The following is a 57,671-nucleotide window of genomic DNA, read 5'->3' on the forward strand; positions in this document are numbered from 1 at the left end:
GGCAGGCCCCATCAGGAAGCCCGGCGCCCAGGGCCCCAGCGTCAGCGAGCCCGCGCCCGTCACCGGCGTGCCACCTCCCGCCAGGTACGCCGCCGCCGTCAGCCCTGACGCGCCAATGCCATCCAGCCGCGCCGTGCCCGCGAGCAGGGATTCCTGGCCACGTCCGCCCACCTCGCGCAGGAGGATCTGCCGGGAGTAGCGCAGGATCTGATCTTCGCGCAGCGCCATGGCCGTCAGCCCCCCGCCATGGCGGGGATGAGGGTGATGCGGTCAGCGTCCTTCACCGGCGTGTCCAACCCGTTCAGCGCGCGGATGTCCTCGTCGTTGAGGAACACGTTGACGTAGCGCCGCACCGCGCCGCGCTCGTCGAACACCCTGCCGCCAATGCCCGGGTGGCGCGCGTCCAGGTTCTTCAGCACCTCACGCACGGTGGCGCCGGGGGCTGCGACTTCCGCCAGGTTGCCGGTGAAGCCCCGCATCGGAGTAGGAATACGAAGGGTCGCCATGACTCACTCACCTGCCTTGCTTGCGGAGCACCAGCCGGTGCGTCCCGTCCGGGAGCGCGTCCAGGGACACGACCTCGTGGCCCTCGTCGCGCGCGTTGCGAGGCACGTTCTTCAGCGGCTCGGCGCCCCGAAGGAGCACCTCCAGCAACGTGCCCGGCTCCAGTGATTCCAACTTCAGCTTCGTCCGCACGTAGGTCATCGGACAGACCTCGCGGGTGATGTCCAGCCTCGCCGTCATGTCGCGCACGCCTCCGGAGACTCAGGGTACGCGGGGATGGCCGTGACGCGACAGCCCTCGCAGTCCGGCGCCCGCGCCACGCGTGTCCGCCGGCCCAGGATCGACACCGCATCCAGCACGTGCAGCGTGGCCTCGCCCTGCCCACCTCGCGCGGCACCCGACAGCAGCTCCAGCGCCAGCAGTGCCTGCACCGCGCCCACCAGCCCCGCCAGCGAGCCGAGCACCCCCGCCTGGGCACACGTGGGCACGGCGTCCGGCGGAGGCGGCGCTTCATAGAGGCAGCGCAGACACGGCCCCCCCGGGTCCACGCGCATCGCCTGGCCCTGCATGCGCAGCACACCGCCATAGATGAGCGGCACGCCCGTCAGCACCGCCACGTCCGACAGGAAGAACTTGGTGGCCACGCCGTCCGTGGCGTCGATGACGGCGTCGTGCGCGCGGAAGAGCCCCTCCGCGTTGCTCGCGTCCACGCGCTCGGGGATGGCCTCCGTGCTCAGGCCGGGAAAGGCCCGCGCCAGGCCCGCCGTCGCGGACTCCGCCTTGTTCCGGCCCACGTCTTCGCCCCGGTGCCAGAGCTGGCGGGGCAGGTTCGTCACGTCCACGCAGTCCGGATCCGCCAGCGTCAGGTGCCCGACACCGGCCTGGGCCAGCGCCAACGACGCCGGGCATCCGAGCCCGCCAGCCCCCACCAGCAGTACGCGCGCGCGCTCCAGCCGGGACGCATGGGGGATTCGGGGGTGATGGTCTGTACCGTGGCCATGCATCGGATGACTGCTCCACGCGGTCGGAAACGAATATGGTGGGGCCGCCTGCGTACCACCATGCAGAAGGGCGCAGGTGTCTCTCCACCGTCCCGCGTCCGCGCGGCCCCCACCTGCCAGGACATATGAAAAACCTGACCGGCGTGCTCGTCTTTTCCGCTGTCCTCTTCCTGGCGCCTGGCTGCACCCGCAAGTCGGGCGAGGCCCCGGGGCCCACCGATGCCTCCGCCGCCACGGACGAAGCCGCGCGCACCGGCGCCAGCAAGGGGGCCCTGCGCGCCGAGGACGCGGGCCCGGGCACCACGGCGCGCGCGGCCCAGGAGGCCTGCGTGGACTCGTGGCTCCAGAAGCAGGGGCTGGACGCGTACGGAAACCCGGAGGGCAGCATGTACGCGGGCGGCACGCCGCTCTTCAACGAGCGCACGGGCGAGCAGATCGACCGGCTGGACTTCATCTTCAAGAACAAGCCTGAGGTCCGCCAGGCGTGCTCGGGTGACGCTGCCGCGGAGTAACGCGGTGCTTCCGCCCGGCGTGGGGCCTGCCCCCTCGCCCCCCAGAAAGCGGGGCGGGCCACCTCCGGGATTCCCGGCCCCCCGGTTGCTCCCGTAGACTGCCGGACGAATGGATTCCCAACTCGCATTGAGCGAGGAAACGCCTGCCAACGACCTGCGCGCCCGGGTGCGGAAGGTCCTGGAGCGCCGCAAGCTGACGGACAGCGTGTCGGCGGAGCAGGCCGCCGCCTCGTGGGAGCAGGACCGCTTCGTGGCCAGGGCCCGCGCGCTCTTCTACGCGCGGATGATGTTCCTCACGCTGGGCCTGCTCATCCTCGCGGTGCCGGCCTGGAGCGGCTACTTCGGCCTCACCGGGCCCTTCTCCTTCGTGGGCTACTTCGCGATGCTGCTCTACAGCGTCGCCAACCTCCTGGTCATCGACCACCCCAAGGCCGGCCGCTGGGTGACGTACATCACCCTCTGCCTGGACGTGACCATCAGCGTGGTGCTCATCGCCAAGCCGCACGTCGGCGGCGGTCTCCAGAGCCCGCTGCTGGCCACGCAGCTGCTCTTCACCACGCTCTTCGCCATCCTCTTCCCCAAGCCGCTGGCGATCCTGCCGCCGCTGCTGGCGCTGCCCATCACCACCCGGCTGGACCTGCTCCTCAACCGCTCCGTGACGGCGGTGGAGCTGCTGACCCTGCTCTGGTACCTGGCGCTCAACTTCATCATCGTCTACGTGCTCGTGTACCTGAACGAGCGCGAGGCCGCCGCGCACCGCGAGGTCGTGTCGCTCCAGGGAGACCTCAAGGAGCTGGCGGTGGTGGAGGAGCGCAACCGGATGGCCCGGGAGATCCACGACGGCCTGGGCGCGTCCCTGTCGTCGATGATCATCCAGTCCGAATACATCCTGAACCTCGCGCGCGAGGAGGCCTTGCGCGAGGAGATCCGCGAGCTGAAGCTCACCGCGGAGGAGTCCATCGAGGAGCTGCGGCGCAGCCTGCGGATGATGCGCGAGGACTTCGAGCTGGCGCAGGGCCTGGAGGACTACGCGAAGACGTTCCGCGAGCGCACGGGCCTGGACATCCGCTTCGAGCGCACCGGGCTCCAGCGCAAGCTGGACCCGGACGCGCAACTGGCGCTGTTCCGCATCCTCCAGGAGTCGCTGTCCAACGCGGTGAAGCACGCGGAGGCCAAGGGCGTCCAGGTGCGGCTCGACTTCAGCGAGGACCGTGTCAACCTCGTCGTACGCGACGACGGCAAGGGCTTCGACCCTTCCCGGACGCCGCGCGGCCACTACGGCCTCTTGAACATGCGTGAGCGCGCCATGAAGCTCGGTGGCCAGCTCATCGTGGACTCGTCACCCGGCGCTGGCGCCCAGGTGGCATTCTCCCTTCCCTGTCGCCCGTCATGACCGGAGCTCCCGTGGACGCCCCGCAGCCTCCTGATTCGCCGCCCATTCGCGTCTTCGTGGTCGAGGATCAAACGAAGATCCTCAAGAACCAGCTCCGCCTCTTCGAGAACCACCCGGAGATGGACATCATCGGCACCGCGCTCTCCGGTGAAGCCGCGCTGGAGGAAGTGCCCAAGCTGATGCCGGACGTGCTGCTGCTCGACCTGGGCCTGCCCCGCATGAGCGGCATCGACGTGACGCGCGAGGTGAAGGCGCGCTTCCCGAAGATTGAAATCCTCATCTTCACCATCTTCGACGAGGAGGACAAAGTGCTGGAGGCCGTGAAGGCGGGCGCCTCCGGCTACCTGCTCAAGGGCGCCCCGGTGGACAAGATCATCGAGGCCATCAAGGAAGTCCGCGCGGGCGGCACCGTCATCCAGCCCAACCTGGCCCGCCGGCTGCTCCGTCACTTCCGCGTGGAGCCCGACGCCAGCCCCCTGATCTCCCCGCCCACCGCGCCGGAGCCGTCGGCCAGCGACCTGCCCCAGGAGCCCCTGCTCAAGCCGCTGTCGGACCGCGAGCGCGAAATCCTCCAGCTCATCGCCAAGGGCGTGTCCAACAGCGAGGCGGCGCGCCTGCTCGACCTCAGCAAGGCCACCATCCGCACGCACCTGGAGCACATCTACCGGAAGCTGGAGGTCACCAACCGCGTGGAGGCCGTCACCGAAGGCATCCGCAAGGGCCTCATCTCCGTCTGAGCCGGAGCGCCCGCGCTCAGCGCCCCGTGGAGACCGCCGCCCCCGGACGCTCCGCGGCGGCGGCCTCCATGACCAGGTCCGCGTACCGGTTGACCGGGTCTCCCGGCTGCGTGCCGTCCCGGTAATAGAAGGTGTAGTCGTCCCAGGCCTCCGGCCGGGCGTCATTGGCGAACATCCACAGCGCCCCCGCGCCGACGCCTTCCTTCCGCATGCACTCCAGCCAGCCGCGATAGAGCGCGCGCCGCTGCGACACGTCAAAGGTGCCTTCGTTGCGCAGCCCCAGTTCACCCACGAACAAGGGCTTGCCCAGGTTCCGGGCGATGGCGGCGTGCTCCCGAATCCACCGGGCGCCAGCCTCGGCAGTATCGATGCCGCCCAGGCCCCAGGACTCCGGATAGAAGTGCACCGACGCGAAGTCGATGTACGGGGACGCCGTGTTGCGCGTGAAGCTGGCCCCCGGCGTGCGAAGCACCGGCGACCCGGAGCGGGACCAGAAGCCAGGGTCGTACCCGTCGGGTGACGGCTCGAAGCCCTCCTCCCCCGTCCCCACCAGGTGGCCGGGCGCGTGCGTCTTCACCTCGCGCGCCACGTCATCAATCCACGCGCGCAGCCGCGCCCCTTCCTTGTCCAGCCCCCGTCCCCGCGGCTCGTTGAGCAGCTCCCAGGCCAGGACGGCCGGGTGGTCGCCATAGCGGATGCCGTCCACCGTGTTCACCCGGTTGAGCAACCGCGCCACGTGCGCCTTGAAGTGCGCCACCACCACCGGGTCGGTGAAGAACCGAGCATCCCCTTCCACGGGCTGGGGGAGGCCCGCCCACGCCACGTACTGGCGCGCGCCCCCGTACGCATCCCAGTAGTTCCCCAGCGTCAGCACCAAGCGAACGCCATGGAAGCGGGCGCGGGTGAGCACCCAATCCAGGCCGACCAGGGCCACCTCGTCGTACTCCAGCGGCGCCACCTGGATGGCGGTGTCCCCCACCTTCGACAGCGCGTCGTTGTGTCCGTTGGTGCGCAGCGCGCGCACGCCCAGCGCGGAGGCCTTGGCGAGCACCTCTTCCAGCACCGGGGACTCCGCCGCCCCCCGCCGCGCGTCCCGAGTGGCCTCTTCCTGCAGGAAGTAGGCATTGAGCACCATGGCGCCGGACGGCAACCGGTCCAGGTGTTGCGCCGGACCGCCCGAGCAGCTTGCGGCCACCGCCTCCAGCATGACCGGGTCCCCCTCTCCGCAGGCCCCCAGGAGGAAGGCGACGGCCGCGGAGGCGGTGGAGGTCCGGCGAGAAAAGGGCATGCCGACATGGTAACGACGCCACGCGCTCCACGCATCGGTCCCGAGGACTGGGCTAGGTTCGCCGCCATGGAGCTCAGACTGGAAGGCGTGTCGAAGACGTACCCCAACGGCACCCGTGCGTTGCAGGGTGTCAACCTCACGATTCCACGCGGGATGTTCGGGCTGCTCGGGCCCAACGGCGCCGGCAAGTCCACGCTGATGCGCAGCATCGCCACGCTGCAGGACGTGGACGCGGGCACCATGACGTTCGACGGCATCGACCTGCGCCGGGACAAGGACCGGCTGCGCGAGGTGCTGGGTTACCTCCCACAGGACTTCGGCGTGTACCCCAAGGTGACGGCCTGGGACATGCTGGACCATCTGGCCCAGCTCAAGGGCCTGGCCCAGCGCGGCCCGCGCCATGACACGGTGAAGGCGCTCCTCCAGAAGACGAACCTCTGGGAGCATCGCGACCGGCGGCTCGGTGGATTCTCCGGCGGCATGAAGCAGCGCTTCGGCATCGCCCAGGCCCTGCTCGGCAATCCCAAGCTGCTCATCGTGGACGAGCCCACCGCCGGGCTCGACCCCGCCGAGCGCTTCCGCTTCCACAACCTGCTGGCGGAGATCAGCACCGACGTGGTGGTGCTGCTGTCCACGCACATCGTCTCCGACGTGGCGGACCTCTGTCAGAACATGGCCATCCTCGCCCAGGGGAACGTCGTGGCCAGCGGCCACCCGCTGAAGCTGGTGGAGTCCCTGCACCAGCGCGTGTGGAAGCGCTTCGTCACCCACCAGGAGGAGCTGGACGCGCTCATGACGCAGTTGGAGGTCATCGCCGTGCGGCGCGTGGCCGGGCAGCGACTGGTCCACGTCTACGCGGAGTCCCCGCCAGAGGGCTTCGAACCCGCCAGCCCCGACCTGGAGGACGTGTACTTCCACGCGCTCGCCCGGGCATCCAAGCAGCCCTGAGGGCCCGCCATGTTCACCGCCCTCCTGACCTTCGAATTGCGGCGCCGGGTGAAAATGATCTCCACCTGGGTCTACGCCCTGGTGCTGGCCGCCGCCGCCGCGCTGATGACGCTGGCGATTGGCGCCGTGTTCAAGGGGTTCTCGGTGGCGTCGGGCCCGGAGCTGGTCCGCGTCAACAGCCCGCACACCGTCTTCAGCTTCACCATCAGCCTGGCCTACTTCGGCCTCTTCATGGTGGCCGCCGTCTTCGGCCAGGCCGCCTACCAGGACTTCGGCCACAACACGTGGATGCTCATCTTCACGAAGAACGTGAAGAAGGGCCCGTACCTGCTCGGCCGGTTCCTGGGCGCGTACCTCTTCAGCGCGGTGCTGATGTTGGCCATCATCCCCGGGCTGATGGTGGGCGCCGCGGGCGTGTGGCTGGTGGATGCCGAGCGGCTCGCTCCGTTCCAGCTCACGTCCTACCTCTGGCCCTACGTCATCGGCGTCTGGCCCACGCTCTTCTTCGCCGGCGCCGTCTTCTTCGCGCTGGCCGCCCTGACGCGGCGCATGGCCCCCGTGTACGTGGGCGTCGTGGTGCTGGTGATGGGGTACCTGACGCTCAGCGCCGCCATGTCCGACGTGCAGCACCAGGACCTGGCGTCCCTGCTGGACCCGTTCGGCTTCCTCACCTTCGAGAACGCGACCCGCTACTGGACGGCGGCCGAGCGCAACCAGGACCACGTCCCCTTCGCCGGGCTGCTGCTCGCCAACCGGTTGCTGTGGAGCGTCGTGGGCGCCGCGCTCCTGGGGCTGGCCGTCCTGCGCTTCCGCACCACCGTGGAGGAGCAGCGGGGACGCGGCACGCGCCAGGAGAAGGAGGCCCCCGCCCCGGTCGCCATCCCCACCACCCTGGCGGCGCCCACGACGGGCAGTTGGCTGCGCACGGCCTTCGCCACCTCCTGGCTGGCCTACCGCGACATCCTCCGCTCCCCGGTGTTCTGGTCCTTCGTCGTGGCGGGGCTGGCCATGGGCACCATGGGCATCTCCATCTCGAAGCAGATATACGGCACCGCCACCTGGCCGGTGACGTGGCAGGTGCTAGAGACGGCCACGCGAACGTTCCAGCCCTTCCTGCTCATCACCATCACCTTCTATGCGGGTGAGCTGGTGTGGAAGGAGCGCGACGCGGGGCTGGCCGACATCGTGGACGCCACGCGTGTGCCGTCCTGGGTCACCTATGGCGCGAAGCTGGGGGCGCTGCTGCTCGTGGCCTTCTCGCTGAAGGTCGTGGCGCTGCTGTCCGCGCTGCTCTCCCAGGTGCTTCGCGGCTACTTCGACATCGAGTGGAACCTCTACGCCACACAGCTCTTCCTGCTGGACTTCCCGCATGACGCGCTGTTGTGCGTGCTGGCCTTCTTCGCGCAGGTGCTCATCCATCAGAAGTACCTGGCGTACCTGGTGATGGTGCTCTACTTCGTCCTCCAGGCCGCGCTGGGCCTGGTGGGCGTGGAAGACCTGCTGGTCCGCTACGGCTCCGAGCCCACGCTCCGCTACTCCGACCTGAACCGCTTCGGCAGCATCATCCCCGCGCTCGTGTGGCACCGCGTCTACTGGTACGGGCTGGCGGCGCTGCTCGTGGCGGTGGGCTACCTGCTCACGGTCCGAGGCCTGGAGGCGCGCTGGAAGCAGCGCTGGGCGGCCGCCAAGGCTCGGCGCACGCGCGCATGGACGGCAGCCGCGGCGCTGTCGCTCTGCGTCTTCGTCGGGGCGGGCGCGTTCATCTATTACAACACCCACATCCTCAACCCGTACATCACGCGGAAGGACCGGGAGCGGCAGCAGGCCCGCTACGAAAAAGAGTACGCGTCCTACGCCGCCCTGCCCCACCCACGCATCACCGCCGCGAAGGTCACCTTCCACATCCACCCGGAAGCACTGCGCCTGGAGGCCCTGGGCAGCTACCGCATCCGCAACAAGACGGACGCGCCCATCTCCAAGGTGATGCTCAGCCTGCCGGATGACGCCCGGGTGCGCGGCCTGTCCCTGGCCGGGGTGACGAAGCCCGCGAGGCATGACGCCGAGCTCGGCATCTTCATCTACGAGCTGCCCACGCCGCTGGCGCCCGGCGCCGACTCCGCCATCGTGTTCGACCTGGAGTTCGGGGCGAAGGGCTTCAAACACGGCGGGGCGCGCACGGACATCGTGGGCAACGGCACCTTCTTCAACAACATGAACCTGCCGGTGCTGGGCTACCTAAAGGACGCGGAGCTGGAGGACGACCGGGACCGCAAGGACTACGGCCTGCCGCCTCGCGAGCGCCTGCCGGACCGCGACGATCCGAAGGCGAAGCAGGACAACTACATCCGCCAGGACTCGGACTTCATCACCTTCGAGGCCACGGTGAGCACGGCGAAGGACCAGATTGCCATTGCCCCGGGCTACCTGGAGAAGGAGTGGACCGAGGGCAACCGCCGCTTCTTCCACTACCGGATGGACAAACCCATCCTCAACTTCTTCTCCGTCCTGTCCGCGCGCTACGAGGTGATGCGCGACACATGGCGCGACGTGAAGCTGGAGATCTACCACCACCCCACGCATACCTTCGCGCTGGACCGGATGATGCGCGGCATGAAGGACACGCTGGAGTACTGCAGCGAGAACTTCGGGCCGTATCAGCACCGGCAGGCCCGCATCCTGGAGTTCCCCCGCTACGCGAGCTTCGCCCAGTCCTTTCCCAATACGATTCCGTATTCGGAGGCGCTGGGCTTCATCGCCCGCGTGGAGGACGGACGCGCCGACGACGTGGACTACCCGTACTACGTCACCGCGCACGAGATTGCCCACCAGTGGTGGGCGCACCAAGTGGTGGGTGCGCGCGCGCAGGGCGCCACGATGACGTCGGAGACGATGTCACAGTACGCCGCGCTGATGGTGATGAAGCACCGCTTCGGGCCGAAGAAGATGAAGCGCTTCCTCAAGTTCGAGCTGGACCGCTACCTCGCTGGCCGCGCGTTCGAATCGAAGAAGGAGGTGCCGCTGGCACGGGTGGAACAGCAGATGTACATCCACTACCAGAAGGGCAGCCTCGTCATGTACGCGCTGCAGGACTTCATCGGCGAGGAGCGGGTGAACCGCGCCCTGCGCCGCTACGTGGAGAAGGTCCGCTTCCAGGGCCCGCCGTACACCGGCTCCTCCGAGCTGCTGGGCTTCCTCCGGGAAGAGACGCCGCCGGAGTACCAGTACCTCATCGAGGACCTGTTCGAGAACATCACCCTCTACGACAACCGCGCCGTCTCCGCGCAGGTGCGGCAGAACGACCAGGGCACCTGGGACGTCACCCTCAAGGTGACGTCGAAGAAGTACCGCGCCGATGAGAAGGGCGAACAGACGGAGGTGGACTTCAACGACTGGATGGACGTGGGCGCGCTCGACGAGCGCGGCGAGGCCATCTTCCTGGAGAAGCGCCGGGTGACGAAGGGTGAATCGGAGTTCACCTTCACCGTTCCCGTGAAGCCCGTCCAGGTGGGCATCGACCCGCTCAACGTGCTCATCGACCGCACGTCTACCGATAACGTGACGGAGCCCTCCGTCGCGTCCACGGTAGCGCTGGGGAGCCCGTCCACGCCCTGACGGGTCAGCGCCAGCGAATGCGCAGGTCGAAGCCGTCGGGCGGCTCGTAGCGTTCCACGTTCGCCTGGGGCTCGGTGGCGCCGGCCTGCCGCAGCGCACCTTCACAGGTGCCCGCGGCGGCCTCCGCCGGGAACGGGTAGCCCCGGAAGCGGACACGCCAGTCCGCCGGCCCCAGGGATTCCACCTGGATGTCCACCGGGGAGAAGACGGAGCTGAAGCTCAGCGACACGCGCTTCATGGCGCGCTCGGGTCCGGCCACCTTGAGGGCAATGCCCACCACCTTGCCCACCAGGGTGTCGAAGTAGCTGCGCACCAGCTCCCGCCCCAGGGTCCGGTAGGCCGACTGACGGTCCATGCCCTGGTAGCGGTAGCGCACCGTCGCATCCTGACAACCCACGAACACGGCCGCCGGATAGGTGGCGCGGGGCTTGTCCATGTCGAAGCCCGCGGCCAGGAACTCGGCCTGGAGCTTCGCGTCGGGTTGCGCCAGGCGGACCAGGGATTCGAACAACGTTGATTGAACAGTGACTTCGGCTGGCATCGGTGGCGCGGCACCCTAGGGGAGTCAAGCGGTGCGGGAAAGCGGATGCACCGGCGTTGTTTGACTCGCCAACGTCCGCGCTCAGTCGCCGCGAAGGCCGCCGGGGCCAGGCGGTTGGGGCCGGGCCAGCAACGTAGGCGGCATCCCCAGCTCCACGGGCATGAAGTAGACATGGATGCCTCACATCACTCCCGGCGTCTCAGTGAGTGAGAATGAATCATCCCATCCGGCGACGAAGCGGTCCTTGTGACCTGTGGCGACACAAACGTCTCGCGCGTCGAGAATCCAGAGCAACAGCCCGAAGTCGCTCCCAGCGGCCGTCTTCCGACTCATGACGAAAGACGCGCACGGGCCCAGGAACAAGGGACATGGCGGAGCCTCACAAGTGTCAGACAGTCCTGAGAGGATGTCCCCAGGCGCCAATGCCAGAGGGGGAGCCCCGCGCGACATCCGTAACAGGAATTGAGTGAAGAAACCTGGCCTCGGCCGTTTCTCACCAACTTGAGACGTCGTGTCTCAGAGGGCACACGGCTGTGACACATGCTGTAACCCATTCATACACAACCAATCTCGAGAGTTAAGAATACAACCTTGGCTTTACGAGCAATCCGCTATTGGCGTAGGTTTTAGATATGAGCGCAGTGTCCAATATTGAGCATGACCCCATCGCAATCATTGGCATCGGCTGCCGCTTTCCAGGGGGCGCGAAGTCACCACGCCACCTCTGGGAGCTGCTCACCCAGGGCCGCTGCGCCATCGTAGAAGTCCCGAAGGAGCGATGGGACCACCGCCGGTACTACGACCCGGACCCAGACAAGCCAGGCAAGACGTACGTGCGGGCGGGAGGCTTCCTGCAGGAGGCCATCGACACGTTCGACGCGGCCTTCTTCTCCATTTCGCCCCGGGAGGCGGCGACGCTCGATCCGCAGCAGCGCCTGCTCGCGGAGGTCGCGTGGGAGAGCCTGGAGGACGCGGGCCTTCCGGCGGACAAGCTCGCGGGCAGCCCCACGGGGGTCTACGTCGGCGGTTTCATGCTCGACAGCATGCTCACGCACATGGGGCCGATGAACCGCGAGCTCATCGGACCGCACACGGCGGTGGGCTCCACGATGACGGTGCTCTCCAACCGCCTGTCGTACATGTTCGACTTCCAGGGGCCGAGCATCTCCCTGGACACGGCGTGCTCCTCGTCGATGGTCGCCGTCCACCTGGCGTGCCAGGACCTGCGCAGCGGCACCACCTCCCTGGCGCTGGCGGGTGGCGTCAACGTCATGTTCCGGCCCGAGATCTTCGTGGCCATGAGCAAGGGCAAGTTCCTGTCGGCGGACGGGTACTCCAAGAGCTTTGATACCCGCGCGGACGGCTACGGCCGTGGCGAGGGCGCCGGCATCGTGGTGCTCAAGCGGCTCTCCGACGCGGTCCGAGACCAGGACCGCGTCTACGCCGTCATTCGAGGAACGGGCGTCAACCAGGACGGCCACAGCGAGTCCATGACGGCGCCGAGCTCTCGCGCGCAGGAAGCGCTGATTCGCCGCGTCTGCGCCAGCGCCGCGTTGGACCCCACCGAAATCCATGCCTTCGAGGCCCATGGCACGGGCACCGCCGTGGGAGACCCGGCGGAGCTGGGAGGCCTGGGCGCCGTCTCCAAGCGCGAGGACGGCCAGGGACCGTGGGTCGGCTCGCTCAAGGCCAACATCGGGCACCTGGAGGCCGCGGCCGGGGTGGCCGGCCTCATCAAGGCGAGCCTGTGCCTGCAGCACCGGCAGTTGCCCCCGCAGGCCAACCTGCGCAACCTCAACCCCGCCATCCCCTTCGACACGCTGGGCATCCGCATCCCGCGCGCGCTCGAAGCGCTCGCGCCCCGGAAGGACGAGCCGCTGCGGATGGGCGTCAACTCCTTTGGCTATGGCGGCACCAACGCCCACTGCGTCATCGAGCAGGCCCCGTCCGCCGTATCGCAGGCCCGCGCCGACGCGCCCCCGGCGCCGCTGCTCCTCCCCCTCTCCGCCCGCAGCCCCGAGGCGCTGCGCGCCCTGGCTCGGTCCTACGCGGAGATGCTCGCCGCGCCGGCGTCGGCCTCGCTGCCGGACATCTGCTTCTCCGCGGCCACGCGACGCGCCCACCATGAGCACCGGCTGGCGCTGCTGGCGACGGAGGACGTGGCCGACCTGACGGCGCGGCTGGAGTCCTTCGCGTCGGGCAACCCCGCCGAGCTGGGCGCTTCTGGCCGGACGCTCCAGGCCGCGGATGCCCGGCCCGTCTTCGTGTTCACCGGCATGGGGCCCCAGTGGTGGGCCATGGGCCGGGAGCTCTACGCGCAGGACGCGCTGTTCCGCGCCACCCTGGACCGCTGCGACGCCCTCTTCCAGCGGCTGGCGGGCTGGTCGCTGCTGGAGCAGATGCTCGCGGATGAGAAGTCCTCCAACATGGCGCGGACGGACATCGCGCAGCCCGCGAACACGTTCCTCCAGATTGGCTTGCTGGAGATGTGGCGGCGCGCGGGCATCACGCCCGCGGCGGTGATTGGCCACAGCGCGGGCGAGGTCGCGTCGGCCTATGCCGCCGGCCGCTTCACGCTGGAGCAGGCCATGCTCGTCATCTACGAGCGCAGCCGCATCCAGGCCAAGGCCGCGGGCCAGGGAAAGATGGCCGCCGTGGGCCTCTCCGAGGAAGGCGCGCGCGCCGCCATCCGGGGGCGTGAGGACCGGGTCTCCATCGCCGCCATCAACGGCCCCAACGCGGTGACGCTGTCGGGTGACGCGAAGGCCATCGAGGAGATCGCCGCGGAGCTGGAGGCGCGCGGCGTGTTCCAGCGCATCCTCAAGGTCGAGGTGCCGTACCACAGCCCCGCCATGGAGGGCCTGAAGCCAGAGCTGCGCCGCTGCCTGGCCGCGCTGAAGCCTTCCGCCGGGCACCTGCCCACCTACTCCACCGTCACGGGCGGGCGCATCGAAGGCATTGCCTACGACGCGGAATACTGGTGCGACAACATCCGCGAGCCCACGCTCTTCGCGAAGGCCGCCGGGCAGATGCTGAAGGACGGCTACCGGCTCTTCATCGAGCTGGGGCCCCACCCCGTGCTGCTGGCGTCCATCAAGGAGTGCTGCGCGGAGGCCCGCGTCGAGGGCCGCGTCCTCACCTCCCTCCGGCGGCAGGAGCCCGAGCTCAAGACGTTCACCAAGGCCGTGGCCGAGCTCTACGTCGCGGGCATTCCCATCGACTGGAGCGGCCTCTATCCGCAGGGCTCGCGCTACACCCCGCTCCCCACCTACCCCTGGCAGCGAGAGAAGCACTGGCACGAATCGGAGGAGGCCCTCACGGACCGTCGGGGTTCGGACGAGCATTCGCTGCTCGGCCCCCGCGTCTCCGCGCCGTTGCCCACCTGGGAGCGCGGGCTCAACGCGCGCTTCCTGCCGTGCCTCCAGGACCACCGCGTCCGGGGCTCGCTCGTCGTCCCTGGCGCCACCTACGTCGAGCTGGCGCTCGCCGTTCGCCGCGCCATGGGCCTCTCCGAACCGCATGCACTGGAAGAGGTGCGGTTCGAGAACGCGCTCGTCGTCACCGGCCATGACGAGCCCGTCGTCCGGACCACGTACGACGAGGCGGCGCAGACGGTGACCATCTACAGCCGGCCGCGCGACAACCGCACGGCGTGGACCCGTCACGCCACCGCGCGCATCCGCCGGAACGTCCACACGCCACCGGAGACACGGGCCCGGGTGAGCGAGCTCGGCATCCACGCCGAGGCGCCGCTCGACACCGAGGCGCTGTACCGGATGCTGGCGACGCGCGGGCTCGAGTATGGCCCCAGCCTGCGCGGCATCCGCACGCTGCGCCGCAACGAGAAGGAACTGCTGGCCGAGATTGTCCTTCCCGAAGCGGAAGTGGCGCGCATCACCGCGGATTCGCAGATGCTGCTCGACCCCGTGTGGTTGGACCCGTGCCTCCAAGCCATGGTGTCCTGGCTTCCCGAGGACGACGCGCGGCTCTACCTGCCCATGGGCTGCCGGAGCATCCAGCTCTCCGCCCCTCCCGCGGCCCACGCGCCGCTGTGGTGCCATGCCCGGATTCGCGCGCGCACGGCCCACAAGCTCGAATGCGACATCACGCTGCTGGACGGCGAGGGACGGGTGTCCGCGAAGCTGACGGGCGTCGAGTGCGCCGCGCTCGCGGACCGTGAGGAGTCCGTGCCCAGGCCCGCGTTCTACGACTGGACGTACACGCACGCCTTCGAGGCCACCGCCGAGGAGCTGCCCGCGAAGAGCCAGGGCACGTGGCTCGTCTTCGCCGACCAGGGCGGAATCGGCGCCGAGCTCACGCGTGAACTCCAGCGGACCGGCATCCAGGACCTGGTCCTGGTGACGCGGGGCGAGATGTTCGTCCGCGAGTCCAACCACCGCTTCCAGGTTCGTCCCGGAAACGCGGAGGACGTCCGTTCCCTCGTGGAGGCCGTGGGCCGTGTCCGCATCCAGCACGTTGCCTACCTCGCCGGCCTGGACGCGCGTCCGGGAGTCGAGTCGAACGACGTGCGGGCGCTGCTCGACGTGGTGCTGGCCCTGGCGCCGGGCGATGGCGCGTCGCTACGCATCGTCACCCGCGACGCACAGCGCGCGGCCCCGGGCGACGGCCTGGGCGCGCTGTCCGCCACGCCGCTGATTGGCTTCGCGCGCGTCATCCCCGCGGAGTTCCCACACCTGCGGACCCGCTCCATCGACCTGCCGAAGGACGCCTCGGCGTCGCAGCCGGAGCTGATCGAGCGCCTTGCGCGTGAGCTGCTGGCGGAGACGCAGGAGGAGGAGGTCGCGCTGCGTGACACCCGCCGCTTCGTCCGCCGCCTCAGCGCGAAGCCCCTTCCGGAGTGGGAGGCCCAGACGAAGGGCACGCCCGCGCCGGCCGGTGTGGAGCAGGTGTTCGAAGTCGCCCTCGACGGCGCCGAGCGCCGACCGCGTCGCGCCACGCGCAAGCAGCCCGCGCGCGGAGAGGTCGAAATCAAGGTCACCCACGTGACACTGACCCGCGCCGCGGCCGTGCAAGGCCGGCGTGCGTCCGACACGCACTGGCCGCTGGAGGTGGGCGGCGTGGTCGTCGCGGTGGGCGAGGCCACCCCGGGCTTCACGTCCGGCCAGGTGGTGCAGGCGCTGGTCGCGCAAGAAGCGCCCGTGGTGGGCACGCACGTGGTGCTGTGCCTGGACCGGGACTTCGTCAGCGTCGGCACGTCCCAGGGAAGGCTGCTGCCCTTCCTCGGCGCGGAGTACGCGCTCCATGTACATGGCCACCTCCAGACCTCCGAACGGCTCCTCGTCATCGGGGACGCCGGTGGCGTGGGGACCGCCGTGGTCGAGCTCGGCTGCGCCGCGGGAGCCCGGACGGCCATCATCCTGGACGGCGACACGCGGCAGGTGCCAGAGGGCGTTCGCGTCTTCGACCGGCGCTCGCCTTCCCTCTCGGAAGACATCCTGGAGTGGACGGACGGCGCGGGCGTGGACCTGCTGGTGAACGCGTCCTGCGACGCGGAGCCCACCCTCACCAGTGTGCTCGGGTCCTTCGGCCGCTTCGTCGATGCGGGCCCGCTCGCTCCGGCGGAGGGTCTGTTCGCCACCGCCTGGCCCCGTGGCGCGGCCTGCGCGCGCGTGGACGTCGCGGCCATGCTGCGCCAGCGTCCCCACGAGGTCGCCGCGCGGCTCCAGTCCGTCCTCGGCCGGTTCCAGACCCTGCCGGCGCTGCCGTCCGAGTCCTGGCCCATCACTCGCGCCGAGGAGGCACCGGCGTGGCTGGCGGAGCATTCGCGGGACCAGGGGCTGGCCCGGCTCACGCTGACGTTCGCCGATGGTGAGCCGCTAGCGCTCGCGCCGGCGGCGGACGAGCCGCTCTTCGATGCGAACGCCACGTACCTCGTCACCGGCGGCTTTGGCGGGTTCGGCCTCGCGCTCGCCCGTTGGATGGTCGCGGAGGGTGCGCGGAACCTCGTGCTCACCGGTCGCAAGGGCGCCTCCACGCCGGAAGCCAGACAGTTGGTCCAGGACCTGGAGGCGGCCGGCGCTCGCGTCACCGCGGCCGCCGCGGACGTCAGCAGCATGGACGACATGCGGGCGCTGTTCGCGCGCATCGACGCCACGCACCCGCCGCTCAAGGGCGTGCTGCACACGGCGGCCGTGCTGGACGACGCGCCGATGCCCGACCTGAACCTCGAGCGCATCCAGCGCGTCATGTCTCCCAAGGCGGGCGGCGCGTGGATTCTTCACGAGCTGACGCAGGACCGGCCGCTGGACCTCTTCGTCCTGTTCTCGTCCGTCGCCGCGCTGATTGGCAACCCGCGTCAGGGCAACTACGTCGCGGCGAACAGCTTCCTCGACGCGCTCGCGGAGCACCGAGCCGCACGAGGGCTGGCGGCCATCAGCATCCACTGGGGCGTGCTGGGTGAGTTCGGCATGGCCCAGGACGAAGCGGTGCGAACCTACCTCGAATCGCTCGGCCTCAACCCGATGGCGCCCGCCACCGTGTTGACCGCGCTCAAGCGGGTGCTGCGCCTGCGCACGCCGCAGTTGGGCCTCTTCGACGTGCAGTGGTCCAAGCTGGGCCGCGCCGCCCCGCACCTGGGCAAGTCCGCCAGGACGTCACACCTGCTGGGCAGTGCCCAGGCTGGCGCACAGAACGAGGCGGACCAGCTGCGCGGACATCTGTCGGGGCTGGCCCCCGAGTCCCGGCAGCCGGAGCTGGAGAAGTTCCTCGTCGAACGGCTCGCCACCATTCTCCAGATTCCCATGGAGCGGGTGGAACCGCAGAAGCCCCTGTCCCTGCTGGGCGTGGACTCGCTGCTGTCGATGCAGGTCCAGCGGACCATCCGCGAGGCGCTCGGCATCGAGATTCCCGCGCTGGAGCTGCTGCGCGCCGGGAGCCTGGTGGAGGTCGCCACCAACCTGTCATCGAAGTTCGACGGGCCCGCTGCCGCCGCCGCTGCGCCCGCGCCGGAACCGGTGACGGAGGAAGCCGAAATCGAGCAGCAGGTGAACAGCATGTCGGAGGGTGAGCTGGACACGATCCTCCAGGCCATGCTCGCCGCGCAGACGGCGCAGGAGAGGGAGACGGCATGAGCACCCCGGCTGACAACATGAAGGGCCTCTCACTCGAGGCGAAGCGCAAGCTGCTCGCGGAGCTCATGGCGAAGTCCGGGAAGGCGGCCCCCCGCCTCTCCCCGCTCGCATCCGGCCAGAAGGCGCTGTGGCTCCTGCACCAGCAGGACCCGGAGAGCGCGGCCTACAACACGCCCTTCGCGCTGCGCATCCGCTCGCAGATGGATGTGGCGTCGCTCAAGCGCGCGTTCGCAATGCTGGCCGAGCGCCACGCGTCCCTGCGCACCACGTTCTCGTCCACCGCGGAAGGGCAGCTCGTCCAGACGTGCCACCCCACCCTCGAGCCGAGCTTCACCCACGTGGACGCGCAAGGCTGGAGCCCTGAGCAGCTCCAGGCCGAGGTGGCCCGCGCCTACCGTCAGCCGTTCTCCCTGGAGCGGGGCCCGCTGCTCCGGGGGAACCTCTTCTCCCTGGGGGCTGAGGACCACGTCCTCCTGATGACCGTCCACCACATCGTCTACGACGGGTGGTCCGCGGGCATCCTCCAGCAGGAGTTCAATCAGCTCTATCAGGCCATCGCGCGTGGCGAGCAGCCGTCCCTGCCGCCCGTCACGGGCAGCTATGCCGCCTTCGTCGCGCAGCAGGCGGAGACGATGTCGGGTGCCGCGGGGCGGGCCCACTGGGACTACTGGCAGAAGAAGCTCGATGGTGAGCTTCCCATCCTGGCGCTGCCCGCCGACCGCAGCCGGTCGGCGGTCGCCGCGAACCGGAGTGGCGCGAGCCCGTTCCGCCTCTCCGCGGAGCTGACGGCCCGCATCAAGGCGCTCGCGCAGAGCGCCGAGTCCACGCCCTTCGTCGTGCTCGTGTCCGCCTATGCCGCCCTGCTGGGGCGTCTGGCGCGGCAGGAGGACATCCTGATTGGCTCGCCCACGGCGGGCCGGCCCGGCTCCGCCTTCCATGACGTCGTAGGCTACTTCGCCAACGCGGTGGCGCTGCGCGCGGACCTCTCCGGTGCGCCCTCCACCCGGACCCTGCTGGGCCGGATGCGCACCGTCGTCCACGAAGCGCTCGCGCACCAGGACTTCCCGTTCGCATCGCTCGTGGAGCGCTTGAACATCGAGCGCCGTCCTGGCGTGTCTCCCCTCTTCCAGGCGTCCATCTCGCTCCACGCCTCGCGCGAGGGCGGCGGCGCCATGGCGCTGTGGGCCTCGCCCGACGAGGACGCCCGCGTCTATTGGGGCAACCTGCAGCTCGAGCCCTTCCCCATCAGCGAACAGGAGTCGCAGTTCGACCTCACGTTGGAGATGTGGGAGACGCGGGGCGCCTTCTCCGGCGTGCTCCGCTTCAACCGCGCCCTCTTCAACGACGACACTGTCGCCCTGTGGCGCGGCTACTTCGAGAAGCTCGTCGAGGAGATGGTCCGCGCACCGGATGAGCCGGTGGCCCGACTGTCCCTGGCGGTCAAGGCCCCGTCCCCCGTGCACGATGCGCGCGTTGAAAGTACCCCGGCCGTCACCACCGCCCAGACCCTCACCGGCTGGTTCGAGGCCCAGGCCGAGCGCAGCCCGAACGCCACCGCGCTGACGTTTGGCGAGGCGCACCTCAGCTACGCCGAGCTCAACGCCCGGGCGAATGTCCTGGCGCATGCGCTGCGCGACCACGGCGTGGGCCCCGAGTCACTGGTGGGCATCTGCGTCGACCGCAGCGTGGAGCTGGTCGTCTCCATCCTCGGCGTGCTCAAGGCCGGCGGCGCCTATGTGCCGCTGGACCCCGCCAGCCCGAAGGATCGGCTCGCGTTGATTCTGGAGGACGCGGAGGTCACCGCGCTGGTGACCGAGTCCAGCCGCACCGGCGAGCTTCCCACCCAGCGTGTGTCCACCGTCTTCGTGGGCGCGCTCGACTGGCAGGGCGGTCGACGTGCGCCGAATCCCGAGCCGGCCATCACGCCGGACAACGCCGCCTACGTCATCTACACCTCTGGTTCGACGGGGCGCCCCAAGGGCGTCATCGTCACTCATGCCAACGCCACCCGGCTGTTCACCACGTCGGAGCCGCTTTATGGCTTCGGGCCGGATGATGTCTGGACGCTGTTCCACTCCGCGGCGTTCGACTTCTCCGTCTGGGAGCTCTGGGGGCCGCTGCTCTACGGCGGTCGCCTGGTCGTCGTGCCCCATTGGATGACGCGCGCGCCCGAGGCTTTCGGTGAGCTGATTGCACGGGAGGGTGTGACGGTCCTCAACCAGACGCCGTCCGCGTTCCGAGCGCTGACGCGCGCGCCGTCCATCGCGGATGGCAAGGGCGGGCGCGGCCTCAAGTGGATCATCTTCGGTGGCGAGGCGCTGGACGCGGCGACCGTGCGCCCCTGGTTCGAGCGGTATGGGGACGCCGGCACGCAGCTCATCAACATGTACGGCATCACCGAGACCACGGTGCACGTCACGTACTACCGGGTGACCGAGGCCGACCTCACCTCCGCCGCGAGCCCCATCGGACGCCCGCTCCCGGACCTCGAGCTGCACCTGCTCGACGAGCACGGCCAGCCCGTACCGGCCGGCGTTCCGGGAGAGATGTACGTCGGCGGCGCGGGTGTTGCGCGCGGCTACCTGAAGCGCCCCGAGCTGACCGCACAGCGCTTCGTCGAGGACCCGTCTTCGCCGGGCAAGCGGCTCTACCGCTCGGGCGACCTCGCCATCCGCCTTCCGGATGGCGGCTTCACGTACCTGGGGCGCATCGACGACCAGGTGAAGATTCGCGGGTTCCGAATCGAGCTGGGTGAAATCCAGTCGGTGCTCGCCACGCATCCGGCGGTCGTTGATGCCTACGTCACCACGCATGAGCGGAGCGCGGACGACCGCCGCATCGCCGCCTACGTCGTGCCCAGGGACAACGCCGCGGAGATGCTCCTGTCCTCGGATGCGGACGGCGGCGTCGGCGACACGCACGTGGGCGAGTGGAAGGCGCTCTACGACGACCTCTATGCACGCTCCGCCAGCGAGCCGCAGCTGGACCCCAGCTTCAACATCGCGGGCTGGGACAGCAGCTACACCGGCGCACCGCTCAGCGCGGAGGCGATGAAGGAGTGGGTCGACCACACGGTCCACCAGATTCTCGTGCGGAAGCCCCGCCGCGTGCTCGAGATCGGCTGTGGCACCGGTCTGCTCCTCACGCGGATTGCGCCGTCCACGGAGGCCTACTGGGCCACGGACGTCTCGGGTGTCGTCGTCAACATGCTCCGGAGCAACACGGCGAAGTCGGCCGGGCTCGAGCATGCGAAGCTCTTCCACTGCGCGGCGGACCAGTTGGACGGCATCGACTTCGGCGACATGCGCTTCGACGCGGTGATGCTGAACTCGGTGGTCCAGTACTTCCCGAGCGCGGAGTACCTCGCCCAGGCCCTGGAGAAGGCGTCACAGCGGCTGGACACGGGCGGCGTCATCTTCGTGGGTGACGTGCGGAACTTCCGCCTGCTGGAGGCATTCCACGCGTCCATCGTCCTGGCGCAGGCGTCCGGCACGCTCGACCCACAGGTGCTCAAGGCCCGCGTGGCGCAGCGCATGGCGGCGGAAGAGGAGCTGGTGCTCGCCCCGGACTTCTTCTGGGCCCTCAAGCAGCGCATCCCCCGCCTCACCCACGTGGAGATTCGCCCGAAGCGGGGCGCGTGCCTGAACGAGCTGACGCGCTTCCGCTACGACGTGCTCATCCACCTGGACACCCCGCCCAGCCCCGCCCCCGACGTGGCCTGGGGCCCGGGCAACGTGAGCCTGCCCGAGCTTCGCGCCCGGCTGACCCAGGACGGCACCCGGCGTGTCGGCCTGCGCGGCATCCGAAACGCGCGAGTCGAGGCATCCTTGGACGCCCTGGCGAGCGTGACGGATGGAGCGGCCTCGCGGCCTGGTTCCTTCGAGAAGCTCCGTCGGCGTGTGCTGGACCGCGACGCCACGACGCCCGCGAGCGAGCCGGAGCCTGGCATCGACCCCGAGTCTCTCCACCAGCTCGCGGAAGCCCTGTCCCTCAACGTCGCCTTGGACTGGTCACGCGGCGGCGTGGATGGTTCCTTCGACGCGGTCTTCACCCCGGCCGCGAAGTCGGCGCACGGGCCCGTGGCCCTCTTCGGCAGTGCGCCGGAAATCGTCGCGGGGGCACGCCGCGCCAATGACCCGCTCCGGAGCCGGGTGGATCGCCGCCTGGAGAGCGAGCTGCGCAAGCGGACGCAGGCGAGCCTTCCCGAGTACATGGTGCCCGCGAGCATCATGGTCGTCGACCGGATTCCCCTGACCGAGAACGGCAAGGTCGACCGGCGCGCCCTGCCCGTTCCATCCGTCTCACAGGGCCTGGAGACGGCCTACGTCGAGCCGCGCAACGGCGAGGAGGAGATCCTGGCCAGCATCTTCGCCGAGCTGCTCGGCGCGGAGCGCGTGGGCGTGCACGACAGCTTCTTCGACCTGGGCGGCCACTCGCTGCTGGCCACGCAGGTCGTGTCCAGGATTCGCGCCGTGCTGGGCGTGGAGATTCCGCTGCGCACGTTCTTCGCGAGCCCCACCGTCGCGGGGCTCGTGACGGCCGTCCAACAGCAGCGCCAGCGCCCCGGAGTGGCCGCGGTCGACTTCACCGGGCCCATGGAGCGCCCGGAGCGCATTCCGCTGTCGTCCTCCCAGGAGCGGCTGTGGATCGTGGACCGCATCGAGGAGACGCGGGCCCCCATCTACGTCATCCCGCTGGTGCTCCGGCTCCGAGGCCCCCTCCACCACGAGGCCCTCCGGCAGAGCCTGGACGCCATCGTCCAGCGGCACGAAGTGCTCCGCACGTGCTTCCCGGCGGAAGGCGCGCAGCCCTTCCAGGTCATCTCCCCGAACGTCACGGCCGAGCTGCCGCCCACGGAGGAGCTGGCCCACCCGGCCGGCGCTTCGGAGGCGGAGCTGCTCGGGCTCATCCAGGTCCAGGCGGGCTTGGAGGTCTCCCGGCCGTTCGACCTCGAGCGGGGCCCGCTGCTGCGGATGCGCCTCTTCCGCATCTCGGAGTCGGACCATGTGCTGGTTCTGACCATGCACCACGTCGTCTCCGACGGCTGGTCCGTGGGCATCCTCGCGCGTGAGCTCGCGGCCGGTTACAACGCGCTGCGCTCGCAGCGTGAGCTGGCCTTGCCGCCGCTCCAGGTCCAGTACGCGGACTTCGCGCTGTGGCAGCGGCAGCTCTTGCGGGACGGTGCGCTCGCGGAGTCCATCGAAGCGCACAAGCAGCGCCTGGCGGGGGCGCCCACGTCCCTCAACCTCCCCAGCGACCGGCCCCGGCCGGAGACGCCGACGTACCGGGGTGGCGTGGTCCGCTTCGACGTGGACCGTTCCCTCACGGCGCGCCTGAAGGAGCTGAGCCGCCGGGAAGGCGCCACGCTGTACATGACGCTGCTGGCGGCCTTCACCGCCTACCTGTCACGGCTGAGCGGCCAGAAGGACCTCATCATCGGCTCGCCGGTGGCGAACCGGAACCGCGCGGCGGCAGAGCCGCTGATTGGCTTCTTCGTCAACACGCTCGCGCTCCGGATGGACCTGTCCGGCGACCCCAGCTTCCTGGAACTGCTGTCGCGCGTCCGGCGCACGGCCCTGGACGCCTACGCGGACCAGGACGTGCCCTTCGAGAAGCTGGTGGAGGTGGTCGCGCCCGAGCGGAGCCTCAGCCGCCAGCCCCTGGTCCAGGTGATGTTCGCGCTCCAGAACGCGCCGTTCTCCCCCCCCGCGCTGGATGGGCTCGACGTGCAACTGCTCGACCTGGACAGCGTCACCGCCAAGTTCGACCTGACGCTGTCCATGCAGGAATCCGCGGATGGCCTCTCCGGCCTGCTCGAGTTCAGCGCGGACCTGTTCGACCGCGAGCGCATCGAGCGGATGGCCGAGCACCTCGTCGTCATGCTCCGCGAAGCGGTGCAGGCGCCAGAGCGCCGCGTGCCCGAGTTCGCGCTCCTGGGTGCGAGCGAAGCCAGCCTGGTGGCGAAATGGGAGCAAGGCCCCAGTGCCCCGCCCGCGCCCGGCTCGGTAGTGGAGCTGTTCCAGGCGCAGGTCGCGCGCGCACCTGAGGCCATTGCCCTGGAGCATCGCGACGTCCGCCTGAGCTACGGCGAGCTCGACCGGCGGGCGACGCGCCTTGCCCGGCACCTGGTTTCGTTGGGCTTCGGACGGGAGAAGCGGGCCGCCATCTGCCTGCCGAAGTCGGTGGACTTCATCACCTGCATCCTGGGCGTCTGGAAGGCCGGCGGCGCGTATGTCCCGCTCGACCCGGAGTACCCCCAGGCGCGCCTGGGCCACATGCTGGACGACTCGGGCGCGGAGGTGCTGCTCACGGAGCGCGCCCTGGGCGAGCGGCCGGGCTTCCAGGGCCAGACGTTATGGATGGATGAGCCCCTGCCGGAGCACGCCGAGCCGTCCACCCTCCCGTTCCCCGACGCGGGCTCCGCCGCCTACGTCATCTACACCTCGGGTTCCACCGGGAAGCCGAAGGGCGCGGTGCTGGAGCACCGGGGCGTGGCGAACCTCGCCGTGGCCTCGGTCCCGCTCTTCGGGCTCGGACCGGACAGTCGCATCCTCCAGGCGGCGTCGCTGTCCTTCGACGTATCCGTCTGGGACATCGTGATGGCGTTCGCCAGCGGCGCCCGGCTGGTGCTGCCCACGGATGAGACCGCGCGCGTGGGCGAGGCCCTGGCCACGGTGCTCACGGAGAAGCACATCACCCAGGTGGTGCTGTCACCCTCCGCGCTCGCGACGCTGCCGGAGGGAGCCTATTCCGATCTCCGCGTGCTCATCACGGCCGGAGAAGCGCTCCCCGCGGAGCTCGTGAAGAAGTGGGTGACGGACACCCGTCGCTTCATCAACGCCTATGGTCCGACGGAGACGACGGTCATCGCGACGGTCGCCGAGCTCAAGCAGGGCGACACGGGCGTTCCGTCCATCGGCCGGCCCCTCCCGGGGCTGGTGGCGCGCATCCTCGACGCCGACCAGCGGCAGGTCCCCATCGGAGTTCCCGGCGAGCTGTACGTGGGCGGTGCGGCGCTCGCGCGCGGGTACCACGGACTCGACGAGCTCACCCGGACGCGCTTCATCCCGGACCCCTACTCCGACGCCCCGAACGCCCGGCTCTACCGGACCGGCGATCTCACGCGCTGGAGTGCCGACGGCAGCATCGACTTCCTGGGCCGCATCGACGACCAGGTGAAGCTGCGCGGCTACCGCATCGAACTGGGTGAGGTGGAAACCGTCGTCGACAGCCACCCCGCGGTCCAGCGGTCGGTCATCACGATCCACCAGGGGCAGCTCGCGGCCTATGCCGTGGGCCGTCCGGGCACGTCGCTGACGATTCAGTCCCTGCGCGACCATGCCATGGGCCTGCTTCCGAACTACATGGTGCCAGCGCACTTCGTCGTGCTGGAAACCTTCCCGCTGACGCCCAGCGGAAAGGTGGACCGCAAGAAGCTGCCGGACCCCGTGCAGGCCCAGGCGCCCGCCGCCTTCGCCGATGCGCGGACGCGGGAGGAGCAGATCCTGTCCAGCATCTGGGCCACCGTCTTGAAGAAGGAGTCCGTGGGCATCCACGACAACTTCTTCGCGCTCGGCGGTGACTCCATCCTCGGGCTGCAGATCATCTCCCGCGCCACCCAGCAGGGCCTGCGGCTGCGTCCGCGCCAGTTGTTCGAACACCAGACCATCGCCGACCTGGCGCGCGTGGCCTCCAGCACCCAGGTCATCAACGCCGAGCAGGGGCTCGTGACGGGCAGCGCGCCCCTCACCCCCATCCAGCATTGGTTCTTCGACCAGAACCGCGCCGGGCCGCAGCACTTCAACATGGCGGTGATGCTCGACGTGGAGCCAGGAATCGACCTGGCCGCGCTTCGCGGCGCGCTCGAAGCGGTGGAGCGCCACCACGACGCGCTCCGCTTCCGCTACCGCAAGGACGGTGACGGCTGGACCCAGTTCCACGCCGAAGAGGAGGCGCTGACAGGCATTCCCCTGGACACGCTGGACGTGGACGGGAGCGAGCACGTGGAAGAGGCGCTCGCCGACCTCCACGAGTCCCTGGACCTGGAGCAGGGCCCGCTCATGCGCGCCGCCCTGCTGCGGCTGGGTGGGGACTCCGCGCGGCTCGCGCTGGTGGCCCACCACCTGGTCGTGGACGCCGTGTCGTGGGGCATCATCATCGAGGACCTGCTGACGGCGTACAGCCAGTTGTCGAATGGCCAGGAGGTCGGTCTCCCGCCGAAGACGACGTCCTTCCAGCACTGGGCGAAGCGGCTCGAAGCGTATGCGGCGACGCCCAACGCCCGGGCCGAGCTCGACGCCTGGCTCGCGACGGCGCAGCGAGACGACTCGCAGGACCTGCCGCTGAACGACTCGCACGCCCCGGACACGGTGAGCGACGCTGGCACGCTCGTGACGTGGCTGGAGGCGGAGGAGACCCAGCTGCTGCTGAACGAGGTCCCGACGGCGTACGACGTCAAGGTCAACGAGGCCCTGATTGCCGCGCTCGCCCGGACGCTCACGGGCTGGTCCGGCAACAGCACCGTCCGAATCGACCTGGAAGGCCATGGACGCGAGTTCCTGTTCGAGGACGTGGACCTGAGCCGCACGGTGGGCTGGTTCACCGCGCTCTTCCCGCTCCGCCTGCACGTGGGTGCCCGGGAAAGCGTGCGTGAGACGCTGGCCCGCGCGAAGGACGCGCTGCGCCGGACGCCCCGTGGCGGCATCGGCTACGGCGTGCTCCGTGCGCTGTCGCCGGATGCGTCGATTCGTTCGCGGCTCGGCGCGATTCCGAACGCGGGCATCGTCTTCAACTACCTGGGACAGATGGGCGCCGTGCCAACGCAGGGCGTGGTGCGAGGCCGCGCCAAGGAGGGCCTGGGCCTGCTGCACGCACCTGGCGCCACCCGGCCCCACCGCATCGAGCTCAACGCCGTGGTCGAAGCGGGTCAGCGCCTCCGCCTCGACTGGACCTTCGGCGCCAAGGTCTTCCGCAAGGAGACCATCGAGCGGCTGAACGCGGAGTTCCACGCCAATGTGCGAGCGATGATTCGCGAGCGCGCGGAGCCCGCCGCCGCGGTCCGAGTGGCGTCTGACTTCCCGGCGGCGCGTCTGAGTGCCAAGGATTTGAAGCGCGTGCTCACGCTGACCAAGAAGCCGCGATGAGCCAGGTGGAAGGTGAGGGGCAGGACAGCGCCATGACGTCAGAAGAGTCGATCGAGGACATCTACGAGCTCGCCCCCATGCAGCACGGCATGCTCTTCCACGCGCTGATGGAGCCCGGCGCGGGCATGTACGTGGAGCAACTGAGCTGCGAGGTCCGGGGGGACCTGCCCATTGACCGTTGGAAGGAGGCCTGGCAGCACGTCCTCGCCCGGCACCCCATCCTGCGCTCGGGCTTCCTCTGGGAAGGCTTGGAGAAGCCGCTCCAGGTCGTCGCGGTGGAGGCCGAAGTCCCCTGGCGCATCGAGGACATCCGGCACGTGCCGGCGAACGCGCAGCAGCGGTGGATTGACGACTTCCTGCGCGAGGACCGGCTCCAGGGCTTCGACCTGGGCACGCCGCCCCTGATTCGCTGCGCGCTGATCCGGCTCGACGACACGCGCCACCTGTTCGTCTGGACCTACCACCACCTGCTGCTGGACGGGTGGTGCTTCTCCATCGTCCTCCGCGAAGTGCTCGGTGCCTTCGAGGAGGGCGTTGCAGCGCTGCCGCCAGCTGCGCGCCCCTACCGCGACTACATCGCGTGGCTCCAGGAGCAGGCCCCCTCCCGCGCGGAGTCCTTCTGGCGCGAGCGGCTCCAGGGCTTCAAGCAACCCACGCCACTGCCCTTCACCGAGCGGCAGGACACCAGCGGACCGGCGGGCGATACGCAGCCGGAGGTCACCAAGCGGCTGTCGCCAGAGCTGACCGCGCGGCTCACGGGCTTCGCGAAGGCGCACCGGCTGACGCTCAACACGCTGGTCCAGGGTGCATGGGCGCTGGTCCTGGCGAGAGCGACAGGCACGGACGACGTCATCTTCGGTGTGACGGTCTCTGGCCGTCCCGCCGACCTTGCTGGTTCCGAATCCATTGTCGGGCTCTTCATCAACACCCTACCTCTGCGAGCGCGGCTGGACGGCACGGCGCCGGTCGCCACGTTCCTGTCGGGGCTTCAGGCTGAGCAAGGCGCCGTCGAGCCGTACAGCTACGCCTCGCTGGCGGACATCCAGCACTGGTCGGACGCGCCGAAGGACCGGCCGCTCTTCGAGAGCATCCTGGTGTTCGAGAATTATCCGCTCGACGCCTCGACGCTCCTGCCTCGCAGTGGCCTCACCATCAGCTCGGTCAACACGCACGACCGCATCAGCTACCCACTGGCGCTGGTTGCCATCCCGGGCGAGTCGATGGAGCTGCGTGTCATGTACGCCGCGGACGCGTTCTCCCGTCCGATGGCCGAGCGCATCGCGCGGTTGCTGATAGCCGCGCTCGAGTCGCTGCCGGGCGCGAAGACGGTCGGCGATATCGACCTGATGGAGGAGACCGCTCAGCGCGTGCTGGCGGAGTGGGGCCAGCATCCCCGTGCCTACGATGTCACCCGGCCTGTGACGGCCCTGCTGGACGGGGCCGCGCCCGACGCGACCGCCGTGGTGGGCCCCGACGGCCAATCCATCAGCTACCGCGAACTCGACCGCCGCGCCGAGCGCGTGGCGCGGCACCTCCGTCAGTTGGGCGCCGGGCGTGAGCGCATCGTCGGCGTGTGCATTGGCAGGTCCGTGGAGATGGTGGTGTCCCTCCTGGGCGTGCTCAAGGCGGGAGCGGCCTACCTGCCCCTGGACCCCAACTATCCCGCTGAGCGGCTCGCCTACATCGTGGGCGATGTAGCGCCGGTCGCCATCCTCAACACGGGTGCGGACCCCATCGCGGACACGCGCGTTCCCCGGCTCGACATCTCCCGAGTCCTGAATGAGACGGACACGCCCGACGTCCCCGCGAAGGAGCCGGTGCGGCTGGATGACCTGGCCTACGTCATCTACACGTCGGGTTCGACCGGCGCGCCCAAGGGCGTCCTGGTCACACACCGGAACCTGATGAACCTGGTGTCCTGGCACACGGAGACCTTCGGCCTCACGGCGAAGGACCGGACGACCCAGCTCGCCAGCACCGCGTTTGACGCCGCCGTCTGGGAAATCTGGCCGACGCTCGCTGCGGGCGCCACGCTGCACCTCGTCCCACCCGAGCTGTCCAGCGCGCCCGCCGACCTGGCGAACTGGCTGGTGGCGCAGCAGATCTCCATCAGCTTCCTGCCGACGGTCATCGCAGAGGCCGTGCTGGCCTTGCCGTGGCCTTCGCCGTGCGCGCTGCGCTTCGTGCTCACGGGCGGCGACCGGCTCCACGCCACACCGCCCGCGGGACTCCCGTTCCAGCTCGTCAACAACTACGGCCCCACCGAGACGACGGTGGTGGCGACATCCGGAACCGTTGCTCCGGATGGCAAACAAGGGCTGCCCTCCATCGGCCGGCCGGTCGCCAATGCCCGCATCTACATCCTCGACCGCCAGCGGCGGCCCGTCCTTCCGGGTGTCATCGGAGAGCTGTACATCGGCGGCGCAGGCGTCACCCGGGGCTACCTGAACCGGCCGGACCTGAACGCGGAGCGCTTCATTCCCGACCCGTTCGCGGGCGTGCCCGAAGCGCGCATGTACGCGAGCGGCGACTTCGCCCGGTTCCTCCCAGATGGAACCATCGCGTTCCACGGTCGCGCGGACCGTCAGGTCCAGATTCGCGGCGTGCGGGTGGAGCTTGGCGAAATCGAGGCCGCGCTGGCGGCCCATTCCGACGTGAGCGCGGCAGCCGTGGTGAGCGAGGCGCAGCGGCAGAACGGTGACGTTCGGCTGATTGCGTTCGCGGCCAGCGACGTGGTGCCTCAGCCCGACGCGGCCGTGCTCACGCAGTATCTGGCGACGAAGCTCCCCTCGGCCATCCTTCCCAGCCGGGTCATCGTCATCGACCGGCTTCCGCTGACGCCCAACGGGAAGGTCGACACCGCGGCGCTCGAAGCACGTGCCCTGGAGGCCCAGCCCCAGGTGGCTTCGGCCGCGCCCCGGACACCCCATGAGGAGATCCTCGCCGGCATCTGGAGCGCGGTGCTCGGCCAGGAGCGCGTAGGCATCCACGATGACTTCTTCGACCTCGGTGGGCATTCGCTGAAGGCGACGCAGGTCATCGCGCGCACCCGCGAAGCCTTCGGCGTCGACATTCCCGTCCGAGCCATCTTCGAGCGCCGGACCATCGCGCAGCTCGCGGAGACGCTCTCTGGACAGGGCACGGCGGTCGAGCCCATCCCGCATGTGGAGCTGACGGGAGACACGCCTGTCGCTCCGGGCCAGGAGAGCCTGTGGTTCATCGACGCGCTCGGAGGGGACAGCGCGGCGTACAACGTCCCGTTGGTGCTCCGGCTCCAGGGGACGCTCGATGGCAGCGCGCTCGCAAGAACGCTCCAGCTCCTGGTTGAACGCCATGAGGCGCTCCGGAGCACCTTCCACGACCGTGGAGGCACACCCGTCCTGCGAGTCCAGGCATCTGCCGCCTCCGTGCTCGTGAGCGAGGACGTCTCCCCTGCCCTCCTCGACGCACGCATCGCCGAGGAGGTCGCCGCGCCGTTCTCGCTGACGGACGGCCCGCTCTTCCGCGCGCGGCACTTCAGGCTCGCACCCGACAGTCACGTCCTGATCCTCAACCAGCACCACATCATCGCGGATGCCTGGTCCGTCGGGGTCCTGCTGCGCGAGTTTTGCATCGTGTACGCGTCACTGGTGAGCGGCACGGAGCCGGCCCTGCCCGCGTTGCCCATTCGCTACGCGGACTGGGCCGCATGGCAGCGGCAGCGGCTGGAATCAGGACGCCTGGACGAGAGCGTTGCCTTCTGGCGCGAAGCCCTGAAGGACGCCCCGCCCGTCCTTCCGCTTCCCACCGACCGTCCGCGACCGGAGCGGCAGCGGTTCCATGGAAAGACCCATGGCTTCGTGCTGGAAGCGCCGCTGGGCCAGCGGCTCGAAGCGCTCTCCCGGAGCTCGGGCGCCTCGCTGTTCATGACCCTGCTCGGCGCCTTCGCCGCGTACCTCGGGCGCATCAGCGGTCAGGAGGACGTGGTGATTGGCTCGCCTGTCGCCAACCGCGACCGGCACGAAACGGAGGGAGTGGTCGGGTACTTCCTCAACACGCTCGCCCTCCGCGTCGACCTGTCTGGAGACCCGACGTTCTCCGAGCTGTTGCTGCGCGTCCGTAAGGTGGCGCTCGATGCCTACGCGCATCAGGACGTGCCCTTCGAGAAGCTGGTGGCCGCAGTCGAGCTGCCGCGTGGACTTGCGCACAACCCGCTGTTCCAGGTGATGTTCGTCCTCCAGGGCCAGAGCGGTGGCGAGCTCCAGCTCCCCGATGTTCGCGCCGAGATTCAAGCGCCGGCGAGCTCGACGTCGAAGTTCGACCTCACCTTCTTCGTGGAGCCGCGTGAGGGCGCGCTCGCCTGCAGCATCGAGTACGACACGGACCTCTTCGACGCGGACCGGATTGACCGGATGGCCGCGCACCTCGGCCGGCTGCTCCAGGCCATCGCCGAGGAGCCCGAGCTCCACACCTCAGAGCTCCCGCTCTTGTCCAACGAGGAGCGGCGTCTGTACGCCGACCTCAACCGCACCGAGCGCAGGTACACCGGCCGCACCCTCCCCGAGCTGTTCGAGCGTCAGGCCCAGAAGACGCCTGACGTGGTCGCGCTGGAGCACCAGGGCGAGACGCGGACCTACCGCCAGCTCCATGAGGCGGCGGAAGCCCTGGCCGACCGGCTGGGCGCATTGGGCGTGGGCCCAGGGGTCCGGGTTTCCATCTGTCTGGACCGCTCCATCCATGCGCAGGTCGCCCTCCTCGCGGTCCTCAAGGCCGGTGGCGCCTATGTGCCGCTCGATCCGACGTACCCGCCTGAGCGCCTTCGCTACATGCTGGAGGACGCCAAGCCGCGCGTCCTGCTCACGGAGAAGAAGTACAGCGAGCTGCTCCCGTCACAGGGTCTGACGCAGGTCCTGCTGGATGACGCGGAGGCGCGTGCCACGAAGACTCCGCGGCCCCGGGTGGAGCCGCATCATCTGGCCTACGTCCTCTACACGTCGGGCTCGACGGGCAAGCCCAAGGGCGTAGCCATGCCGCACCGGGCACTGGTCAACCTCATCGAGTGGCAGACCGAACACGCCCGCCCCCTGCGCACGCTCCAGTTCGCGCCGCTCAACTTCGATGTGTCGTTCCAGGAGACCTTCTCCACCTGGTGCTCGGGTGGCACATTGGTCCTCATCGATGAAGGCACGCGACGCGACCCAGACGCGTTGGCCGACTTCCTCGATGCGGCGCGCGTCCAACGCCTCTTCCTGCCGGCCGTGGCGCTCCACCATCTGGCACAGGCTGCGCTGCGCACCGAGCATCGCGTGCCGGGGCTCGCGGAAGTCATCACCGCGGGAGACCAACTCCGCATCACCGACCCCATCCGCCGCTGGTTCCAGGAAGGTGGCAAGCGCCTTCACAACCACTACGGCCCCACTGAGTCACATGTGGTGACGGCGCACGAGTTGGAGGGCGACCCGCGGCACTGGCCTGGGCTGCCTTCCATCGGGCGGCCCATCGCCAACGCGGCGGTCCACGTGCTCGATGCGAACCAGCGTCCCGTCCCGGTGGGTGTGCCCGGAGAGCTCTATCTGGCGGGCACGTGCCTCGCCGACGGCTACTTGTCACGGCCGGACCTCACCGCCGAGCGCTTCGTCGACCTGCCCCTGTCTCCCCCCGTGCGGGCGTACCGAACCGGGGACCTTGGCCGGTTGACGGTGGAGGGGAGCATCGAGTTCCTCGGCCGCGCGGACGACCAGGTCAAGATTCGCGGCTTCCGTGTGGAGCCCGGCGAGATTGAGCGCGCCCTGTGTGCCCACCCCGATGTCCGCGATGCGGCGGTCATCGTCGATGGTGATGCCACGCGCGAGAAGCGGCTGGTGGCCTACGTCGTCCCGGAGACGGTGCCGTTGGCCGAGCTGCCCGACTTCCTCGCCAAGGACCTGCCCGAGTACATGGTTCCCGCGCTGTTCGTGCCGTTGCCCGAGCTGCCCCGGACGCCCAGTGGCAAGGTCGCGCGCCGTGCGCTCCCCGCCCCCGTCGCGCCAGTGCAGGCCGAGAGCCCATCCGAGCCGCCTCGCACGCCCACGGAGGCGACCGTGGCACGGGCCTTTGAACAGGTCCTGGGACGCGGCGTCGTCGGACGGGACCAGGACTTCTTCCAACTGGGCGGGCACTCGCTGCTCGCGATGCAGGTCGTCGCGCGGATTCGCGGTGACGTGGACGCTGCGTTCCGCGTCTCCGACCTCTTCGAGAATCCGACCATCGCCTCCTTGAGCCGGGTGCTCGATGCCCGCCGGGGAAGCCAGACGCTGACGCTTGCCCGGATTGAACCGGCGCCTGAGGGCGCCGCCATTCCGCTGTCATTCTCCCAGGAGCGGCTCTGGTTCCTGGATCAGCTCTACCCCGGCACCGCGGCCTACAACCTGCCCATGGCGCTGCGGCTGACGGGCATATTGGACGTCAGCGCCTTCCAGGAAAGCCTGTCCGACATCGTCCGGCGGCACCCCGTGCTCGGGATGCGCTTCGTCGAGCGAGATGGCCGCGTGTGGCAAGAGCCGCGGGCGAACCAGGGCGTTCCGTTCGAGCAGGTCACCCTGGGAGAGACGTCCCCCGAGGCGCTTCGCCTGCTCATCGCGGAGGAGGCCACGCGACCGTTCGACCTGACGAACGGCCCGCTGTTCCGCGCGAAGCTGTTCCGGCTCGACGAGGCGGCACACGTCGTCGTCGCAACGATGCATCACACCGTCGGTGACGGCTGGTCCATCAGCGTGCTCGTGCGTGAGCTCTCCCAGCTCTATGCCGGACGTGTCTCCGGCCAGCCGGTGACGCTGCCCGAGCTCGCCGTCGACTACCGGGACTTCGCGTACCAGCAGCGGCGGCACCTCCAGGGCAAGGTGCTGGAGCAGCGGCTCGACCACTGGCGGAAGAAGCTTCATGGCGCGCCGTCGGCCCTGGACCTGCCCATGGACCGGCCTCGTCCTCCCCGGACGAGCATGCGCGGTGCCACCGAACGCATCGCCCTGGGCAAGGCGCTGAGCGAGGCCATCGAGGCCCTGAGCCTGCGCACGGGTGGAACCAGCTTCATGGTCCTCATGGGCGGCTTCGCAGCCTACCTGGCGCGCATCACCGGGCAGGATGACATCGTCATCGGCACGCCCGTGGCCAACCGCGACCACGCGGAGCTCGAGTCCCTGATTGGCTTCTTCGTCGGGACCCTGCCACTGCGTATCGACCTGTCCGCCAATCCGACCTTCGAGGAGCTCGTCGCGCGCGTCCGTGCCTCCGCGCTGGAGGCCTACGCGTACCAGGACGTTCCCCTGGAGAAGATTGTCGAGGCGCTCGGGGTCGAGCGGAACCTGAGCCACGCCCCGCTGTTCCAGGTGATGTTGATGCTGCAGAACACCCCGGAGGGCCACCTGAGCCTTCCGGGGCTGGCGCTGGAGCCCATCGACCTGGAGATCGAGAGCGCGAAGTTCGACCTCACCCTGAGCTTCGAGCCCACGCGCGAAGGGCTGTCCGGCGTCATCGAGTACAGCACGGACCTCTTCGACGCGGACCGCATCGAGCGGATGGTCGCCCACCTCCAGGTGCTCTTCGCCGACGCAGTGGCGCATCCGGAGAAGCGGCTGTCTGAGCTCGCGCTCCTCCCCGAGCAGGAGCGCGGCGTCGTCACCGCGTTCACCCAGGGGCGCGTGGTGGCGCCCACCCGCCACGTCCCAGCCCACCGGTTCGTGGAGGAACACGCGGAGCGAACGCCGGATGCCATCGCGCTCGAACTGGGGCAGGAGCGGCTCACGTATGGCGAGCTGAACCGCCGGGCCAACCGCGCCGCGCACCAGCTCATCGCGATGGGCGCCGGCCCGGAGAAGCTGGTGGCCCTGGCCGTGCCTCGGTCGTTCGAGATGCTCATCGGCCTGCTCGCCATCTGGAAGGCGGGGGCGGCCTACGTCCCGCTCGACCTCTCGTACCCGAAGGATCGGCTCGACGGAATCCTGGAGGACTCGGGTGCCGCGCTCATGGTGAGCACCCATGCGGCGGAGCAGAAGTGGCGCGCGCCGCAGGTGCGGACGCTCTGGCTGGACGAGCCCGCGGATGCCGCGCCCACCGGCAACCCCGACAGTGGCGTTCGCATGGAGAACGCCGCCTACGTCATCTACACCTCGGGCTCCACGGGCAGGCCCAAGGGCGTGATTCTGGAGCACCGGGGGCTCGCGAACGTCATCGAGATGCAGCGGCACGAACTGGGCGCTGACGCGGGCTGCGTCATGCTCCAGTTCTCCTCCATCTCCTTCGACGTCTCGGTCTGGGAAATCGTCATGGCCCTGACAAACGGGGGCCGGCTCGTGGTGGCCCCCGCGGACACGCTGCTCGCGGGCGACGAACTGGCCAAGGTGCTGCTGGCTCACGGCGTCACGCACATGGTGCTGCCTCCAACGTCGTATGCGGCCCTCCCCACCGACCGCGAGTACCCCTCGCTTCGCATGCTGACGTCCGCGGGAGAGGCCCTTCCGCCGGAGGTCGTCCACACGTGGGCGCGGCCCGGCGTCCGGTTCGTCAACGCCTATGGCCCCACCGAGGTGTCCATCATCAGCACGCTCGGCCACTGCCGGCAGGACGACCCGGGTGCTCCGCCCATCGGGCGCCCCGCCCTCAACCTGGAGGGATACGTCCTGGACCGCCACGGCGCACTGCTGCCCATTGGCGTCCCGGGCGAGCTGCACATCGGAGGCGTCGGTGTCGCCCGCGGTTACCTGAACCGCGAGGAGCTCACGCGCGAGAAGTTCATCCCGCATCCGTTCAAGCCCGACGCACGGCTGTACCGGAGCGGAGACCTGGTCCGCTGGCGCAAGGATGGCAACCTCGAGTACCTCGGGCGCATCGACCATCAGGTCAAGCTCCGTGGCTATCGCATCGAACTGGGTGAAATCGAAGCGGTGCTCGCCTCCTACCCCGGTGTGGCGAAGGCCGTGGCCAACGTTCATTCCGCGGGCGCCCAGGGGGGCGTGAAGGCCCTGATTGCCTACGTCGTCTCGGCCCAGCCCGTGGATGTGCACGCGCTCCGCGAGTACGCCCGGAAGAAGCTCCCGGAGTTCATGGTGCCCGCGCAGTTCATCCACCTGGAGGAGCTGCCGTTGTCGTCCAGCGGCAAGGTGGACAAGCGGCGTCTACCGCCACCGCGCTTCGAGGCGTCCGCGAGCGAGACGCACTTCGTTCCCCCGCGTACGCCCACCGAGCAGGCGCTGGCTTCGCTGTGGGAGTCGCTCCTGGAGCGCCGCCCGATTGGCGCGGAGGACAACTTCTTCGACTTGGGCGGGCACTCGCTTCTGGCCGCGCAGGTCATGAGCCGCGTGCGGAGGACGTTCGGTGTCGACGTGCCCCTCTCCGCCATCTTCGAGCAGCCGACGCTGACGGCACTGGCGGCGGTGATTGCCGCCAAGGAGGCCGCACCCCAACTTCCGCCGCTGGTCCGGCTGACGAGCCCCGGGGACCGCCCCCTTTCGTTCGCGCAGGAGCGGCTGCGATTCCTCGCCGAGCTCGAAGGCCAGAGCGCGGCCTACAACATCCCCATCGCGTTCACGTTGCGCGGCTCGCTGGACGACGCCGCGTTGCGACGGAGCCTCCAGCGCGTGCTGGAGCGCCATGAGGTTCTCCGGACGAACTTCCCGCTCGTCGACGGTCTGCCGGTGGCCCGGGTGGCCGACGCGGTGCTCACGCTGACCACAGAGGACCTCCGCCACGCTGGCGCGGCGAGCCTCGACCAGCGGCTGGCCGAGGAGTCCGCCCGGCCCTTCGCACTGGACGTGGGCCCCGTGGTGCGCGTGCACCTGTTCAAGCGCGCGGACGACGAACACGTGCTCCTCGTGGCCATGCACCACATCGTGTCCGACGGCTGGTCCTTCGGCGTGATGATGCGTGAGTTCTCCGCGTTCTACGCCGCAGAGGTCCGGGGCGAGCCCCTGGCGCTTCCGGCCCTTCCCATCCAGTACACGGACTACGCGGCGTGGCAGCGGAGCTGGCTCGACGGCCAGGCCCGGGAGCATCAACTCGGCCATTGGCGCAAGGCGCTCGCGGGTGCGCCCGCCGTGCTGGACCTGCCGACTGACAGGCCCCGGCCCGCGGTCCGGAGTCACCGGGGTGCCACCGAGCCGCTGGCGTTGGCGCCCGACGTGGCCCAGGCCCTCACCTCGCTCTGCCGTGAACAAGGGGTGACGGCCTATATGGCATGGCTCGCCGCCTTTGGCGCCTACCTGGGCCGGGTGAGCGGGCAGGACGACGTGGTCATCGGCTCACCGTTCGCGGGCCGCCGCATCGCGGAGACGGAGCCGCTCATCGGGTTCTTCGTGAACTCGCTGCCCCTGCGCATCGACCTGGGCGGCGAGCCCACGTTCCTCGAGCTCCTCCAGCGCATCCGCCGCCAGGTGCTCGACGCCCATGAGCACCAGGACGTCCCTTTCGAGAAGCTGGTCGAGGTGCTCAAGCCGGAGCGCGTGCTCGGAACCAGTCCGCTCTTCCAGGTGATGCTCGCGTACCAGCAGACGCACACCGCGAAGATGGCGCTGCCGGACCTGGAGGTCACCCCGGTGGCCATCCCCAGCGGCGCCGCCAAGTTCGACCTCACCCTGACGCTGTCCGAGACGGCCCAGGGGTTCGAAGGCGTGCTGGAATACGACCGCGACCTCTTCGACGCCTGGCGCATCCAGGCGATGGTGCGCCAACTGACGGGCTTCATCACGCGGCTGGCCGCCGAACCGCGGTCGAAGGTCGTGGATGTCGACCTGCTGGGCGCCGAGGAGCGTGCCCGGCTCACGCCTCGCGCACCGGAGGCGACACCGTCCCTTCCCGCCGTGCACGAGGTCATCGCGGCCCAAGCGGCGAAGACGCCGACGGCCATCGCCGTCGAGGCCGAGGACGGCACCCTCAGCTACGCGGCCCTGGAGGCTCGCGCGAAGGCCGTTGCCCAGGCGCTGGTCCAGCGCGGCGTCACGCCGGGAGCACTGGTGGCCCTCGCCGTGGAACGGTCCGTGGGGATGATGGCGGGGCTGCTCGGCATCCTCAAGGCGGGCGCGGCCTACGTCCCGCTCGACCCGGCCTACCCCCGCGAGCGGCTGACGTTCATGCTCGAGGACAGCGGCGCGCGGGTGGTCATCACGCAAGCGCACCTCACCTCGCGGTTCCCGGGGACCGACGTGGTGGTGCTCGGGGATGACACCCTGGAGTCGTTCGAGCCGCGGAGCGGCGCGCTGGCGTACTGCCTGTTCACCTCCGGCTCGACGGGGCAGCCCAAGGGCGTGCTGATTGAGCATTCCGCCCTGGCCAATCACATGGCGTGGATGGCCGACGCCATGCCGCTGGGTCTCGAAGACCGGGTGCTCCAGCGCACGTCGCTCAGCTTCGACGCCTCGGTCTGGGAGCTGTTCGCCCCGCTGATGGTGGGTGCCCGGCTGGTGCTGGCGCCGCACGGCCTTGGCGCGGATACGGAGCACCTGGCCCGCGTGCTGCGCGAGCGCGACGTCTCCGTGCTCCAACTGGTGCCCTCACTGCTGACGGCGCTGGTGGAGGAGCCCGGCTTCGCGAACCTCCCGGCGCTCCGGCGCGTCTGCGTGGGTGGAGAGCCCCTGCCCTCCGCGACCGTCGCCACGCTCTTCAGCCGTTCGAAGGCGGAGGTGTGGAACCTCTACGGACCGACCGAGGCGACCATCGATTCGCTGGCGCACCGGTGCCTGCCCGGACAGGTGGGCGCGCACGGCCCGACCGAGCCCATTGGCCTGCCCATCCACCGAATGGAAGCGCTCATCCTGGATGGCAGGCTTCGCCCTGTCCCGGAGGGTGTCCCCGGAGAGCTCTATCTCGCGGGGCCCGGCCTGGCGCGCGGCTACCTCAACCGCCCGGAGCTGACGCAGTCGCGCTTCATCGAACACGCCTTCCCCGGAGGCCCGACGCTGCGCATGTACAAGACGGGTGACGTGGTCCGCCGGCTGGCGGATGGCACGTTCCTGTTCGTGGGCCGCGCCGACCGGCAGGTGAAGCTGCGCGGGCATCGCATCGAGCTGGGCGAGGTCGAAGCCGCCATTGCCCGGCACCCGACGGTGCGTGAAGCCGTCGCGCTGGTGCGCGGCACGGGTGGAGACTCCCGGCTGGTGGCCTTCGTGGTGCCCCATGCGTCCGCGCAGCGCCCCGAGCCCACCGAGCTCCGGAGCTTCGTCGAGCAGCAGCTCACGGCGAACATGGTGCCTGGGCAGTTCGTCCTCCTGGACGCGCTGCCGCTCGCGCCCAACGGAAAGGTGGACACGCGGGCGCTGAGCGCGATGGAGCTCGCCGACGCGCGCGTCACCGCCCTGGAGGGCCTGCCGCGTGATGCCCTGGAGCTGGAGCTGGTCCGGCTCTTCGAGGAGGTGCTCGGGGTGCGCGCCGTGGGCATCCACGACAGCTTCTTCGACCTGGGCGGCCACTCGCTGCTGGCGCTCAAGATGAAGCTCGCGGTGGAGAAGCGCCTGGGCCGCCCGCTTCCGCTGGTGTCCCTGTTCAGGAACCCGACGCCCGCGCAGCTCACGGCGGTCCTCCGGACCGAGAACGCGGCCGTCTCTCCGCTGGTGCCGCTCACCCCCGAGGCCCACGCACTCATGGCCGGCGCGACGAACGCGAACCGGGCGCCAGTGCTCTACCTGGTGCCCGGTGGAGGTTCGACGCCGTTCTACCTGTTGTCCCTCGCCAGACACCTGGAAGGCGTCGCCGTGTTCGGCCTCCAGCCCCAGGGCCTGGATGGCGATGTGCCACCACACGAGACGGTGGAGGCCATTGCCACGTGGTACGCGGACGCCATCCTGGCCCTGCAGCCCGAAGGTCCCTACTCCGTCGGTGGACACTCCATGGGCGGACACATCGCCTACGAGCTGGCCCAGGAGCTCAAGGCCCGCGGACGCGAGGTGGGCGTCGTCGCCATGCTGGATACCCTGGCGCCCTTCCCCGACGTCACCCGGCCGCAGGGCGAGGGCTGGGACACGGCGCAGTGGATGCTCCACCTCGCCGGCATCATGGAGGCGTTCTTCAACGTGAAGATCGACCTCGCCCTGCCTGAAGTGCGCGCCATGGGTGAAGCAGAGCGGCTCCAGTTCTTCGTCGCACGGCTCCAGGCCGCGGCGGTCCTCCCCGAAGGCGCGCAGCCCGTCCACGTGCAGGGCATCCTCAACGTGGCGCGGGCCCATGACGCCCTGAACTACCGGCCCCGCCGTGGACAACCGGTGCCCCTGGCGGTGTTCCGCGCGGAGGACCGCAGTGGCCCCAGCACGGCGGCGCTCGACGCGCTCGTGCAAGACGGCACGCTCGGCTGGCGCCAGTTGACGCAGCAGGCCTGCTCGGCCTACCCCGTCCCAGGCACCCACCTGTCGCTGCTCCGCGACCCGCACGCGGCGGTGCTCGCCCAGCACCTGCTCGCGCTCATCCCACGTCCGACGACCGCCCCATGAACGTCCACAACGTCCTGAAGCTCCTGCACCTCATCGCCGTCGTGGTGTTCCTGGGCGACATCGTCGTGACGGCCGTGTGGCGGTTGCTCGCGGACAGGACGCGCGAGCCCCGGGTGATTATCTATGCCCTGCGGCTGGTGCAGTTCACCGACAAGTACCTGCTGGTGCCCAGCGTCTTCGCGCTCGCCGCCACCGGCATGCTGCGCGCGCACCTCCAGGACATCCCCCTGTGGACGAACCCGGCGCTCGCCGCGGGACAGGTCTGCTTCATGCTGTGCGGCATCGTCTGGCAGCTCACGCTGCGCCCCATCCAGGCGCTGCAGCTGGCCATGGCAGAGGCACTCGGCGACACCGGGGCCTCGTTCGACGACTACCTGCAGCTCACGCAGAAGTGGTTCCGCTGGGGCATCCTGGCCATGGCGCTCGCCTTTGGCTCCATGGCGCTGATGGTCCTCCACTGACACGCGAAAGGGAGCCCGCCCCGTTGGCGCGAGCTCCCTTCCTGGACTTCACGGCGGGCCGGAGCCGCCGCCTGGCCTCAGCCGCTCAGAACCACTTGGGCGACGGGCGACGCGGAGGAAGCGGGGAGGCCTCGGGGGCCTTCGCCGGAGCCTGAGCCACCGCGGGACGGCCGCCACCCGAACCCCTGGAACCGCCCTGGCCACCCCGGCTGGCGTTGCCACCGGAGCCACCCGAGCCTTGCGCCGAGCGGCCACCTTCGGGACGGCCCTGCCCACGGCCTCCGCCGCCAGCGCCACCACGGCCCCCCCGGCGGCGGCGCGAAGCCCCCGCGGAGTGCCCGCCGCCCCCACCGTTGCCCGCGGGACGCGGCGTGCCCTGAGGCCGCCCACCGTTGCCCGAAGGACGGGCCTCTGGCGCGGCGCCGGACGCGTGGCTCACGGGACGCGGCGCGGGCTGGCCCGAGCGGTACGGATGGTCCTCCACCACGGGCACGTTGCGGCGGATGGTGCGCTCGATGTCGCGCAGGTACGCGCGCTCCTCGGCGTCGCAGAACGACACAGCGGTGCCACTGGCCCCCGCGCGGCCGGTGCGGCCAATGCGGTGCACGTACTGCTCCGGCACGTTGGGCAGGTCGTAGTTGACGACGTAGCTCAGCCCGTCGATGTCGATGCCGCGCGCGGCGATGTCCGTCGCCACGAGCACGCGGAGCGTCCCGGAGCGGAACTCGTCGAGCGCGCGCTCACGGGCGTTCTGGCTCTTGTTGCCGTGGATGGCCGCCGAGCTGACGCCCGCGCCCTCCAACTGCTTCGCCACCCGGTTCGCGCCGTGCTTGGTGCGGGTGAAGACGAGCGCGCGGTGGATGTTGCCTTCCTTCAGCAGGTGCGTCAGCAGCCCGCGCTTCTGCTCGCGCTCCACGAAGTACACCTGCTGGCTCACCGTCTCCGCGGTGCTGGACGCCGGCGTCACCTCCACGCGGATGGGGTCCGTGAGGATGCTGCGCGCCAGGTCCACGATGTCCGGGGGCAGCGTGGCGCTGAAGAACAGCGTCTGCCGCTTGGGCGGCAGCGCCTTGATGACGCGCCGCACGTCGTGGATGAAGCCCATGTCGAGCATGCGGTCCGCCTCGTCGAGCACGAACACCTCGAGCGAGCGCAGCGACACGAAGCCCTGCTCCATCAGGTCCAGCAGGCGGCCCGGCGTGGCCACCAGCACATCCACGCCACTTCGCAGCGTCTGGACCTGCGGATTCTGGCCCACGCCACCGAAGATGACGGCGTGACGCAGGGGAAGCCCCTTGCCGTAGGTCCCGAAGCTGTCGCCCACCTGCCCCGCCAGCTCACGCGTGGGCGTCAGGACCAGGCAGCGCACCGGGCGCGCCCCGCCCGCGGGCGCCTTGGCGGACAGCCGCTGGAGGATGGGCAGCGCGAAGGCCGCCGTCTTGCCCGTGCCCGTCTGGGCCACGCCGAGCACATCCCGCCCGGCCAGCGCGTGGGGGATGGCCTTCTGCTGGATGGGCGTGGGGGTGGTGTAACCCTCCGCCTTGACGGCGCGCAGGAGGGTGTCGTGAAGCTGAAGTTCGTCGAAAGTCATGGGTTCCTGACGTTGAAGAGAGCCCGCCTCCTCCCCAGGGGAGGAAGCCCGCGCAGCGCGCCCAGTCGGACGTATGTCCGGGGCGCCTGGCGGTGCGCGGTCGGGCCCGGCCGGCCGAACCGCTTTGGGAACGGATGGGAACAGGGGGTCTCCCCTACCCATTCCGGAGAATCGGCGCGGGACCCTGCACTTTCCCGTCCCGGAAGTCCCGTGAAATCAACAGCTTGCTTGCCGGTTTTGTGGCCCCTGATGGACATTTGTACAGGGTGCAGTTCCTTCCAAGTCGAAAGACCCGAAATGTCCTACAGGCCCCGGGAGCCACTCCTGGCTCCCGGGGCCGCCCTTCACCTCAGGCGCGGGCCTCCGCCGCGGAAGCGGCCTGGAGTGCCTCTGGCACCGGCTCGTACGCGCCCAGACGCATGCTGGCCTGGGCCCGGCCCTGGGTGCGGCCTCGCAGCCCGGTGACGTAGCCGAAGAGGCTGGCCATGGGCACCCGCGCGGAGATGAGCCGCACCCCGCCGCGCGCCTCCATGCCCAGCACCCGCCCCCGCCGCGCCGCCAGGTCCCCCAACACCTCGCCGAGGTACTCCTCGGGCGTGGTGACCTCCACCTCCATCACCGGCTCCAACTGCTGCACGCCCGCCCTGTGCGCCGCCGCCTGGAGCGCCAGGGAGCCGGCCACGGCGAAGGCCTGAGGCGTGGAGTCACGCACGTGCGTGTCCCCATCCAACAGCCGCACCTCCACGTCCACCAGCGGCACGCCGTCCCGCACGCCTCGGGCCATGGCCCCGGCCACGCCCTTCTCGATGGCGGGCACCAGCTCCTTGGGAATGGTGCCCCCGCGCGTGTCGTCCGTGAAGACGAGCCCCGCGCCACGCGGCGCCGGCCCCACGTCCAGCACCACGTACGCGTACTGTCCGGGCCCGCCCGACTGGCGGACGTGGCGGTACTCCTGCCGCACCTGGCGCCGGAGCGTGTCGCGCCAGGCCACCTTGGGCTGGCCCACGCGGGCCTCCACGCCGTGCTCTGTCCTCAAGCGGTCCACCACCACCTCCAGGTGCAGCTCACCCATCCCGGACAGCAGCACCTGGCCGCTCTCCGGGTCCACGCCCACACGCAGCGACGGGTCCTCCGCCGCCAGCCGGTGCAGGCCGTCCTCCAGCTTCGTCAGCTCCGCGGGCGAGCGCGCCTCCACGGCGAGCTGCACCACGGGCTCCATGACGCCCAGCGACTCCAGCACCACGGGCTCCGCCGGGTCGCACAACGTGTCGCCCGTGCGCACGCCCTTCAGGCCCAGCGCCGCGCAGATGTCTCCCGCATGGACCTCCGCCACTTCTTCGCGGCGGTTGGCGTGCATGAACATCAAGCGCCCCACCCGCTCACGCCGCCCGGTGGCGGGGTTGAGCAGAACCGTGCCCGCGCGCAGCGTGCCCGAATAGACGCGGAGGAACACGATGCCGCCCACGGCCTTGTCGCTCATGAGCTTGAAGGCCAGGGCACAAGGCGGCCCCGAATCGGATACGGGCCGGGACACACGCGCCTCCTTGCCCGGAACAAAGCCCTCCACGGCGGGCATGTCCGACGGCGCGGGAAGGTAGTTGACGATGGCGTCCAGCAACATCTGCACTCCCTTCTTCTTGAAGGCCGACCCGCACAGCACCGGCACCAGCGTCCGCGCGAGCGCGCCCGAGCGCAGCGCGCGCTCCAGGTCCTCCGCGGTGATGTCCTCCAACCGTCCGTCCACGAACTTCTCCAGCACAGTGGCGTCCTCGTCCGCGCATGCCTCGATGAGCCGCAGCCGCTGCGCCTCCACCTCCGCGCGCACCGCCTCCGGCAAGGCCTGGCCGTCGACGAAGCTTCCGTCCTCCCCGTCGAACATGACGGCCCGCATGCGCACCAGGTCCACCAGCCCGCGGAACGCCGAGCCCTCGCCCAGGGGCCACTGCACGGCCACCGGCCGCGCGCCCAGCCGCGCCTGGATGGACGCGACGCTCATGGCGAAGTCCGCGCCCACCTTGTCCATCTTGTTGATGAAGGCGATGCGCGGCACGTTGTACCGGTCCGCCTGCCGCCACACCGCCTCCGACTGGGGCTCCACACCCTGGCTCGCGTCGAAGACGGCGACCGCGCCGTCCAGCACGCGCAGCGAGCGCTCCACTTCGATGGTGAAGTCCACGTGCCCTGGGGTGTCCAGGACGTTGATGCGGTGGGGCACACCCGCGCCCATCCCCTGCCGGGGTTGCCAGAACGCGGTGGTGGCCGCGGAGGTGATGGTGATGCCGCGCTGCCGCTCCTGTGGCAGCCAGTCCATCTCCGTGGCTCCGTCGTGCACCTCTCCCACGGAGTGGATGCGACCGGTGAAGAAGAGGACGCGCTCGGTGAGCGTCGTCTTCCCCGCGTCGATGTGCGCCATGATGCCGATGTTGCGGTACCGCTCGATGCGTGTGTGGCGAGACATGAAGGACTCCCGTTCCCGTCGAGCAGCGAGGCCCGCGGGTTGAATTGAGGCGCTGGTTGAGATGAAGGGATGACGCCGCGAACGCCTCAGCGGCACGCACGCGCGACTCGCCGGAGGGGCACGTCAGGCCCGCTCAGGGACGCGTGAGGGCACACGAGGACGCGGCAAGAGAGAGGGCGGAGCCGGGGCTCACGGCACACGGGAACCAGCCAACCCGCGCGCCGGAGACACCGGTCCGCCAACTCAAATGTCGAGCAGAACCTCGTGACGGGGGGCGAGGCACACGTCCGCCGCCGGCGCGAACGTGCGCGCACACAGCAGGGCGTTGAAGAAGGCGGGCCTCATGATGCGTTTGAATTAAAGCACAGACGCCGTGTTGTCAATCCGGGCGCGGGTGCGAATACGCGAGCCCGGAATGACAGACATGCGCGCCGTCAGGTGCTGAGCGCCCGCACGCGCGCCGCGAGGTTGTGCGTGAAGAGGCGGAAGATGCGCAGCGCCGCCGCGTCATGCGTGTCCAGGTAGTGCTGGAAACCCGCGCGGGTGACGCGCAGCGCGCGGACCGCCGTGCGCGCGCGGACCTGGGCGGACACCGGGGCATCCTGCACCAGGGAGATTTCTCCCAGGTAGGCGCCAGGCCCCAGCGTGTTGAGCCGGCGCGCGTCCGTCTCCGGCCCGCTGAACACGTCCACCTCGCCCTCCAGGAGCACGAAGAGGCCGCTGCCCGGCGAGCCCTTCTCCAGCAGCACCGCGCCCGCCGGGATGAGCACCTGCCGCGCCACGCGGTACAGGTCCTTCATGTCCTCGAGCGACAGCTCTCCGAAGATGGGGATGGCCTTCAGGTAGTGGTAGCCATTGGACTCCGGCGCCGCCGCGTTCGAGGGCAGACGCGCGATGACGGCCTCGGCCTCCGCGTCCATGCCCAGGCGGCGCAGCAGCCGGGCCTTCTCCGCCGCCAGCGCCGGGTCTCCCCGCGCCGACTCCGTGCCGCGCACCGTGTCGGCCAGGAGCGCCAGCGCACGCCGTGTGAAGCCCTCGCCATCCAGCAGCTTGCACATGCGCAGCACGGACTCCAGGTGACGCGGGTCGCCGGAGGGAACGCTCGCGAGCGCTTCCACCTCCGCGTGCGGCTGGCCCAGCTCGCGGTAGAGCTGCGCCGCCTCGTACGGACGCCCCAGACGCACCAGGCAGTGCGCCATGGCCTCACGCGCGCCCAGGCCGCGGTAGGCCTCCAGCGCGCGCTCCATGGCGCCGCCCCGCTCGAAAGCGGCCGCGGCGCGCTCCACCTCACCCGCGCGCAGGTACGCCTCCGCCGCGTCCACGTAACGCCCGCCCTGGACGTACAGCTCCGCCACCAGGGCCGCGGCGCCGCAGCCATCCAGCAGGCGCGCGGCGCCCGAGAAGTCGCGGGCCTGGCGCAGGACTTCCGCCAGACGCTGGCGCTCCGCCACCGCGGCCTGCGCGGCCTCCTTCTGGAGCCGCTCGCGTTGGGAGCTCCCCAGCTCCTCGTAGAGCTGCGCCGCCACCTCGGACGACGGCTGCGTGAGCAGCCCGTGGAACGCTCCCTCCCCCGGGACTGCTGCTCGGGGGCCCTCCAAACTCATCTCCGCCTCGGACCGCGACATCGCTCGCCTCCCCCATTCCGGGTCACCACGAACCTCCAGGCCGGTCCACACCGACCCGGACTTCCCGGAAGACAAGGAAATCCTATAGCACGTCGACGAGCGGAGTTCCTCGCCTCCGTCAGCGGACGGACACGAGCTCGGTGTCGAAGATGAGGACCGTGTACGGCGGAATCCGGCTGCCTGAGCCGCTGGCGCCATAACCCAGGGACGACGGGATGATGAGGCGACGACGGCCCCCCACGCGCATGCCGGCGATGCCTTCATCCCAGCCCGCGATGACCTGCCCCGTGCCCAGGGTGAAGCCGATGGCGGGCCCGTTGCCGGTGGCGTCGAAGCTGCGGCCGTCCGGCAGGTAGCCCGTGTAGCGCACCTGCACGCGATTGCCCGCCTGGGCCTGCGCGCCATCCTCCACGATGAAGGTGTCCTGGATGTAGAGCCCGCTTTCCAGGCGGGTCATCTCGGCCAGGTCCACATTGAGCGACTCCGCGTACGTCACCTTGGTCGGGTCTCCCGAGTCGGGGTTGACGCTTTCGTCGTCGCCACAGCCGAGCAGCGAGACAGCCAGGAGCATGGGAACCAGCAGGGAGCGGAGCATGACGACCTCGAAGGGGAGCGTGAACCGGGTATCGGCCTCGCGGGATGGCGAAGCCTGCCCCGGCGCGGCGGCGTGGGAAAGGGGCCAGCGGTGTGCCCATGCCGCCTTCCCGCCTGCCCCCCTGGAATCCTGGAGCGCGGCGAGAACGCATTCGTTATGCAGGATTCCCGATGCCACGCTGGGTCAGCCTGCTCCTCTTCTTCGTTCCCGTGCTCGCCGTCCTGGCGGTGGGCCATGTCTATCTCTACCGCCGGCTCGTCCGTGACGTGACGAAGCGCAAGTGGCTGCGGCGCACCGCCCAGGGTCTGTTCGCCGTGGGCTTCGTCGGAGCCCTGAGCGCGCGGGCCATTGGCTCCGTGCTGCCCTCCGAGGGCGCCCAGCGCCTGGGCATCGTCTTCCTCCTGTGGATTGGCCTGGTCCTCTACCTGCTCATGTTCACCCTGGCGGTGGACCTGGTACGGGCCCTGGCCGCGTGGCGTGAGCGCCGCAACGCGCGCGCGGAGACGACGGCCCCCACCGCGCCCGCGTCGCCGGAGCGCCGGGCGCTGCTGGGTCAGGGGCTCGCGGTGGGCGCGGGGCTCGCGGGCGTGGCGGTGAGCACCTACGGCGGCTGGCGCGCGTACCACCCACCCGATGTGCGAGACATCCCCGTGCGGCTGCCCCACCTGCCGCGCGAGCTGGAAGGTCTCACGCTGGTGCAGCTCACCGACATCCACATCGGCGGGGTGATTCAGCGCCGCTTCATGGATGAGCTGGTGTCCCGCACCAACGCACTCAAGCCGGACGTCATCGCCATCACCGGGGACCTGGTGGACGGCTCCGTGAATGCGCTGGGGGGCTTCGCCGCCAGCCTGGGGAAGCTGAGCGCGCGGTACGGCACCTGGTTCGTGACCGGCAACCACGACTACTACTCGGGCGCCGATTCGTGGGTCGCCTTCCTGGAGGGGCTGGGCATCCACACGCTGCGCAACCGCTCCGTGTCCATTGGCGACGGCGCGGCCTCCTTCCAACTGGCGGGTGTGGACGACTGGAGCGCGCACCGTATGGGCGAGCGCGGCTATGACCTGGACGCGGCGCTGCGCGACGTGCGGCCCGACCGCGCCTCCGTGCTGCTGGCGCACCAGCCGTCCAACTTCGACGAGGTGGCCCGGCGCGGCGTGGGGCTCCAAGTCTCAGGGCACACGCACGGCGGACAGATGTTCCCGGGCAACCTGATGGGCGACCTCATCTGGGGAGACCGCAACGCGGGCCTGAGCCGCACGGGCGACTCGCTCATCTACGTCAGCCGGGGTTGTGGCTTCGTGGGCCCACCCATGCGCGTGGGCGCGCCCCCGGAGATTGCCCGACTGGTGCTGCTGCCCGCGTAGGCCGCGTCAGCCCAGCGACATGTCCAGCACCAGCGCGAGCACGAAGCCCCACATGAGGCCGGTGGTGGCCTCGCGCTCGAAGCCGCCGCGGTGGCTCTCCGGAATCATCTCGTGGCTGATGACATAGAGCATCGCCCCGCCCGCGAAGGCCAGCCCCCACGGCAGCAGCGCGGAGCTGAGTGACAGGGCCAGGAGGCCGAACAGCGCTCCGACCGGCTCCACCAGGCCGGTGAGCAGCGTCAGGAACGCGGCGCGCGACGCGGACGCCCCCGTGGCCCTCAGCGCCAGCGCCACCACCAGACCTTCGGGAATGTTCTGCGCGCCGATTCCCAGCGCCACCGACAGACCCAGCTCCGGCTGCGGCGCGGCGAACGACACGCCCACCGCCAGGCCTTCCGGGAAGTTGTGCAGCGTCATGGCCAGCACGAACAGCAGCGCGCTGTTCCACTTCGTGCCGCCATGGCCCTCGTGGCCCTTGAGCACGTGTTCGTGCGGCATCAGGTCGTGCCACACGCGCAGGAACAGCCCACCCAGCAACACCCCCGCCGCCACGCGCAGTGCCGCCGAAGGCCCGTCATGGCCCTGCCCTTTCACCAACTCCATCGAGGGGATGACCAGCGAGAAGGACGTGGCCGCCAGCATCACGCCCGCGCTGAAGCCCAACATCCGGTCCTGGGCCTTCCGGCTGAGCTCCGAGGTGACGAGCACGGGCAGCGCGCCCAGTCCCGTCGCCGTGCCCGCCAGCAGGCTTGCCACCAACCCCGCCCCCATGCCTTCGATGCTCCAATGGTCCACGCGTCCGAGGTGCCTCCGCGCCCAACACTAACGGCCTCGCCCTCCAGGGCAGGACGGGATGTTGCTAGCGTTCGCAACCCCGTGACTTTCCAGAGCTTTCCTCACCGAACCTTGAGAATCGCGACCGCCGGAAACACTTTCGCGGGTGGCCCGTAGAGGAGTCGGGTGATGCGGAGCCAAACGGACGAAGCACTCATGGAACGGTTTCGCGACGGAGCACAGGACGCCTTCGAGGACCTCTTCGCGCGGCACGCGCCGCGGGTCCAAGGCTTCCTGGCCCGGATGGTGCGCAATGGCGCGCTCGCGGAAGATTTGCTGCAGGCCACCTTCTTGTCCGTCATCCGCTCGCGGGGCCGCTACGAGCCCGGCACCCGCTTCACCCCCTGGCTGATGACCATTGCCGCGAACGCCGCGCGGGACGCGCTGAGGCATCAGCGACACGTAGACGCCTATGCATCCCAGGAGGACTCCGCGACGCCCGCATCCCCGGCGCCGGATGACAGCGACCCGTCGCTGCGCAGGCACCTGCTGGACGCCTTGCAACAACTCCACCCGGACCACCGTGAAGCCGTGGTGCTCAGCAAGGTGGAGGGCTGGTCCTTCGAGGAGATCGGCGCGCTGCGGGGGATCAGCCCTGGCGCCGCGCGGCTGCGGGCGCACCGGGGCTACGAGAAGCTGCGCGAACTGCTGGGCGAGCTGGCGCTGGAGGTGGCGCGATGAAGCCACCGATGGACCTGGACCAGTTGCTCACCCAGACGCCCGCGAAGGACAACGCCGCGCTGGAGCGCGTGCTCGCCGCGGCCCGGGGTGAACTGGCGCTTCGCCGTCCGGTGCGGCGCTGGCGCACGCAGGCCGTCTGGTTGATGGCGGCGTCAGCGGGCCTGGGCCTGCTGGCGGCCGGGGTGATGCTCGCGGTGGGCGCGGTCACCGGCCCCCTGCTCCTGGCACGCGCGCCCCTGCTGGCCATGCTGGTGGGAACCAGCGCGGTGTGCGCCTGGGGTGCGCTGTCTCCCAAGGGCCGCTGGATGCGCCGGCTGGGCGTGGGGCTGGCGGTGGTCAGCGCGGCGGCCCTGGTGCTCGCCCGGGGCACGCCGCACAGTCACCCATCACTCCCGGGCTGGGTCTGCACCGTCAGTCACCTGGCCATTGGCGTGGTGCCGCTGGTGGTGGCGCTGTTCGCGCTGCGCGGGGCCTTCTTCCAGCCGCTGCGCGCCGTGGTGGCGGGCCTGTCGGTGGGTTCGACGGGCGCGCTGCTCGGAGAGCTCGCCTGTGAGCAGGACGGGCGGCACGTCCTCTCCCATCACCTGCCCGCATGGGTCGTCATCACCGTCGTGCTGGTGGTCATCTCGAAGTCGCTCAAGCCCCGTTCCTACGCGCCATGATCCAGGACCCCTCACTCATCATCTGTCATGACGTGGACGGCGCACCGGTGCGCATTGGCGCGAAGGTGAAGGTCGTGCCGCACTCCGAGGACGGCACCATCAGCCAGCGCTTCCTGGGCCAGACGGGAATCGTCGTGGGGCTGGTGTTCGACGACCCAGCCACGCAGTACCCCGATGACCCGCTCATCCAGGTGCTCGTCGAAGGGCTGGGCGAAGACCTCTTCTTCCCGGAGGAGCTGGAGCTGGCCCCGGAGTGGGCCCGCAACCGGATTGCCCAGCACCGTCAAGCCGTGCGGGCCGGCGGCCGGAGTTCGCAGGAGCGCGTGCCCTGACGTGGCGGGCCCCGCGTCAGCGCATACCCGACTGCGCTCGCGCGAACGCCACCGCCTGAGAAATCGCCTTGGAGCTGGGAAAGAGGCTCCGCGCCCGTTCCTCTACCTCCAGCGCCGCCTCCAGTTGTCCCTGCGCGCCCAGCGCGTGAATCCACCCCGCCCACGCTTCCTCCAGCAAGGCCATGGCGGCGCTGGCCGCGGAGGAGAAGGCGCGCTCCGCCTCATCCGGCGCCTGTCGCACCGAGACGAGGAAGTGTCCCAGCGCCAGCAGGGGCTCCGGGGCCCCCGCGGAGACGTCCGACGCGGAGCGGAGCACCTGCTCGACCTCGGACACCGCGGCCTCCGGGTCCGCCGCGTCGTGCCGGCCGGCCAGCAACGTGCGGCTCAACGACAGGAGATTGGGAACGAACGCGGGACAGCGCTGCGCCAGCGCGCGGTACGCCTCGAGCCGGTGACCGCCCTCCAGCGGCTCCGCGTTCGCCAGCTTCCACTTCCTGCGCAGCTCCTGGGGGGACACGTGCTCGGACATGTCCGCACCCTACGCCTCCGCCGCGCCGGAGTGGGAGCCGGCAACGCGCCTCAGTAGGACGCGGTGATGCCCCAGTGGAGGCTGGAGTACGTCTCAGCCGCCACGCCGCCCTCATCCCAGCCCAGCTTCGTGCCGGCGCCGGAGAACGTGTCCTGGAAGCGGGACAGGCGGAAGCGGACCGAGTAACCGAAGGGCCCCCAGATGTCGCCCCCGACGCCCAGCTCCGCCTCCCAGCCGAAGCTGGACACCGACGTGCCGTAGTCGCTGACCTCCGCGTCCAGCGCCGCGCTGCCGGCGCCCAGGCCCTTGCCCGGCTTCGGGCTCAGGAAGAACTGCCCCGCGCCCTCCAGCCGGACCCAGCGCAGCAGCGGCACCGACACCTCCAACCCCACGGCGGGGAACAAGCGGTGCGTCCCGGTGAGCGGGCTGTTGGAGGACGCGTCCACGTCGAAGGCGCGGGTGAGGAGGCCCGCGCGCAGCCCCGCATGGCCCAGCAGCGCGTTCGCCTCCCCCATGCCGAAGAAGTAGCGGTACAGCGCCTGCGCGGTGAGCACCGAGTCGGTGGCCACCGCCTCGCGCGTGGTCGACCGGCCGGCGTCACTCTCCAGCGTCACGTTGGTGGAGGAATACCCACGCCGGTAACCCAGCGACAGGCCCAGGCCGCGCAGCAGGGATTCGCTGTTCGCCAGCGGCAGCAGCTCCAGCTCGGCGGCGATGCCCAGGTACGGCACCGACGACGCATAGCTCACCGTGTCCCCCAGGCGCTCGTTCGCCGGGAGCCGGTCATATTCGCCACAGGACTTCACGCCGGGCCGCGCGCAGGCGTTGCGCCACGTCGTCGTGCCCCCCAACGTCAGCCGCGCCAGGGGCGGGCGCGCCGGCGCGTCTCCCACCGTGCCGCCAGAGCCCGTATCCAGCGCGACCTCCAGGAAAGGGGCCTGCCGCTGCCGCGCATCTCCCTCCGCCTCCAGCACCACGACGCTCGGCTTCGCCGGTCCCGAGTCCTTCCGCTTCGCCTCGGCGGCCAGGGCCTGCGGCGAGGCCAGCGCCACCAACAGGGCACACCACAGCCCCCAGCGAACCATCGAGTGTCGGGCGGTCGTCATTCCCCAGGGAGGTTCACCCACCCCGTCGGGGAAGTCCAGGCTCGGCGGTTCTCTCGCCGCTCAGGCGTTGAGCGTCGCGGCGGGTCCCATCGCCGGCGCCGCGGGAGACATGCGGGAGGAGGCGGGCTCGGACATGGGAGGCGCCGACATGTTCTCGTCATGGGCCGACAGGTGCTCGGCGCGGCCGATGCCCAGGAAGTCCCGCCGGTAGATGCGCACCATGGCCATGAAGATGGAGGCGATGAGCGGCCCCACCAGCAGGCCCATCATCCCGAACACGGCCAGCCCGCCGAACATGGACAGGAAGACGAGCAGCGGGTGCAGCGCCATGCGCGAGCCACAGAGCCGGGGCCGGATGACGTTGTCGATGCTGCCCACCAGGAAGGCGCCCCAGGCCAGGAGGAACACGCCCTCGCTCACCTGGTTGGCGGCGATGAGCACCACCCCAATGGGCCCCCACACCAGGGCCGTGCCACCCACGGGCACCAGCGCCACCAGCACCATGGCCGCGCCCCACACGCCGGCATGCGGCACCCCCGCGATGAGCAGCCCGACGAAGCCCACGGCGCCCTGGATGAGCGCGGTGACGGTGTTGCCATAGATGATGGCGTAGGCGACGTCGGTGAACTCGCGCGCGAAGGCCTCGAAGTAGCGCCTGTCCAGCGGGATGAGCCGCATGACCTCGGCCACCAGCCGGCGCCCGTCGAGGAAGAAGTAGTACATGGCCACGGACATCAGGAACAGGTTGATGACCAGGTCCGTGCCCGCCGCCGCCACGTCGCGCAGCAACGACGCGCCGCCCGTCATCGCGGCCAGGAGCGCCCGCTCCGTCTCCGCGCTGTCCACGTCCAGCCGGAGATAGCGCTCCAAGCCCAGCGGCAGGCCGGCGAGGAACGGGTGACGCAGGTGTTGCTGCTCCAGCAGGACCTGCACCTGGCCCACGAGCTGGAACACCTCGCGCGCCACCATCCACCCGACCAGCGCCAGCGGCGCCAGGATGAGGACGAACACAGTGACGGTGGACACCCCGGCGCTGAGAGACTTGCGGCCCCCCAGCTTCTGGCACAGGGAGTCCTGCACCGGCATGAACAGCACCACCAGGAAGCCGCCCAGCAACACCGGCATCAGGAACGGCAGCAGAATCCTGGAGAAGAGAATCAGCGCCAGGGCAAAGAGCCCGGCGAATACGAAATTGGACCACCGCCTCGAGTCAGCCACCGCCCCACCCCACCCCGCCCTGCGAGCCCACCGAACGCCGCCCTTGCCCAACGTAGGAACCGGCCGTCCCACCGGGAAGTCCGGCTTCCGTCTCAAGGAGAACCAAGTCATGACTTCTGGACGTTTCGCCCCCTTCTTCGCCGGGTTGCTCCTGCTCACCACCGCGGGCTGTGGCGGAGAAGCCCCCCGCTGCACGGAATGCCCCGCGGTCGAAGGCCGCTACCGGCTGCAATTCGACACGAGCGGGGGCGTGCCTCCGGAGTGCGCGCTCCTGGGGGTGGAGGTTCCCACGGGCGAAGTCCTGGACATCGCCCGCTCGGGCGAAAACCTCACCAGCCGGCTGGCGGGCGTCCCCGTCCGGGGCACCATCACCTCCCAGGGGACCTTCGTGATGACGGGAACGGGAGTGCCCTCGGCGAACCGGACGGACACCCTGACGCTCACCGGCACCTACCTGGCGCCGCTGGCGGATGGCGGGACGGCGTCCATCAACGGCGTCCTCACGGGCAGCTACGCGCGCGCGTCCGACACGGGGGGACAGCGCTGCAACGTCAGCAGTCCGTTCTCGGCGACCCGGGACTGAGCCACGGGCCGCACGAGCGCGGTCGGAACGATTACTTCTTCTTCGACTCGGCGGCGGCCTTGGCCTCGGCCTTGTTCTTCTTGGCCCGCTTCTTCCAGGCCTGCTTGATCTTCATCTGCACGCGACGGTGCTTGCTCTTGCTGCGGGCCATCTTTGACTCCTGTGCTCCGTACGGAGACGTGAAAAGAGGGGCTTAACTATCAGAACCCGGCGGGCTCCCGGAAGAGGAACCCTCGGGCCCCCCCGGCTCGCCGGTGTCGTCCGGTGCCGGACGGGTGGGAAACGGGATTCCCTCGGCGCTCCGGACCTGGGTCGGCCGGGCGGTGGACACCTTCACGTCCCCCTCCCGGTCCTCGTTGCTGGGCCGCTCCTTGGCCGCCGGGGCGCTCGACTGCTGGGGGCGCTTCTTCACGGACGCGAAAATCGGCTTGTACGCGTCCAGGAAGCGCCGGACCTCGTCCAGGGGGAGCGCCGGGCAGTGGTTGCCGTTGGCGCCCGTCATGGACGTCGCCATGCACATGGCGTTGAGGATGGCCTCCTCGGTGGCCTCCATGACCGCCTCATAGAGGGGGTCCAGGCGCTGATCCAGGAGGAGCTTCAGTTTGTAGACCATCTTCTGCGTGCGCCGGGGGATGATGTTCGCCGTGGAGAAGCCGACGACAATCTCCCCTGAGCCGTGCGCCGCGTAGCTGCCCACGCGGCCAATGCCCAGCGCCACGCGCTTGCAGAGGCGGTTGATTTGATGGCTCAGCAACGGCGCGTCCGTGGCCACCACCGCGATGATGGAGCCGTACGTCTGGCCGCGCTTGGGCGTGCCCTTGAACTTCTCCGCCAGCACCTCGCCCACGGGCAGGCCACCCACCCGCAGGTTGTGCATCTTCCCGAAGTTGGACATCACCAGCACACCCAGCGTGTAGCCGCCCAGCACCTCCGGCAGCTTGCGGGACGACGTGCCGATGCCGCCCTTGAAGTCGCACGTCACCATGCCGGTGCCGCCGCCCACGTTCCCCTCGGCCACGGGGCCGGTGGAGGCGTTGTTGATGGCCTCGAAGACATGCTCCTCGCGCACGTGGCGCCCGGAGATGTCGTTGAGCCAGGAATCGTCACACTCCCCCACCACGGGGATGATGACATCGTGCTCGTCACCGATGCCGGGGTAGCGGTCCACCAGGTAACGCGCCACGCCGTCCGACACCGCGCCCACCGCCATGGTGTTGGTGAGGAGGATGGGCGTCTCGATGAGGCCCCACTCCATGAGCTGCGTCATGCCGGCGACCTCGCCCGCGCCGTTGAGCACGAAGCCGCCCCCCGTCATGCGCTCCATGAAGATGTTCCCCTCGTTGGGGAGGATGGCGGTGACCCCCGTGCGCACCGGACCGTGCCCAGGACGAAGCGGGCCCTCGCCCCGTATCAACGTGCTGTGCCCGACGAGCACCCCCTCCACGTCGGTGATGGCGTTGAACTTGCCGGGCTTGAAGCGCCCCAGCGGCAGGCCCAGCTCACGGGCCCGGACGCGCGGCCCAGTCTCCTCGGGGATGTGCACCATAGAGGGGGGACACTAACCGACGACTCCCCACAGTCAACCACTCCAGCCGGCCCCGCCCGCCCCCTCGAAGAGGAGGCACGGGACGGGGCGGCCAGGGCGGCGCGTGGGACTCAGGCCTTCGCGTCCACGCGCGGAGACGGCTCCGGCGCTGGGGTCGCCGGTGCGGGGGCCGTCGCGGCCACGGGCTGCGCGGCGGCGGGAGTCCCTTCCTCCAGGGGCACGCTCTTGCGCAACACCGAAGCGGGGTGCTCGCTGGCGGCGCGGCGCGCCTCGCGCTCCTTGTAGCGGCGGATGGCGGGGGCCATGATTTCGCCGATGAGCCCCCGGTAGTCCATGCCGGCGCCCTGGGCGATGAGCACCAGGTCGCTCCAGCCCGGCGTCAGGCCCGGCAGCGGGTTGCACTCGATGAAGTAGATGCGCCCCTTGTCATCCATGCGGAAGTCGATGCGCGCGACGTCGCGGCATCCCAGCGCCATGAACGAGTTGCGCGCCGCCGTGCGCAGCCGCTCCAGCAGCGCGGGCTCCAGCTTCGCCGGCGCGTCGTAGCGGATGCGGTCCGTCCAATCCAGCTTGTGCTGGAAGCTGTAGACGGGGTTCTTCTCCTCCCGGTCCAGGAAGACGATCTCCATGGGCGGCAGGACGCGGGGACGCCGCTCGCCCAGCAGGCCCACGGTGAACTCCCGGCCGCGGATGTACTCCTCGATGAGCGCGGGCTGCTGGTACTTGCCGGCAATCTCGCGCACCACCTCGCGCAGCTCCGCCTCGCTGTGGCAGACGCTCTTGGTGACGACGCCCTTGGAGCTGCCCTCCGCCACCGGCTTCACGATGAGCGGGAAGCTGGTGAACTCCTTGTTGAGGCGCTCCTTGCCCGTCGCCATGAGCTGGAAGTTGGGCGTGAGGATGCCTGCCTGCCGGACAATCTTCTTCGCCAGGCCCTTGTCCAGGGCGATGGACAGCGTGGCCGGGTCCGAGCCCGTGTACGGGATGTCCAGCAGCTCCAGCAGCGCCGGGACCTGGCTCTCCCGGTTGCGGCCCTTGAAGCCCTCCGCGATGTTGAACACCACGTCCAGCGGCGTGCTCGACAGCACCGAGGGAAGCTCGGCCGTGGCCTCCAGGTCGATGACCTCGTGGCCCCACGACGCAATCGCCTCGCGGATGGCCTGGAGCGTGTTCGGCGAGTCGTACTCGGCCTCGCTGTCCTCCACCGTCTCCGCCGTGGCCGTGGGCTTCACGCGCTTCACGTTGAAGCTGAAGCCCACGCGCAGCGGACCGCTCTTGCGCGCAGGCTTGCCCTGGCGACGCGACGAGTCCTTGATTTTGTACCGCTTCGCCGCGCTGGTGATGATGGAGTTGATGACCCCATCCAGGTGCAGGCCGTCCAGCTCCGCCGCCGCGTAGATGCCCGCGCCCGGCTCCAGGCTGGGGAGCGCGTTGATCTCCAGGAAGTACGGCACGCCCGCGTCACTGAGGCGCACGTCGATGCGGCCCAGGTCGCGGCAGTCGAGCGCCCGGTACACCTTCTGCGCCATCCGCCGGACGTCCTCCGCCGTGCGAGGCGGAATCTGCGCCGGGGCGCGCACGCTGACCGTGCCCTCCCGCGACGTCTTCAGCGCGTAGTCGTAGATGGCGTACTTGCGGCCCTGCGTGACGGCCGGGTCGATGACGTACTCCACCGGGGAGAGCACGCCGTCGTAGTCATTGTCCACCGACTCCAGGAACGGCACGGCGAGGTCGCGGCCGGAGATGTACTCCTCCACCAGCACGCCGGACGGGTACTTCTCCAGCGCGGCGGCCACCTTGACCCGGACCTCGTCCAGCGTCTCCGCGATGGAGTCCTGGCTGATGCCCTTGGACGAGCCCTCGAAGTTGGGCTTCACGATGACGGG

General features: G+C 70.0%; 31 protein-coding genes (2 of these 31 cut by a window edge). 14 read left to right on the forward strand and 17 right to left on the reverse strand.

Annotated features, from left to right (window positions below; all coding sequences use genetic code 11):
- The 4 genes in view from BLU09_RS16600 to BLU09_RS16615 are tightly spaced (at most 7 nt apart) and all read right to left on the reverse strand, a layout consistent with a single transcriptional unit that may run on beyond the window.
- Window positions 1-228, reverse strand: the 5' end (the start) of a protein-coding gene (locus tag BLU09_RS16600; RefSeq protein WP_090490523.1) for a molybdopterin biosynthesis protein. Its footprint begins 414 nt before the window's first position; only the first 228 of its 642 coding nucleotides appear in the window; its start codon is at window positions 226-228; its stop codon lies beyond the left edge, outside the window.
- A 5-nt stretch (window positions 229-233) separates the two neighbouring features.
- Window positions 234-506, reverse strand: a complete 273-nt coding sequence (locus tag BLU09_RS16605; RefSeq protein WP_090490524.1) for a ubiquitin-like small modifier protein 1 — start codon at window positions 504-506, stop codon at window positions 234-236.
- A 7-nt stretch (window positions 507-513) separates the two neighbouring features.
- Entirely contained in the window at window positions 514-753 is a 240-nt protein-coding gene (locus BLU09_RS16610; protein ID WP_090490525.1) for a sulfurtransferase TusA family protein, read from the reverse strand.
- Entirely contained in the window at window positions 741-1,508 is a 768-nt protein-coding gene (locus BLU09_RS16615; protein ID WP_011554076.1) for a HesA/MoeB/ThiF family protein, read from the reverse strand. Before BLU09_RS16615 ends, BLU09_RS16610 begins: the two co-directional genes overlap by 13 nt.
- 122 nt (window positions 1,509-1,630) lie before the next feature.
- Between BLU09_RS16615 and BLU09_RS16620 the strand changes: the two genes are divergently transcribed.
- From BLU09_RS16620 to BLU09_RS16630, 3 genes are all read left to right on the forward strand, one after another.
- Entirely contained in the window at window positions 1,631-2,017 is a 387-nt protein-coding gene (locus BLU09_RS16620; RefSeq protein WP_244171780.1) for a hypothetical protein, read from the forward strand.
- Window positions 2,018-2,126: 109 nt separating this feature from the next.
- Window positions 2,127-3,410, forward strand: a complete 1,284-nt coding sequence (locus BLU09_RS16625; protein WP_090490527.1) for a sensor histidine kinase — start codon at window positions 2,127-2,129, stop codon at window positions 3,408-3,410.
- On the forward strand, window positions 3,407-4,147 hold the full coding sequence (locus BLU09_RS16630; RefSeq protein WP_090490528.1) for a response regulator: 741 nt from the start codon (window positions 3,407-3,409) through the stop codon (window positions 4,145-4,147). Before BLU09_RS16625 ends, BLU09_RS16630 begins: the two co-directional genes overlap by 4 nt.
- Window positions 4,148-4,163: 16 nt before the next feature.
- Here the strand turns inward: BLU09_RS16630 and BLU09_RS16635 are convergent, their stop codons facing one another.
- Complete coding sequence (locus BLU09_RS16635; RefSeq protein ID WP_090490529.1) at window positions 4,164-5,435, reverse strand: glycoside hydrolase 5 family protein; 1,272 nt, start codon at window positions 5,433-5,435, stop codon at window positions 4,164-4,166.
- Window positions 5,436-5,501: 66 nt separating this feature from the next.
- Here BLU09_RS16635 and BLU09_RS16640 point away from each other — a divergent pair, with 66 nt between their 5' ends.
- Together BLU09_RS16640 and BLU09_RS16645 are read left to right on the forward strand one after the other, a co-directional pair.
- Entirely contained in the window at window positions 5,502-6,383 is an 882-nt protein-coding gene (locus tag BLU09_RS16640; protein WP_090490530.1) for an ABC transporter ATP-binding protein, read from the forward strand.
- A 9-nt stretch (window positions 6,384-6,392) separates the two neighbouring features.
- Window positions 6,393-9,995 carry an ABC transporter permease/M1 family aminopeptidase gene (locus BLU09_RS16645; protein ID WP_090490531.1) on the forward strand — a complete coding sequence of 1,201 codons (3,603 nt, stop codon included), beginning with the start codon at window positions 6,393-6,395 and terminating at the stop codon, window positions 9,993-9,995.
- Window positions 9,996-9,999: 4 nt separating this feature from the next.
- Here BLU09_RS16645 and BLU09_RS16650 read toward each other — a convergent pair whose 3' ends face one another.
- Window positions 10,000-10,536: a DUF2378 family protein gene (locus BLU09_RS16650; RefSeq protein WP_090490532.1), complete on the reverse strand. Its 537-nt coding sequence runs from the start codon at window positions 10,534-10,536 to the stop codon at window positions 10,000-10,002.
- Between the two features lie 632 nt (window positions 10,537-11,168).
- On the opposite strand from BLU09_RS16650, the gene BLU09_RS16655 reads away from it, so the two are divergent.
- From BLU09_RS16655 to BLU09_RS16670, 4 genes are read left to right on the forward strand one after another with little or no spacing between them, the layout of a single operon-like run.
- Window positions 11,169-17,627, forward strand: a complete 6,459-nt coding sequence (locus tag BLU09_RS16655) for a type I polyketide synthase (protein ID WP_186817789.1) — start codon at window positions 11,169-11,171, stop codon at window positions 17,625-17,627.
- Window positions 17,624-26,770, forward strand: coding sequence for a non-ribosomal peptide synthetase (locus BLU09_RS16660; RefSeq protein WP_090490533.1), 9,147 nt, complete (start codon window positions 17,624-17,626; stop codon window positions 26,768-26,770). The genes BLU09_RS16655 and BLU09_RS16660 overlap by 4 nt, the downstream gene beginning before the upstream one ends.
- Window positions 26,767-40,197: a non-ribosomal peptide synthetase gene (locus BLU09_RS16665; protein WP_090490534.1), complete on the forward strand. Its 13,431-nt coding sequence runs from the start codon at window positions 26,767-26,769 to the stop codon at window positions 40,195-40,197. Before BLU09_RS16660 ends, BLU09_RS16665 begins: the two co-directional genes overlap by 4 nt.
- Window positions 40,194-40,658, forward strand: coding sequence for a DUF2269 family protein (locus tag BLU09_RS16670; protein WP_090490535.1), 465 nt, complete (start codon window positions 40,194-40,196; stop codon window positions 40,656-40,658). Before BLU09_RS16665 ends, BLU09_RS16670 begins: the two co-directional genes overlap by 4 nt.
- 85 nt (window positions 40,659-40,743) lie before the next feature.
- Here BLU09_RS16670 and BLU09_RS16675 read toward each other — a convergent pair whose 3' ends face one another.
- From BLU09_RS16675 to BLU09_RS16690, 4 genes are all read right to left on the reverse strand, one after another.
- A complete protein-coding gene (locus BLU09_RS16675) occupies window positions 40,744-42,249 on the reverse strand; it encodes a DEAD/DEAH box helicase (RefSeq protein ID WP_090490536.1) in 1,506 nt (501 codons plus the stop codon).
- A 349-nt stretch (window positions 42,250-42,598) separates the two neighbouring features.
- Window positions 42,599-44,707, reverse strand: coding sequence for an elongation factor G (gene fusA / locus BLU09_RS16680; RefSeq protein WP_090490537.1), 2,109 nt, complete (start codon window positions 44,705-44,707; stop codon window positions 42,599-42,601).
- A gap of 434 nt (window positions 44,708-45,141) precedes the next feature.
- Window positions 45,142-46,332, reverse strand: coding sequence for a cyclic nucleotide-binding domain-containing protein (locus BLU09_RS16685; RefSeq protein WP_090490538.1), 1,191 nt, complete (start codon window positions 46,330-46,332; stop codon window positions 45,142-45,144).
- 118 nt (window positions 46,333-46,450) lie between these two features.
- On the reverse strand, window positions 46,451-46,927 hold the full coding sequence (locus BLU09_RS16690; RefSeq protein WP_244171781.1) for an FKBP-type peptidyl-prolyl cis-trans isomerase: 477 nt from the start codon (window positions 46,925-46,927) through the stop codon (window positions 46,451-46,453).
- A 170-nt stretch (window positions 46,928-47,097) separates the two neighbouring features.
- Between BLU09_RS16690 and BLU09_RS16695 the strand changes: the two genes are divergently transcribed.
- The gene (locus BLU09_RS16695; protein ID WP_090490539.1) at window positions 47,098-48,294 is read left to right on the forward strand and encodes a metallophosphoesterase; all 1,197 of its coding nucleotides are present in this window, start codon (window positions 47,098-47,100) and stop codon (window positions 48,292-48,294) included.
- A gap of 6 nt (window positions 48,295-48,300) precedes the next feature.
- Here the strand turns inward: BLU09_RS16695 and BLU09_RS16700 are convergent, their stop codons facing one another.
- Entirely contained in the window at window positions 48,301-49,065 is a 765-nt protein-coding gene (locus tag BLU09_RS16700; RefSeq protein WP_186817796.1) for a ZIP family metal transporter, read from the reverse strand.
- A 192-nt stretch (window positions 49,066-49,257) separates the two neighbouring features.
- On the opposite strand from BLU09_RS16700, the gene BLU09_RS16705 reads away from it, so the two are divergent.
- Genes BLU09_RS16705 through BLU09_RS16715 form a run of 3 tightly spaced genes read left to right on the forward strand, consistent with a single transcriptional unit; the run spans window position 49,258 to window position 50,803 of the window.
- A complete protein-coding gene (locus BLU09_RS16705; protein ID WP_090490541.1) occupies window positions 49,258-49,809 on the forward strand; it encodes an RNA polymerase sigma factor in 552 nt (183 codons plus the stop codon).
- Complete coding sequence (locus BLU09_RS16710; RefSeq protein ID WP_090490542.1) at window positions 49,806-50,471, forward strand: DUF1109 domain-containing protein; 666 nt, start codon at window positions 49,806-49,808, stop codon at window positions 50,469-50,471. The genes BLU09_RS16705 and BLU09_RS16710 overlap by 4 nt, the downstream gene beginning before the upstream one ends.
- Window positions 50,468-50,803, forward strand: a complete 336-nt coding sequence (locus tag BLU09_RS16715; RefSeq protein ID WP_090490543.1) for a Carotenogenesis protein CarS — start codon at window positions 50,468-50,470, stop codon at window positions 50,801-50,803. The genes BLU09_RS16710 and BLU09_RS16715 overlap by 4 nt, the downstream gene beginning before the upstream one ends.
- A gap of 16 nt (window positions 50,804-50,819) precedes the next feature.
- On the opposite strand, the gene BLU09_RS16720 is transcribed toward BLU09_RS16715, so the two are convergent.
- The 3 genes from BLU09_RS16720 to BLU09_RS16730 are packed head-to-tail and all read right to left on the reverse strand — an operon-like array spanning window position 50,820 to window position 53,656.
- Window positions 50,820-51,332 (reverse strand): hypothetical protein, encoded by a 513-nt coding sequence (locus tag BLU09_RS16720; protein ID WP_090490544.1) that lies wholly within the window; start codon window positions 51,330-51,332, stop codon window positions 50,820-50,822.
- A 50-nt stretch (window positions 51,333-51,382) separates the two neighbouring features.
- Window positions 51,383-52,438 carry a hypothetical protein gene (locus BLU09_RS16725; protein ID WP_244171782.1) on the reverse strand — a complete coding sequence of 352 codons (1,056 nt, stop codon included), beginning with the start codon at window positions 52,436-52,438 and terminating at the stop codon, window positions 51,383-51,385.
- A gap of 60 nt (window positions 52,439-52,498) precedes the next feature.
- A complete protein-coding gene (locus BLU09_RS16730) occupies window positions 52,499-53,656 on the reverse strand; it encodes an AI-2E family transporter (RefSeq protein ID WP_090490546.1) in 1,158 nt (385 codons plus the stop codon).
- Window positions 53,657-53,765: 109 nt separating this feature from the next.
- On the opposite strand from BLU09_RS16730, the gene BLU09_RS16735 reads away from it, so the two are divergent.
- The gene (locus BLU09_RS16735; protein WP_090490547.1) at window positions 53,766-54,239 is read left to right on the forward strand and encodes a hypothetical protein; all 474 of its coding nucleotides are present in this window, start codon (window positions 53,766-53,768) and stop codon (window positions 54,237-54,239) included.
- Window positions 54,240-54,270: 31 nt separating this feature from the next.
- Here the strand turns inward: BLU09_RS16735 and BLU09_RS16740 are convergent, their stop codons facing one another.
- From BLU09_RS16740 to BLU09_RS16750, 3 genes are all read right to left on the reverse strand, one after another.
- On the reverse strand, window positions 54,271-54,390 hold the full coding sequence (locus tag BLU09_RS16740; protein WP_002636551.1) for a hypothetical protein: 120 nt from the start codon (window positions 54,388-54,390) through the stop codon (window positions 54,271-54,273).
- A 42-nt stretch (window positions 54,391-54,432) separates the two neighbouring features.
- Window positions 54,433-55,785, reverse strand: a complete 1,353-nt coding sequence (locus BLU09_RS16745) for a DmpA family aminopeptidase (protein ID WP_090490548.1) — start codon at window positions 55,783-55,785, stop codon at window positions 54,433-54,435.
- Window positions 55,786-55,895: 110 nt separating this feature from the next.
- Window positions 55,896-57,671, reverse strand: partial view of a D-alanine--D-alanine ligase family protein gene (locus BLU09_RS16750; RefSeq protein ID WP_090490549.1) — the 3' portion only. It continues 414 nt past the right edge of the window; only the last 1,776 of its 2,190 coding nucleotides appear in the window; the start codon falls outside the window, past its right edge; the stop codon is at window positions 55,896-55,898.

It is taken from the genome of Myxococcus virescens (assembly GCF_900101905.1).
GTDB classification, from domain to species: Bacteria; Myxococcota; Myxococcia; order Myxococcales; family Myxococcaceae; genus Myxococcus; species Myxococcus virescens.

Coding starts and splice junctions, on each gene's coding strand:
- BLU09_RS16605 (WP_090490524.1), bottom strand. CDS start 506: ATGGCGACCCTTCGTATTCCTACTCCGATGCGGGGCTTCACCGGCAAC.
- BLU09_RS16615 (WP_011554076.1), bottom strand. CDS start 1,508: ATGCATGGCCACGGTACAGACCATCACCCCCGAATCCCCCATGCGTCC.
- BLU09_RS16620 (WP_244171780.1), top strand. CDS start 1,631: ATGAAAAACCTGACCGGCGTGCTCGTCTTTTCCGCTGTCCTCTTCCTG.
- BLU09_RS16625 (WP_090490527.1), top strand. CDS start 2,127: ATGGATTCCCAACTCGCATTGAGCGAGGAAACGCCTGCCAACGACCTG.
- BLU09_RS16630 (WP_090490528.1), top strand. CDS start 3,407: ATGACCGGAGCTCCCGTGGACGCCCCGCAGCCTCCTGATTCGCCGCCC.
- BLU09_RS16635 (WP_090490529.1), bottom strand. CDS start 5,435: ATGCCCTTTTCTCGCCGGACCTCCACCGCCTCCGCGGCCGTCGCCTTC.
- BLU09_RS16640 (WP_090490530.1), top strand. CDS start 5,502: ATGGAGCTCAGACTGGAAGGCGTGTCGAAGACGTACCCCAACGGCACC.
- BLU09_RS16645 (WP_090490531.1), top strand. CDS start 6,393: ATGTTCACCGCCCTCCTGACCTTCGAATTGCGGCGCCGGGTGAAAATG.
- BLU09_RS16650 (WP_090490532.1), bottom strand. CDS start 10,536: ATGCCAGCCGAAGTCACTGTTCAATCAACGTTGTTCGAATCCCTGGTC.
- BLU09_RS16655 (WP_186817789.1), top strand. CDS start 11,169: ATGAGCGCAGTGTCCAATATTGAGCATGACCCCATCGCAATCATTGGC.
- BLU09_RS16660 (WP_090490533.1), top strand. CDS start 17,624: ATGAGCACCCCGGCTGACAACATGAAGGGCCTCTCACTCGAGGCGAAG.
- BLU09_RS16665 (WP_090490534.1), top strand. CDS start 26,767: ATGAGCCAGGTGGAAGGTGAGGGGCAGGACAGCGCCATGACGTCAGAA.
- BLU09_RS16670 (WP_090490535.1), top strand. CDS start 40,194: ATGAACGTCCACAACGTCCTGAAGCTCCTGCACCTCATCGCCGTCGTG.
- BLU09_RS16675 (WP_090490536.1), bottom strand. CDS start 42,249: ATGACTTTCGACGAACTTCAGCTTCACGACACCCTCCTGCGCGCCGTC.
- fusA (WP_090490537.1), bottom strand. CDS start 44,707: ATGTCTCGCCACACACGCATCGAGCGGTACCGCAACATCGGCATCATG.
- BLU09_RS16685 (WP_090490538.1), bottom strand. CDS start 46,332: ATGTCGCGGTCCGAGGCGGAGATGAGTTTGGAGGGCCCCCGAGCAGCA.
- BLU09_RS16690 (WP_244171781.1), bottom strand. CDS start 46,927: ATGCTCCGCTCCCTGCTGGTTCCCATGCTCCTGGCTGTCTCGCTGCTC.
- BLU09_RS16695 (WP_090490539.1), top strand. CDS start 47,098: ATGCCACGCTGGGTCAGCCTGCTCCTCTTCTTCGTTCCCGTGCTCGCC.
- BLU09_RS16700 (WP_186817796.1), bottom strand. CDS start 49,065: ATGGGGGCGGGGTTGGTGGCAAGCCTGCTGGCGGGCACGGCGACGGGA.
- BLU09_RS16705 (WP_090490541.1), top strand. CDS start 49,258: ATGCGGAGCCAAACGGACGAAGCACTCATGGAACGGTTTCGCGACGGA.
- BLU09_RS16710 (WP_090490542.1), top strand. CDS start 49,806: ATGAAGCCACCGATGGACCTGGACCAGTTGCTCACCCAGACGCCCGCG.
- BLU09_RS16715 (WP_090490543.1), top strand. CDS start 50,468: ATGATCCAGGACCCCTCACTCATCATCTGTCATGACGTGGACGGCGCA.
- BLU09_RS16720 (WP_090490544.1), bottom strand. CDS start 51,332: ATGTCCGAGCACGTGTCCCCCCAGGAGCTGCGCAGGAAGTGGAAGCTG.
- BLU09_RS16725 (WP_244171782.1), bottom strand. CDS start 52,438: ATGACGACCGCCCGACACTCGATGGTTCGCTGGGGGCTGTGGTGTGCC.
- BLU09_RS16735 (WP_090490547.1), top strand. CDS start 53,766: ATGACTTCTGGACGTTTCGCCCCCTTCTTCGCCGGGTTGCTCCTGCTC.
- BLU09_RS16740 (WP_002636551.1), bottom strand. CDS start 54,390: ATGGCCCGCAGCAAGAGCAAGCACCGTCGCGTGCAGATGAAGATCAAG.
- BLU09_RS16745 (WP_090490548.1), bottom strand. CDS start 55,785: ATGGTGCACATCCCCGAGGAGACTGGGCCGCGCGTCCGGGCCCGTGAG.